Source organism: candidate division TA06 bacterium (assembly GCA_016235665.1).
Taxonomy (GTDB): Bacteria; Edwardsbacteria; AC1; order AC1; family EtOH8; genus UBA5202.
In genome coordinates, this window is the sequence record JACRJI010000006.1 from 1 (window position 1) to 57,671 (window position 57,671).

61 protein-coding genes and 1 tRNA gene are annotated in these 57,671 nt (G+C 52.9%); 57 read left to right on the top strand and 5 right to left on the bottom strand.

Features of this window, described 5'->3' with window-relative positions; translation table 11 throughout:
• The 52 genes from tuf to HZA73_02555 all read left to right on the top strand — a co-directional run.
• Positions 1-141 (top strand): elongation factor Tu (gene tuf, locus HZA73_02300; GenBank protein ID MBI5804858.1); only part of this gene is annotated, 141 nt, incomplete at its 5' end.
• A gap of 88 nt (positions 142-229) precedes the next feature.
• Positions 230-544, top strand: a complete 315-nt coding sequence (rpsJ, locus tag HZA73_02305) for a 30S ribosomal protein S10 (GenBank protein MBI5804859.1) — start codon at positions 230-232, stop codon at positions 542-544.
• A 62-nt stretch (positions 545-606) separates the two neighbouring features.
• Positions 607-1,245 (top strand): 50S ribosomal protein L3, encoded by a 639-nt coding sequence (gene rplC, locus HZA73_02310; protein MBI5804860.1) that lies wholly within the window; start codon positions 607-609, stop codon positions 1,243-1,245.
• Positions 1,246-1,248: 3 nt separating this feature from the next.
• A complete protein-coding gene (rplD, locus tag HZA73_02315; protein MBI5804861.1) occupies positions 1,249-1,875 on the top strand; it encodes a 50S ribosomal protein L4 in 627 nt (208 codons plus the stop codon).
• Positions 1,872-2,162: a 50S ribosomal protein L23 gene (gene rplW / locus HZA73_02320; GenBank protein MBI5804862.1), complete on the top strand. Its 291-nt coding sequence runs from the start codon at positions 1,872-1,874 to the stop codon at positions 2,160-2,162. The genes rplD and rplW overlap by 4 nt, the downstream gene beginning before the upstream one ends.
• A 65-nt stretch (positions 2,163-2,227) precedes the next feature.
• Positions 2,228-3,052, top strand: a complete 825-nt coding sequence (rplB, locus tag HZA73_02325) for a 50S ribosomal protein L2 (protein MBI5804863.1) — start codon at positions 2,228-2,230, stop codon at positions 3,050-3,052.
• Positions 3,052-3,420 (top strand): 30S ribosomal protein S19, encoded by a 369-nt coding sequence (gene rpsS / locus HZA73_02330; protein ID MBI5804864.1) that lies wholly within the window; start codon positions 3,052-3,054, stop codon positions 3,418-3,420. The genes rplB and rpsS overlap by 1 nt, the downstream gene beginning before the upstream one ends.
• Positions 3,421-3,439: 19 nt before the next feature.
• Complete coding sequence (gene rplV, locus HZA73_02335) at positions 3,440-3,805, top strand: 50S ribosomal protein L22 (GenBank protein MBI5804865.1); 366 nt, start codon at positions 3,440-3,442, stop codon at positions 3,803-3,805.
• Between the two features lie 3 nt (positions 3,806-3,808).
• Positions 3,809-4,459 (top strand): 30S ribosomal protein S3, encoded by a 651-nt coding sequence (gene rpsC, locus HZA73_02340; protein ID MBI5804866.1) that lies wholly within the window; start codon positions 3,809-3,811, stop codon positions 4,457-4,459.
• A 66-nt stretch (positions 4,460-4,525) separates the two neighbouring features.
• Positions 4,526-4,951: a 50S ribosomal protein L16 gene (rplP, locus tag HZA73_02345; protein MBI5804867.1), complete on the top strand. Its 426-nt coding sequence runs from the start codon at positions 4,526-4,528 to the stop codon at positions 4,949-4,951.
• Between the two features lies 1 nt (position 4,952).
• On the top strand, positions 4,953-5,180 hold the full coding sequence (gene rpmC / locus HZA73_02350) for a 50S ribosomal protein L29 (GenBank protein ID MBI5804868.1): 228 nt from the start codon (positions 4,953-4,955) through the stop codon (positions 5,178-5,180).
• 23 nt (positions 5,181-5,203) lie between these two features.
• Positions 5,204-5,461, top strand: coding sequence for a 30S ribosomal protein S17 (gene rpsQ / locus HZA73_02355; protein MBI5804869.1), 258 nt, complete (start codon positions 5,204-5,206; stop codon positions 5,459-5,461).
• 58 nt (positions 5,462-5,519) lie between these two features.
• A complete protein-coding gene (gene rplN / locus HZA73_02360) occupies positions 5,520-5,888 on the top strand; it encodes a 50S ribosomal protein L14 (GenBank protein ID MBI5804870.1) in 369 nt (122 codons plus the stop codon).
• A 9-nt stretch (positions 5,889-5,897) separates the two neighbouring features.
• Positions 5,898-6,215 (top strand): 50S ribosomal protein L24, encoded by a 318-nt coding sequence (locus HZA73_02365; protein MBI5804871.1) that lies wholly within the window; start codon positions 5,898-5,900, stop codon positions 6,213-6,215.
• Positions 6,216-6,257: 42 nt separating this feature from the next.
• Positions 6,258-6,797: a 50S ribosomal protein L5 gene (gene rplE / locus HZA73_02370; protein MBI5804872.1), complete on the top strand. Its 540-nt coding sequence runs from the start codon at positions 6,258-6,260 to the stop codon at positions 6,795-6,797.
• A gap of 44 nt (positions 6,798-6,841) precedes the next feature.
• A complete protein-coding gene (locus tag HZA73_02375; protein ID MBI5804873.1) occupies positions 6,842-7,024 on the top strand; it encodes a type Z 30S ribosomal protein S14 in 183 nt (60 codons plus the stop codon).
• A 65-nt stretch (positions 7,025-7,089) separates the two neighbouring features.
• Positions 7,090-7,488, top strand: a complete 399-nt coding sequence (rpsH, locus tag HZA73_02380) for a 30S ribosomal protein S8 (protein MBI5804874.1) — start codon at positions 7,090-7,092, stop codon at positions 7,486-7,488.
• A gap of 58 nt (positions 7,489-7,546) precedes the next feature.
• Positions 7,547-8,131: a 50S ribosomal protein L6 gene (gene rplF, locus HZA73_02385; protein ID MBI5804875.1), complete on the top strand. Its 585-nt coding sequence runs from the start codon at positions 7,547-7,549 to the stop codon at positions 8,129-8,131.
• 59 nt (positions 8,132-8,190) lie between these two features.
• Positions 8,191-8,544, top strand: coding sequence for a 50S ribosomal protein L18 (locus tag HZA73_02390; GenBank protein ID MBI5804876.1), 354 nt, complete (start codon positions 8,191-8,193; stop codon positions 8,542-8,544).
• A 24-nt stretch (positions 8,545-8,568) separates the two neighbouring features.
• Entirely contained in the window at positions 8,569-9,153 is a 585-nt protein-coding gene (gene rpsE / locus HZA73_02395; protein MBI5804877.1) for a 30S ribosomal protein S5, read from the top strand.
• A gap of 65 nt (positions 9,154-9,218) precedes the next feature.
• Positions 9,219-9,425 carry a 50S ribosomal protein L30 gene (rpmD, locus tag HZA73_02400; GenBank protein MBI5804878.1) on the top strand — a complete coding sequence of 69 codons (207 nt, stop codon included), beginning with the start codon at positions 9,219-9,221 and terminating at the stop codon, positions 9,423-9,425.
• On the top strand, positions 9,422-9,889 hold the full coding sequence (gene rplO, locus HZA73_02405) for a 50S ribosomal protein L15 (GenBank protein ID MBI5804879.1): 468 nt from the start codon (positions 9,422-9,424) through the stop codon (positions 9,887-9,889). The genes rpmD and rplO overlap by 4 nt, the downstream gene beginning before the upstream one ends.
• Before the next feature lie 159 nt (positions 9,890-10,048).
• Complete coding sequence (secY, locus tag HZA73_02410) at positions 10,049-11,362, top strand: preprotein translocase subunit SecY (GenBank protein MBI5804880.1); 1,314 nt, start codon at positions 10,049-10,051, stop codon at positions 11,360-11,362.
• A gap of 36 nt (positions 11,363-11,398) precedes the next feature.
• Positions 11,399-12,049 carry an adenylate kinase gene (locus tag HZA73_02415; protein ID MBI5804881.1) on the top strand — a complete coding sequence of 217 codons (651 nt, stop codon included), beginning with the start codon at positions 11,399-11,401 and terminating at the stop codon, positions 12,047-12,049.
• The gene (gene map / locus HZA73_02420) at positions 12,046-12,795 is read left to right on the top strand and encodes a type I methionyl aminopeptidase (GenBank protein ID MBI5804882.1); all 750 of its coding nucleotides are present in this window, start codon (positions 12,046-12,048) and stop codon (positions 12,793-12,795) included. Before HZA73_02415 ends, map begins: the two co-directional genes overlap by 4 nt.
• A 32-nt stretch (positions 12,796-12,827) precedes the next feature.
• Positions 12,828-13,046 carry a translation initiation factor IF-1 gene (infA, locus tag HZA73_02425; protein ID MBI5804883.1) on the top strand — a complete coding sequence of 73 codons (219 nt, stop codon included), beginning with the start codon at positions 12,828-12,830 and terminating at the stop codon, positions 13,044-13,046.
• A gap of 37 nt (positions 13,047-13,083) precedes the next feature.
• Positions 13,084-13,197 carry a 50S ribosomal protein L36 gene (gene rpmJ / locus HZA73_02430; protein MBI5804884.1) on the top strand — a complete coding sequence of 38 codons (114 nt, stop codon included), beginning with the start codon at positions 13,084-13,086 and terminating at the stop codon, positions 13,195-13,197.
• A 52-nt stretch (positions 13,198-13,249) separates the two neighbouring features.
• Positions 13,250-13,633 (top strand): 30S ribosomal protein S13, encoded by a 384-nt coding sequence (gene rpsM / locus HZA73_02435; GenBank protein ID MBI5804885.1) that lies wholly within the window; start codon positions 13,250-13,252, stop codon positions 13,631-13,633.
• A gap of 105 nt (positions 13,634-13,738) precedes the next feature.
• Positions 13,739-14,128 carry a 30S ribosomal protein S11 gene (rpsK, locus tag HZA73_02440; protein ID MBI5804886.1) on the top strand — a complete coding sequence of 130 codons (390 nt, stop codon included), beginning with the start codon at positions 13,739-13,741 and terminating at the stop codon, positions 14,126-14,128.
• A 67-nt stretch (positions 14,129-14,195) separates the two neighbouring features.
• On the top strand, positions 14,196-14,825 hold the full coding sequence (gene rpsD, locus HZA73_02445; protein MBI5804887.1) for a 30S ribosomal protein S4: 630 nt from the start codon (positions 14,196-14,198) through the stop codon (positions 14,823-14,825).
• A gap of 144 nt (positions 14,826-14,969) precedes the next feature.
• Positions 14,970-15,959: a DNA-directed RNA polymerase subunit alpha gene (locus HZA73_02450; GenBank protein ID MBI5804888.1), complete on the top strand. Its 990-nt coding sequence runs from the start codon at positions 14,970-14,972 to the stop codon at positions 15,957-15,959.
• 213 nt (positions 15,960-16,172) lie between these two features.
• Positions 16,173-16,742 carry a 50S ribosomal protein L17 gene (gene rplQ / locus HZA73_02455; GenBank protein MBI5804889.1) on the top strand — a complete coding sequence of 190 codons (570 nt, stop codon included), beginning with the start codon at positions 16,173-16,175 and terminating at the stop codon, positions 16,740-16,742.
• A 474-nt stretch (positions 16,743-17,216) separates the two neighbouring features.
• Positions 17,217-22,148, top strand: coding sequence for an RHS repeat-associated core domain-containing protein (locus HZA73_02460; protein MBI5804890.1), 4,932 nt, complete (start codon positions 17,217-17,219; stop codon positions 22,146-22,148).
• Positions 22,149-22,167: 19 nt separating this feature from the next.
• Complete coding sequence (locus HZA73_02465) at positions 22,168-23,511, top strand: CPBP family intramembrane metalloprotease (GenBank protein ID MBI5804891.1); 1,344 nt, start codon at positions 22,168-22,170, stop codon at positions 23,509-23,511.
• Between the two features lie 186 nt (positions 23,512-23,697).
• Positions 23,698-24,729, top strand: a complete 1,032-nt coding sequence (locus tag HZA73_02470) for a family 10 glycosylhydrolase (GenBank protein ID MBI5804892.1) — start codon at positions 23,698-23,700, stop codon at positions 24,727-24,729.
• A gap of 48 nt (positions 24,730-24,777) precedes the next feature.
• Entirely contained in the window at positions 24,778-25,002 is a 225-nt protein-coding gene (locus tag HZA73_02475) for a DUF4405 domain-containing protein (protein ID MBI5804893.1), read from the top strand.
• 97 nt (positions 25,003-25,099) lie between these two features.
• Positions 25,100-26,350, top strand: coding sequence for a GNAT family N-acetyltransferase (locus HZA73_02480; GenBank protein ID MBI5804894.1), 1,251 nt, complete (start codon positions 25,100-25,102; stop codon positions 26,348-26,350).
• Positions 26,351-26,547: 197 nt separating this feature from the next.
• Complete coding sequence (ychF, locus tag HZA73_02485) at positions 26,548-27,606, top strand: redox-regulated ATPase YchF (GenBank protein MBI5804895.1); 1,059 nt, start codon at positions 26,548-26,550, stop codon at positions 27,604-27,606.
• 50 nt (positions 27,607-27,656) lie between these two features.
• The gene (locus HZA73_02490; protein MBI5804896.1) at positions 27,657-28,439 is read left to right on the top strand and encodes an acyltransferase; all 783 of its coding nucleotides are present in this window, start codon (positions 27,657-27,659) and stop codon (positions 28,437-28,439) included.
• A 107-nt stretch (positions 28,440-28,546) separates the two neighbouring features.
• Positions 28,547-29,569 (top strand): thiamine-phosphate kinase, encoded by a 1,023-nt coding sequence (gene thiL / locus HZA73_02495; protein MBI5804897.1) that lies wholly within the window; start codon positions 28,547-28,549, stop codon positions 29,567-29,569.
• A 22-nt stretch (positions 29,570-29,591) separates the two neighbouring features.
• Positions 29,592-31,010: a type I glutamate--ammonia ligase gene (gene glnA / locus HZA73_02500; GenBank protein ID MBI5804898.1), complete on the top strand. Its 1,419-nt coding sequence runs from the start codon at positions 29,592-29,594 to the stop codon at positions 31,008-31,010.
• Between the two features lie 40 nt (positions 31,011-31,050).
• Positions 31,051-32,955, top strand: coding sequence for a T9SS type A sorting domain-containing protein (locus tag HZA73_02505; protein ID MBI5804899.1), 1,905 nt, complete (start codon positions 31,051-31,053; stop codon positions 32,953-32,955).
• A 41-nt stretch (positions 32,956-32,996) separates the two neighbouring features.
• On the top strand, positions 32,997-34,067 hold the full coding sequence (locus HZA73_02510) for a mannose-1-phosphate guanylyltransferase (GenBank protein MBI5804900.1): 1,071 nt from the start codon (positions 32,997-32,999) through the stop codon (positions 34,065-34,067).
• Positions 34,068-34,211: 144 nt separating this feature from the next.
• Positions 34,212-34,685 carry an SPOR domain-containing protein gene (locus HZA73_02515; protein ID MBI5804901.1) on the top strand — a complete coding sequence of 158 codons (474 nt, stop codon included), beginning with the start codon at positions 34,212-34,214 and terminating at the stop codon, positions 34,683-34,685.
• 189 nt (positions 34,686-34,874) lie between these two features.
• Positions 34,875-36,818 (top strand): Na/Pi symporter, encoded by a 1,944-nt coding sequence (locus HZA73_02520; GenBank protein MBI5804902.1) that lies wholly within the window; start codon positions 34,875-34,877, stop codon positions 36,816-36,818.
• 62 nt (positions 36,819-36,880) lie between these two features.
• On the top strand, positions 36,881-37,183 hold the full coding sequence (locus HZA73_02525) for a late competence development ComFB family protein (GenBank protein MBI5804903.1): 303 nt from the start codon (positions 36,881-36,883) through the stop codon (positions 37,181-37,183).
• Positions 37,184-37,389: 206 nt separating this feature from the next.
• On the top strand, positions 37,390-37,728 hold the full coding sequence (locus HZA73_02530) for a hypothetical protein (GenBank protein ID MBI5804904.1): 339 nt from the start codon (positions 37,390-37,392) through the stop codon (positions 37,726-37,728).
• A 5-nt stretch (positions 37,729-37,733) separates the two neighbouring features.
• The gene (locus HZA73_02535) at positions 37,734-38,708 is read left to right on the top strand and encodes a PorV/PorQ family protein (GenBank protein MBI5804905.1); all 975 of its coding nucleotides are present in this window, start codon (positions 37,734-37,736) and stop codon (positions 38,706-38,708) included.
• Positions 38,709-38,774: 66 nt separating this feature from the next.
• Complete coding sequence (locus HZA73_02540) at positions 38,775-39,863, top strand: glycosyltransferase family 4 protein (GenBank protein ID MBI5804906.1); 1,089 nt, start codon at positions 38,775-38,777, stop codon at positions 39,861-39,863.
• Positions 39,864-40,006: 143 nt separating this feature from the next.
• Positions 40,007-40,666, top strand: a complete 660-nt coding sequence (locus HZA73_02545; protein ID MBI5804907.1) for a class I SAM-dependent methyltransferase — start codon at positions 40,007-40,009, stop codon at positions 40,664-40,666.
• The gene (locus tag HZA73_02550; GenBank protein ID MBI5804908.1) at positions 40,663-41,577 is read left to right on the top strand and encodes a flippase-like domain-containing protein; all 915 of its coding nucleotides are present in this window, start codon (positions 40,663-40,665) and stop codon (positions 41,575-41,577) included. Before HZA73_02545 ends, HZA73_02550 begins: the two co-directional genes overlap by 4 nt.
• Before the next feature lie 12 nt (positions 41,578-41,589).
• Positions 41,590-44,028 carry a YfhO family protein gene (locus HZA73_02555; protein ID MBI5804909.1) on the top strand — a complete coding sequence of 813 codons (2,439 nt, stop codon included), beginning with the start codon at positions 41,590-41,592 and terminating at the stop codon, positions 44,026-44,028.
• Positions 44,029-44,067: 39 nt separating this feature from the next.
• Here HZA73_02555 and HZA73_02560 read toward each other — a convergent pair whose 3' ends face one another.
• The 5 genes from HZA73_02560 to tadA form a co-directional block, all read right to left on the bottom strand.
• The gene (locus HZA73_02560; protein ID MBI5804910.1) at positions 44,068-44,352 is read right to left on the bottom strand and encodes a GIY-YIG nuclease family protein; all 285 of its coding nucleotides are present in this window, start codon (positions 44,350-44,352) and stop codon (positions 44,068-44,070) included.
• A gap of 22 nt (positions 44,353-44,374) precedes the next feature.
• Positions 44,375-45,271 (bottom strand): DMT family transporter, encoded by an 897-nt coding sequence (locus HZA73_02565; protein MBI5804911.1) that lies wholly within the window; start codon positions 45,269-45,271, stop codon positions 44,375-44,377.
• A gap of 173 nt (positions 45,272-45,444) precedes the next feature.
• Positions 45,445-45,538 (bottom strand) — tRNA-Ser (locus tag HZA73_02570).
• A 121-nt stretch (positions 45,539-45,659) separates the two neighbouring features.
• Positions 45,660-45,902 carry a GIY-YIG nuclease family protein gene (locus HZA73_02575; protein ID MBI5804912.1) on the bottom strand — a complete coding sequence of 81 codons (243 nt, stop codon included), beginning with the start codon at positions 45,900-45,902 and terminating at the stop codon, positions 45,660-45,662.
• Between the two features lie 162 nt (positions 45,903-46,064).
• Positions 46,065-46,529, bottom strand: a complete 465-nt coding sequence (gene tadA, locus HZA73_02580) for a tRNA adenosine(34) deaminase TadA (protein ID MBI5804913.1) — start codon at positions 46,527-46,529, stop codon at positions 46,065-46,067.
• Positions 46,530-46,830: 301 nt separating this feature from the next.
• Between tadA and HZA73_02585 the strand changes: the two genes are divergently transcribed.
• From HZA73_02585 to HZA73_02605, 5 genes are all read left to right on the top strand, one after another.
• The gene (locus tag HZA73_02585; GenBank protein MBI5804914.1) at positions 46,831-52,464 is read left to right on the top strand and encodes a PAS domain S-box protein; all 5,634 of its coding nucleotides are present in this window, start codon (positions 46,831-46,833) and stop codon (positions 52,462-52,464) included.
• On the top strand, positions 52,461-53,786 hold the full coding sequence (locus HZA73_02590) for a sigma-54-dependent Fis family transcriptional regulator (GenBank protein MBI5804915.1): 1,326 nt from the start codon (positions 52,461-52,463) through the stop codon (positions 53,784-53,786). The genes HZA73_02585 and HZA73_02590 overlap by 4 nt, the downstream gene beginning before the upstream one ends.
• 523 nt (positions 53,787-54,309) lie before the next feature.
• A complete protein-coding gene (locus HZA73_02595; GenBank protein MBI5804916.1) occupies positions 54,310-54,681 on the top strand; it encodes a response regulator in 372 nt (123 codons plus the stop codon).
• 122 nt (positions 54,682-54,803) lie between these two features.
• Positions 54,804-56,834, top strand: coding sequence for a chemotaxis protein CheA (locus HZA73_02600; GenBank protein MBI5804917.1), 2,031 nt, complete (start codon positions 54,804-54,806; stop codon positions 56,832-56,834).
• A 73-nt stretch (positions 56,835-56,907) separates the two neighbouring features.
• A complete protein-coding gene (locus tag HZA73_02605) occupies positions 56,908-57,606 on the top strand; it encodes a hypothetical protein (GenBank protein ID MBI5804918.1) in 699 nt (232 codons plus the stop codon).
• Positions 57,607-57,671 lie beyond the last annotated feature (65 nt).

A 57,671-nucleotide genomic window follows, 5' to 3' on the forward strand; every position in this document is an offset into this window, starting at 1 on the left:
ATGATCATGCCGGGCGACAACGTGACCATCGAGGGCGAGCTGCTGACGCCGATCGCCATGGAGAAGGGCCTGAAGTTCGCCATCCGCGAGGGCGGCCGGACCGTGGGCGCCGGAACAGTCACCGAGATCCTGCCCGACTAAAAGACCTCTCCCGGGGAAATGGAAAATGGATAAATAGGAAATAAAACAGTCAAACCGGTTATTTAAAACTCTGGAGGAGATATAAAAAGTGGCGGCTCAGAACATCAGGATAAAACTAAAGGCATACGACCATGCGGTGCTGGACAAATCGGTGGCCGAGATAGTCAACACGGCCAAGCAGACCGGGGCCAGGATCTCCGGGCCCATCCCGCTGCCCACCAACCGCACCGTCTATACCGTCAACCGCTCCACCCACGTGGACAAGAAGTCGCGGGAGCAGTTCGAGCGGCGGATACACAAGCGCTTGATAGATATCTGGCACTCCTCTCCTCAGACCATCGACGCCCTGACCAAGCTGGACCTTCCGGCCGGGGTGGACATCGAGATCAAGACCGGATTATAACAGCTGTAAGCAGATGGCTTAAAGCTCTCAAAGAGTAAACAAGTAGCAGAGTAAAAGACACAATGAACGGAATATTAGGCAGAAAAATAGGGATGACCCAGATCTTCGGGCCGGGCAATGCGGTGATTCCGGTGACGGTGATCGAAGCCGGGCCCTGCGTAGTGACCCAGGTCAAGGAGGCCAAGCTTGACGGCTACTCCGCCGTGCAGCTGGGCTTTGTGGAAAAGAAAAAACAAAAGACCACCAAGGCCATGCAGGGACATTTTACCAAGGCCGGAGCCCCGGCCCCCCTGCGCTTCATCAAGGAAATCAGAACGGCCCAGGCCAAGGATTTCAAACCCGGTCAGGTGATCAAGGCCGACCTGTTTGCCGAGGGCGACATGGTCCGGGTCACCGGCACTATGAAGGGCCGGGGAACCCAGGGCGTGGTCAAGCGTCACGGGTTCAAGGGCGGCCCCAAGACCCACGGCCAAACCGACCGCCTGCGCCGTCCCGGATCGGCCGGAGCCGGATCCACCCCGGGCCGGGTCTATCCCGGCCGGCGTTATCCCGGACAGATGGGCAATGTCCAGATCACAGTCCGCAACCTGAAGATTGTCAAAGTGGATGCCGAAAAGAACCTGCTCCTGATCAAAGGCCCGGTGCCCGGCGCCCCCGACGGGATATTGGTCGTTCAAAAGATCATAAAAAAGAAGGCATAAAACATGTTGTCCGCAAATCTATATGATGCCCAGGGAAAAATGACAGGGAATATAGACCTGCCCGAGAACATCTTCGGGGTCAGGGTGAATCAGCACCTGCTTTACCTGGCAGTAAAAAATTACCTGGATAACCGGCGGCAGGGAACCGCCAATACCCAGAATGCCGAGGACGTGCGGGGCGGCGGCAAGAAGCCGTTCAAGCAGAAAGGCACCGGCCGGGCCCGCCAGGGGAGCAACCGCTCCTCGCTGATGGTGGGAGGCTATGTGGCCCACGGCCCACATCCCCGGGACTACTCCTGGGAGATGCCCAAGACCAGCCGTCGCCAGGCCCTGAAATCGGCTTTGACCGATTCGTTCAAGACCGGCCGTCTGGCGGTGATCGACGCCGTGACCTCAGGCGGCAAGACCAAGGACGTCTACGGGGTGCTGAAGACCATGGAGCTGTCCGACAAGAAAGTACTGCTGCTGGACGTGGCCCCGACCTCGGAATTGCTGCTCTCCGGCCGCAACATCAAAGGGCTGGCCATCCGTCCGGTGCGGGAACTGAACACCTACGAGATCATGCGGGCCGACAGAGTGCTGTTCACCAAGGCCGGCGTGGAGGCCTTAAAGGAGGTCTTTAACAAATGAAAGATTTGAACAAGGTCATCAAAAAACCCCTGATCACAGAGAAGTTCACCGCCCTGAAAGATGCCTATAACCGTTACGCTTTTGAGGTCGACAAGAACGCCAACAAGCACGACGTCAAAAGGGCCATCGAGTCGGTCTTCAAGGTCAAGGTCACCGACGTGGCCACCATGAACGTCCGGGGCAAGATCAAACGGCAGGGCCGCAACGAGGGCAAGCGCCCCGACTGGAAGAAGGCCGTGGTGACCCTGGCCAAGGACCAAAAGCTGGAGATAGGCGACGGGGTTTAGCTTTCCCGGATCTTGGTTAAAAATGATTTTTTTAAGCACCAGCAATACTAGGAGACGATACATAAATGGGGATCAAGTCTTATAAACCGGTAACTCCCGGATTAAGGCACCGCACCGGCTACACCTTTGAAGAGCTGACCAAACCTCTGGCTCCCAAAAGCCTGAGGAAGGCCATGCGCAAAAGCGGGGGACGCAACAATCACGGACGGGTGACCGCCGACCACCGCGGAGGAGGGCACAAAAGGGCCTACCGGATGATAGATTTCCGGCGCGATAAATTCGGGATCGCCGCCACGGTGGCCGCCATAGAGTACGATCCCAACCGCTCGGCCCGGCTGGCCCTGCTGAAGTACGCCGACGGGGAATGGCGATACATCATGGCCCCGCTGGGACTGAAGCTGGGCGACAAGGTGATGTCCGGCCCCGGCTCCGAGATCAAGAACGGCAACGCCCTGCCCCTGTCCGAGATCCCCATGGGCACCTCGGTCCACAATATCGAGGTCACCAAGGGCCGGGGCGGCCAGATGGTGCGCACCGCCGGAGGATCGGCCCAGCTGCTGGCCAAGGAAGCCGGTTACGCCCAGCTGCGGATGCCTTCGGGCGAAGTGCGGATGATCAGCCTGGAATGCTTGGCCACCGTAGGACAGGTGGGCAACCTGGAGCATGAGAATATCTCCATCGGCAAGGCCGGCCGCAACCGCTGGCTGGGGGTCAAGCCCCACAGCCGGGGCGTGGTCAAGAACCCCCACGACCACCCGATGGGCGGCGGCGAAGGCAAATCCTCGGGCGGACGTCATCCCTGCGGACCCACCGGACTCTTATCCAAAGGCAAGAAGACCCGCAACCGTAAAAAACTTTCCAGCAAGTTTATAGTCAAGAGGAGAAAGTAATGTCCCGCTCCCTAAAAAAAGGACCCTTCATCGATGCCAAGCTGTTTGCCAAGATCGAAGCCATGCACGCCGCCCGCGACAAGAAGGTGATCAAGACCTGGGCCCGGCGTTCCATGATCCCCCCGGAATTCGTGGGGTTCACCATTTCGGTCCACAACGGCAACAAGTTCATACCGGTCTATGTCAGCGAGAACATGGTAGGCCATAAGCTGGGAGAGTTTTCCCCCACCCGCACCTTCCGCAAGCACGGCGCGGCCGGCAAGGAAGTGGACAAAAAGGGCGGCAAGAAGACCGAAACTACCACCGCTCCCGGCGCCCCCGGAGCGGCTCCGGCGGCAGCTCCGGCGGCAGCCCCGGCCAAAAAATAAATAAACATTATTGAGTATTATGGAAGCTTTAGCCAGACAAAAATTCGTCAGGGTCACCCCGCGCAAGATGCGGATAGTGGCCGACCTGGTGCGGGGAAAGAACTGCAACCAGGCCCTGTCCATCCTGCGCTTCGTGCCCCGGGCCGCCAGCCCCCTGATCCTGAAGGCCATCCAGTCGGCGGTAGCCTCGGCGGTGGAGCAGGCAGGCAAGGCCAAGTTCGATCCCGACACCCTCAGGGTCTCCGAGATCAGGGTGGATGAAGGCGCTACCTGGAAAAGAATGCGACCCCGGGCCCGGGGAAGGGCTGACCGCCGCTTGAAGCGGACCAGCCATTTGACGGTGCGGGTCTCGGACGGTCAACCAAAACAAGATACGGAGGAATAAGCCTTGGGTCAAAAGACAAATCCGATCGGGTTAAGGCTGGGGATCATCAAGACCTGGGATTCCCGCTGGTTCGCCAAAAAAGACTTTCCCGATCTTTTGGAAGAAGATCAGAAGATCCGCCAGTACATCCGGCAGAAGCTGGCCAACGCCGGCCTGGCCAAGATCGAAATAGAGCGCACTCCCAAAAGAGCCACCATCACCGTCCACACTTCGCGCCCCGGGATCGTGATCGGCCGCAAGGGAGCCGACATCGAAAAGCTCAAGGCCGAGGTCCAGCTGCTGACCGGACAGAAGGAAGTGCACCTGAACATCGCCGAGGTCAAGGTTCCCGAGATCAATTCGATGCTGGTGGCCGATTCCATCGCCCGCCAGCTGGAGCAGCGGATCTCCTTCCGCCGGGCCATGAAGAAGGCGGTACAGGGATCGTTAAGGATGGGAGCCCAGGGGATCAAGATCTCCTGCGGCGGCCGCCTGGGCGGGGCCGAGATCGCCCGGACCGAGACCTACCGCGAAGGCCGGGTCCCCCTGCACACCTTAAGGGCCGACATCGACTACGGCACCGCCACCTCCCACACCACTTTCGGATGCATCGGGATCAAGGTCTGGATCTTCAAGGGCGAGCAGCTGCCGCCCCGCCAGGCCGTCAGACAATAGTTCATAAACAGAGCAAACAGTTTCCACACCATCAAGTCTTTTTGATACTTTGGAGATAGCACACAAATGTTGATGCCAAAAAGGGTAAAACACCGCAAACAGCACCGGGGACGCATGACCGGGACGGCCAGCCGGGGACAGTACGTGGAATTCGGGGATCAGGGGCTGATGGCCACCGAATCCGCCTGGATCACCGACCGCCAGATAGAATCCGCCCGGGTGGCCCTGACCCGCTTCACCAAAAAGGGCGGCCGGGTCTGGATCAGGATCTTCCCCGACCATCCGTCCACCAAAAAACCGGCCGAGACCAGGATGGGAAAGGGCAAGGGTGCCCCGGACCACTGGGTGGCGGTGATCAAGCCGGGCCGGGTGATGTTCGAGATCGGCGGTATTCCCCCGGAATCAGCCAAGAAGGCCCTGGGCCTGGCTTCCCACAAACTTCCCATTAAAACCAAGATCGTTGAACGCGATCGCACCATAAAGGTAATATAAAATGGCCAAGGTAAAAGAACTTCGCCAAATGACCCGGGCCGAGGTGGAGCAGAAGCTCAAGGATGAGGGGCAGAACCTCTTCCATCTGACCATCCGCCATTCCACCCAGGGGCTGCCCAAGCCCACCGAGCTCAAGAAATCCCGCCGCCAGGTGGCCCGCCTCAAGACCGTGCTTCAGGAAGACAAGCTGGGCAAAACCAAGCTGGCTTCGGGCGCCAAGACCGCATAATATCCAGCAATTTTAGGAGTTTTATGACCGAGAGAAATTTACGCAAGGAACGGACCGGCAAGGTCACCAGCAACAAGATGACCAAGACCATTGTGGTGGCGGTGGAACGCAAGTTCAAGGACCCGTTTTACGGCAAAGTGGTGAAGCGGACCAGCAAACTGATGGCCCACGACGAGAAGAGCGAGGCCAAAGAGGGCGACACCGTCCGGATAGTGGAGACCAGGCCGCTCTCCAAGTGCAAGCGCTGGCGTTTGGACGGGGTCATCAGCAAAGCCAAGTAAGGTTCCCGGGGTCTTTAAAAGCAATCAATAAAATCAACAGGCAACAAGGTGGGTTGAAATGATACAGCAATACAGCAGACTGACCGTGGCCGACAATACCGGAGCCCGCAAATGCATGTGCATCCAGGTGATGGGCGGACACACCCGGCGCTACGGCAGCATCGGAGACATAATCAAGATCGCCATCAAGGACGTGCTCCCCGGCGGCAGCATCAAGAAGGGCGAAGTGGCCCGGGCGGTGGTGGTCCGCACCAGGAAGGAAGTGCGGCGCCGGGACGGCTCCTACATCCGGTTCGACGAGAATGCCGCGGTGATCATCGACGACAAGAACGAACCCAAGGGCACCCGCATCTTCGGGCCGGTGGGCCGCGAGCTCCGGGAGAAGCTGTTCCTTAAAATCGTATCTTTGGCCCCCGAGGTGATATAAGGAAATAATATGAAGATAAAGAAGAACGACACGGTAGTGGTGATAGCCGGAAAGGCCAAGGGCAAACGGGGCAAGGTGCTCAAACTCTTCCCCGAGAAGAGCCGGGCCATAGTGGAGGGCGTCCAGTTCATCAAGCGGCACACCAAACCCCGCAAACAGGGGCAGAAGGCAGGGATCCTGGAAAAGGAAGCTCCGGTGGCTATTTCCAACCTGATGGTGATCTGCGCCAAGTGCAACAAGGGCGTCCGGGTGGGAGCCCGGGTGCTTACCGACGGCAAACGTTCACGGGTCTGCAAGTCCTGCGGTGAGATGCTGGATAAAGCCTAATATCAAATCGTAAATCGTAAATCGTAAATCGAAAATCGAAAAATGGCGCGTTTAAAAGAAAAATACCAAAAGGAAGTCAAGCCGGCCCTGATCAAGAAATTCGGCTATAAGAGTCCGATGCAGGCTCCGGCCCTTTCCAAGATCGTGGTCAACATGGGCTTGGGCGAGGGCATTCTGGATCCCAAGATAGTGGAGGCTGCGGCCAAGGATCTGGGGACCATCACTGGGCAGAAGCCCTCCATCCGCAAATCCAAAAAATCCATCGCCAACTTCAAACTGCGGGCCGGCCTGCCCATCGGCGCCATGGTCACTTTGCGGGGAGAAACCATGTACGAGTTCTTTGACCGGATGGTCAATGTGGCCATGCCCCGGATCCGCGATTTCAAGGGGATGCCGGCCAAATCCTTTGACGGCCGGGGGAATTACACCATGGGCATCAAGGAGCAGATCATCTTTCCCGAGATCAACTACGACAAGATATCCAAGATTGTGGGCATGGACATCACCTTTGTGACCACCGCCAAAAGCGACGAAGAGGGCAAGGAACTGCTGAGCCTGATGGGAATGCCTTTCCAAAAATAAGCATCAAGTCCAATATTTTTTAACAAAAAGGATATTCAAGTTCTATGGCCAGAAAGGCGATGATTCAAAAGGCTGAACGGCCGAAGTTCAAAGTCCGGCACCACAGCCGGTGCCGCCGCTGCGGAAGGTCACGGGCGTTCTACCGGGACTTCGGCATCTGCCGGATTTGCCTGCGGGAAATGACACTTAGGGGCGAGATCCCCGGAATGGTCAAGGCCAGCTGGTAGGGATCAAAATTGGTCCTTAAGCCGTTACCAAGATTTACAAGAGCATTTTTAGGAGATAATACAAGATGTCGATGACCGATCCCATTGCCGATATGCTGACCAGGATCCGCAATGCCGGGAAAGCCAAGATGAAGAGGACGGATATACCGGCCTCCAAAATGAAGCTGGCGATCACCAAGATCCTTTTGCGGGAGCGCCTGATCGCCAATTTCAAGTACATCGCCGACGGCAAGCAGAACGTGATCCGCGCTTACCTGCGCTACGATGATGAGGGAAAGCATTTGATCAAGGGCCTGGTGCGCCGCAGTACTCCGGGCTTAAGAGTGTACGCCCCCAAGGACAAGCTGCCCCGGGTCCGCAGCGGAATGGGGCTGGCCATCATATCCACCTCCAAGGGCCTGATGACCGACCGGGAGGCCCGCAAGAACAAGCTGGGCGGCGAAGTGGTCTGCTACCTGTGGTAAGTAACCTACCTGGTTTCTAAATAAGTTTTATCTACATTGAGTTAAGGAGATATATAAAGTGTCGCGGATAGGCAGAAAGCCAATAGAGATCCCCCAGGGGGTAAAGACCGAGGTGTCCGGCCAGAAGGTAAAGGTGACCGGGCCCAAGGGAACCCTGGAGCTGGAGATCCATCCCAACATGAAGCTGGAGCTCAAGGACGGCGTCCTGACGGTGATCCGGCCCTCGGACGAGAAGTTCGACCGGTCCCTGCACGGACTGACCCGGGCCCTGGTGTTCAATGCGGTCACCGGGGTCAGCCAGGGTTTCACCAAGGTGCTCCAGATCTACGGCATCGGGTACAAGGCCATCAAGGAGCCCAAGGGCCTGACCCTGAACCTGGGATTTTCCCACCCCATCAACCTGGAGGCCCCCAAGGGCATCGAGTTCGACATCACCGATGAGCCGGGCCTGAAGGTACTGGACAAGACCTACCAGAGCAGCCTGGTGGTCAAAGGCATTGACAAGCAGCTGGTGGGCGAAGTGGCCGCCACCATCAGACGGTTCCGCCGGCCGGAGCCGTACCAGGGCAAGGGCATCCGCTACCAGGGCGAGCACATCCGGCGCAAGGCCGGCAAGACCGCGGCCGGAGCAGCCGGGTCCTGATAAAGGTCAAACCAATCCCGGGAAATATTTTCATAAAAGCAAAAATAGGTATTATTCAAATGGCAGACAAGGCAAAAGAAATAAGAGACGCCCGCCTCAGGCGGCATGTACGGATCCGGCGCAAGGTTCAGGGCACGCCCGAACGGCCCCGGCTCTGCGTCTTCCGCAGCAACAAGTTCATTTATGCCCAGGTGATAGACGACACCAAGCATGCGGTGCTGGCGGCCTCCGGCAAGATGGAGGGGCTGGAAAAAGGCAAGCTGGCCCAGAGCAAGCAGGTGGGCAAAAAGATCGCCCAGCTGGCTTTGGCCAAGGGCATCAAGCAGGTGGTGTTCGACCGGGGCGGATATATTTATCACGGCAGGATCAAGGCGCTGGCCGAGTCGGCCAGAGAAGCCGGGTTGCAATTCTAAAAAATATTTGGGAGATTAAGACCAGTGGCAAGGATCAACTTGAATGGTTTGGGCGAGCTCAAGGAGCAGGTGGTCCATATCAACCGGGTGGCCAAGGTGGTAAAGGGCGGCAAGCGCTTCGGTTTTACCGCGTTGGTGACGGTGGGTGACGGGAACGGTCATGTGGGGATCGGCAAGGGAAAGGCCCGCGAAGTTTCCGAGGCCATCCGCAAGGCCAATGAGGACGCCAAGAAAAGTCTTAAGAAATATTCGGTGGTCGACGGCAAGATCCCCTACATGGTGATGGGCAAATACGGCGCCAGCGAAGTGGTCTTAAGGCCGGCCGCCACCGGAACCGGCGTGATCGCCGGCAATGTGGTGCGCTCGGTGCTGGAGGTCTGCGGCGTCACCGACATCCTGACCAAGAGCCTGGGCTCCAACAATCCCCACAATCTTTTAAAGGCTACCATCGACGGGCTGTCCCAACTGCGCCAGCCGGCCGAGATCATGGAAGAGCGCAACCGGGGCAAGGCCGGAGCCGCCCCCGCTGCGGCCCCCGAGGCCAAACCGCAGGCGGCCGAAGAATCGAAGCCGGAAGCCCCGGCCGCAGAAACTACGGCCGCAGTCTGACCGCGCGGCAGTCTTAAGCCAACAGTCTTTCATCATACCGCATACCGCCATAAAGGAAAATTAACGTGCCCAAAAAAATATTACGAATAACTCAGGTGCACTCCACCATCGACCGGACCGAAGTCCAGTACCGGACCATCAAGGCTTTGGGTATCCGCAAGCTTTATCACACGGTGGAGAAGACCGACACTCCGCAGATCCGGGGGATGGTCAAAAAGGTGGAGCATTTGCTAAAAGTTGAGGAGATTCAAGAAGGAGGCAGCCGCAAATGAAACTGGATCAGATCAAGCCCAACAAGGGATCGGTCAAAAAAGCCAAGCGGAGAGGCTGCGGCACCGGGTCGGGCCACGGCGGCACTTCCACCAAGGGCCACAAGGGCCAGAAATCAAGGGCCGGTTCCGGGGCCAGGGTCCCCTCCTGGTTCGAGGGCGGCCAGATGCCGTTGCAACGCCGCCTGCCCAAGCGCGGCTTCACGGCTTTCGACAAGAAGACATTCCAGGTGGTCAACCTGACGGCGCTGGAGACCCAGGAAAAAGAGGTCACCCCCGAATCCATGTTCGCCCTGGGGTTAGTCCGGAAGAAGAACCAGCCGGTCAAGGTCCTGGGCAAGGGAGAACTCAAGAAAGCGCTGACGGTAAAGGCCCACGCCTTTTCGGCCTCGGCCCAGAAGTCCATCGAAGCCGCCGGGGGAAAGATCGAAGTGCTGAAAGCCCTCAGCAGCCACCGGACCGAATAAAAGACGGAACCATTCAGCCACTCTTCTATACATCAGGGTAAACTCCGGCACTAAGACACAAAAAATAACTATTCACAATTTGCAATTCACGGTTTAGTTTGGTGTCTTGGTGGCGCTGAATAGTTACAAAAAGACTTAATTTAAATTTGGATGCTGACGATGTGGGAGAAAATCCAGAATATATTCCGGATCCCTGAACTGAGGCGTAGGATACTCTTTACCCTGGGGATACTGGTCGTCTACCGGATCGGGGGGCATCTGCCTACCGCCGGCATAGACACCCAGGCCCTGGCTGAGTTCTTCCGGGCCCAGCGGGGCACCCTGTTCTCGATGTACGATCTGTTCGTGGGAGGCAACCTTTCCCGGGCCACCATCTTTGCCCTGGGGATCATGCCCTACATTTCGGCCTCCATTATCATGCAGCTTTTGGGTGCGGTGATCCCGTTCCTGGAAAAACTGCAGAAGGAAGGCGAGCAGGGCCGCAAGAAGATCACCCAGTACACCCGTTATGCCACAGTGATACTGGCCCTGTTCCAGTCCTACGGTATCGCCATTTTCCTTGAATCATTGGCCCCCAACGGTCTGGCGGTGGTGCCCAATCCCGGCTTCGGGTTCAGGATCCTGACCATGATCACCATGACCGCCGGCACCATCTTCGTGATGTGGCTGGGGGAAAAGATTACCGAGTTCGGCATAGGGAACGGCATCTCCATGATCATCTTCGTGGGTTGTCTGGACAGCATTCCCGGCGATCTGATCAGCACCTACACTTCGTTCCGGGGCGGCGAGCTTAACATTTTGGTGCTGGCTTTCATCGCCCTCCTTATGGTGGGGGTCACTGCCATCGTGGTTCTGATGACCCAGGGTTCCCGCAAGATCCCGGTGCAGTACGCCAAGAGGATAGTGGGCCGCAAGGTCTACGGCGGACAGAGCACCTACATCCCGCTGGGCTTCAACACCGCCGGGGTGATCCCGATCATCTTCGCCCAGAGCGTGCTGGCCTTTCCCATGACCATCGTCACCTACATCAAGGCCGACTGGGCTCAGGGGCTGGCCGGATTGTTCGCCACCGGTTCCTGGCTCTATAACCTGCTTTACGCCTTTCTGATCATAGCCTTCGCTTATTTTTACACCGCCATTGTCATCAATCCGGCCGATATGGCCGACAACATGAAAAAGTACGGCGGCTTCATCCCCGGGATCAGACCCGGCTCCAAGACCGCGGAATATATTGAGCGGATCCTGACCCACATCACCCTGCCCGGTGCGGTGTTCTATGCCGCCATCGCCATCCTGCCCACCTTCCTGATGAGCGCCTTTCACGTCCCATTCTATTTCGGCGGCACCACTCTGCTGATTATCGTGGGCGTGGCCCTGGACACCCTGCAGCAGATAGAGTCCCATTTGCTGATGCGCCATTACGAGGGCTTCATTAAAAAGGGCAAGATTTCGGGCCGGGCCGGGCGGATGTAATCACTTGAATAATCCGGCGAAAGTTGTGATGCTAATATGAGACTGGTCCTTTTAGGCGCCCCCGGTTCCGGCAAGGGAACCCAGGCCAAGCAGATCTGCCAGAAATTCGGACTGCCGCACATTTCCACCGGCGACATCTTACGGCGGGCGGTCAAGGACGGAACCCCGCTGGGGCGGGAAGCCAAGGGGTTCATGGACCGGGGAGAACTGGTGCCAGACCATCTGATCCTGGACCTGATCAAAGAGCGTTTCAAGTCACAGGACGCTCAAAAAGGATTTTTAGTGGACGGTTTTCCCCGGACCGTGGCTCAGGCCCAGGGTTTGGAGGATTCTCTTTTACAGCAGAAATTGAAGATAGACCTGGCTTGTTCTTTAAATGTGGAACGGGAGGAGCTGATAAAACGGCTGACCTCCAGAAGGATCTGCTCCGGCTGCGGGGCCATCTATAACCTGCTCTTTCAGTCCCCGGTAAAAGAAGGGATCTGCGACAAGTGCGGAGGCAAACTGGAGCAAAGGGTGGACGATCAGCGACAGACCGCGGAGAACCGGCTGGAAGTGTATCTGAAACAGACCCAGCCGTTATTGGAGTACTACAACTCCCGCAAACTGCTCAAGGAAATCGACGGCAATGCCGAGCCCGGCAAAGTATTTCAGGATATCATCGCCGTGCTGCAGGAATATAAATGATCGCCATCCGCCAGGCTTGGGAGATCGAGCGGATCAGGTCAGCCGGCCAGGTGATCGCCGGTCTTTGGAAGGTTCTTGGCCCCAAAGTCAGACCTGGTACGGCCACTTCCGAACTGGACAAACTGGCCTACGAATACATAATCGACAATAAGGCGGAGCCGGCCTTCAAAGGCTACCGGGGCTACCCCGCCACCCTCTGCATTTCCATCAACCACGAAGTGGTGCACGGCATACCGAGGCCGGAACGGATCCTGCGGGAGGGAGACCTGGTGGGAATAGACGTAGGAACCTCCAAGAACGGGTACATCGCCGATGCCGCCCGCAGCTATTATGTCGGCGGGGCCCCTTCTCCGGAGATCCTAAAACTCTTGGCTACAACCAAACAGGCCCTGGAATTGGGCATTCAAAGCGCTAAGGCAGGCTCCAAGGTCAGCGACATCTCCCGGGCCGTTCAGCAGGCGGCTGAGTCCGCCGGTTTTTCCGTGGTGCGCGACCTGTGCGGCCACGGGGTGGGCCAGAAACTGCATGAAGAGCCGGAGATACCGAACTACGTCAAATCCGGGTCCAGCCCGGCCCTGGCAGAGGGAATGGTGCTGGCCATAGAGCCGATGATCAACGCCGGGGGCCACCAGGTGAAGTTTCTGTCCGACGGCTGGACAGTGGTCACCGCCGATTCCAGCCTTTCCGCCCATTTCGAGGATACGGTGGTGGTCACCGCCGGCCAACCGCTGATAGTAACCCGGTAATATAAACTCCAACAATTAAGATCCGACAAAAAATGGCCAAACAAGAGGGGATACAGGTCGAAGGGACCGTGCTGGAAAACCTTCCCAATGCCACCTTCCGGGTGGAGCTTCCCAATGGTCATAAGATACTGGCCCACATTTCCGGCAAGATGCGGATGCACTTCATAAAGATACTGCCAGGAGACAAGGTGACCCTGGAGCTTTCCCCCTACGACCTGACCCGGGGCCGGATCATATACCGCTTCAAATAAAAATCCCAGATAATAAAAAACTTAAGGATATATTCCCATGAAAGTCAAGGCATCGGTCAAGGTGATCTGCGAGCACTGCAAGCTGATCAAGCGCAAGGGCGTGCTGCGGGTGGTCTGCAAGAACCCCCGCCACAAACAGCGCCAGGGTTAAACCCGTTCCCAAGCCAATCAATTACACAGTTATTTTTAAGAGAGGATAAAAAGTGGCCAGAATCGCTGGTGTGGATTTACCCCGGGAGAAAAGGGTGGAGATAGGCCTGACCTATATCTTCGGCCTGGGCCGGAGTTCGGCCAAAAAGATACTGATGTTGGCCAAGGTGGACCCCAACAAACGGGTCAAGGACCTGAGCGACGATGAGGTGGGCCGCCTGCGCAGCATCATTGAACAGGAGTTTAAGGTGGAGGGCAACAAACGGACCGAAATCAGCCTTTCTATCAAACGCCTGGTGGAGATCGGCAGTTACCGGGGGGTCAGACACCGCAAAGGTCTGCCGGTAAGGGGCCAGCGCACCAAGACCAACGCCCGCACCCGCAAGGGGCCGCGCAAGGGCGCTATCGTCAAGAAAAAAGCCCCCGGCAAGAAGTAGCCCAACCCCGGTTGCCGCATTAAAGCGGGCCGGTCAAAAGTAATGCTCCCGGCCTTAAAAAATAAGGCCGGCCAGAGATAAAAGATTTTACCGAAAAGAGGGAAAATGGCGGAAGAGAAAAAGCAGGTCAAGAAAAAAGAAAAGAAGATCGAATCTTCAGGCATCGCCCACATTCAGGCCACCTTCAACAACACCATCGTCACCATCACCGACAAGAGCGGCAACGTCATCTCCTGGGCCTCGTCGGGGAAGGCCGGATTCAAGGGCTCGCGCAAATCCACCCCCTTCGCCGCCCAGATGGCGGCCGAGAACTGCGCCAAGACCGCGGTCTCGCTGGGGATGCAGCGGGTGGAGGCCTGGGTCAAGGGCCCGGGCGGCGGACGGGAATCCGCCATCAGGTCGCTCCAGTCCTCGGGCCTGGCGGTGACCGTGATCCGCGACGTGACCCCGGTGCCCCACAACGGCTGCCGGGCCCCCAAGAAGCGCCGGGTCTAATTTCGAATCACAGCATACCGGGAACAGACATTCGGAAAGTAATTTTTTAGGAGGTTTTTAAATATAAATGGCAAGATATACCGCTGCCAGGTGTAAGCTGTGCCGCCGCGAGGGAGCCAAGTTGTTCCTGAAGGGCGAAAGATGCAACACCAAGAACTGTGCCTTTGACAAGAGACCCTATGCCCCGGGCGAACACGGTAAGGACCGGATGCGCAAGCCCACCGGTTACGCCATCCACCTGCGGGAAAAACAGAAGGTCCGCCGGATCTACGGCATCCTGGAACGCCAGTTCCGCAACTACTTCCAGAAGGCCTCCAGCATGAAGGGGGTCACCGGCGAGAACCTGCTGTCCCTGCTGGAACGCCGGCTGGACAACATCGTCTTCCGGATGGGGCTGGCCCCATCCCGTTCGGCCGCCCGCCAGCTGGTCAATCACGGGCATTTCCTGATCAACGACAAGGTCGTCAATATTCCATCCATCCTGCTGCGCCCAGGCGACACCATCCAGGTCAAAACCAAGAGCAAGGACAATGTGATCATTGCCGGCGCCCTGGAAGCGACCAAAGGGCGGACCCCCGTGCCCTGGCTGGAGCTCAACAAGGAGAAACTCTCGGGCAAGCTGGTCAACATCCCCACCAGGGACAGCATCGGGATGCAGATCAACGAACAGCTGATCGTGGAGTTGTACTCCAAGTAATGCCGAAAGGATCCTATTTAAAAAGCCGTTATTAACATAATACAGCTTTCTTTGACAAGGCTTTAAAAGGGTCCTCATTCGGGAAGCCTCGCTCGGTTCAAGCGGTTTGGGCCGGGTTCAATTTCAAAACTTTTGGAGGCAATTATGAGATGGAATACCCTGCAGATGCCCAAGAGCATCGTGATAGACGAAGCAACTTATGGACCCAATTACGGTAAATTCATCGCCGAGCCCCTGGAACGGGGTTACGGCCTGACCTTAGGCAACGCCCTGCGCCGGGTGCTGCTGTCATCCATCCCCGGGGCGGCCATCATGGCGGTAAAGATAGAAGGCGTGCTCCACGAGTTCTCAACCATCCCGGGCGTGGTGGAAGACGTCACCGAGATAATCCTGAACATCAAGAAGATAAAGCTCCGCCTCCATTCCGAACATCCCAAGGTCCTGTATCTCAAGGCTTCGGGCAAGGGCGAGGTCAAGGCCTCCCAGATCGAATCCGACGCCGAGGTGGAGATCCTGAACCCCGAACAGCACATCGCCACCCTTTCCGAGGACGGGGTGTTCAAGCTGGAACTGACCGTGGATCACGGCCGGGGCTACGTGCCGGCCGAGGTCTTCCGCAAATCGTTCAACACCATCGGGCTGATCCCGGTGGACGCCATCTTCTCGCCGGTCTCCCGGGTCAACTTTCTGGTGGAGAACTGCCGGGTGGGCGAGCGCACCGACTATGACCGCCTGATCCTGGAGGTCCACACCAACGGTTCGGTCAAGCCCGACGTGGCGGTGTCCCAGGCCGCCAAGCTGCTGCGCGACCACCTGACCCTGTTCCGCTCCTTCGGGGAAGACGGCGAAGAGGGCAAGGTCGAGGGCCTGGACGACGACATGGTGAAGATGCGCGACATGCTGATGAAGCCGGTGGAAGAGCTGGAGCTCTCGGTGCGGTCGGCCAACTGCCTTAGGGCCAACAACATCTTCACTCTGGGCGATCTGGTGCAGAAGACCGAAAGCGAAATGCTTAAATACCGGAATTTCGGCCGCAAGTCGCTGGCCGAGCTCTCGGTGATCTTAAAGAACATGAACCTGACCTTCGGGATGAAGGTGGACCAGTACACCGACGCCAAGAAGAAAAAAGCTTAAGCTTTTTCCGGGGATAGACAGGATTAACATGATTTCACCGGGCTTATTTAAAAAGAATCCTGTAAATCCTGTCAAAAGAGAAGAATATGGCCTGAGCAATTTCCTGGGCAGACAGGATTAACATGATTTCACCGGGTTTATTTAAAAAGAATCCTGTAAATCCTGTCAAAAATCGTCAGATAAAATTAAATTTTTGAGATAGGGTAAACATACATGCGACACCGCAAAGACACCTTAAAACTGAGCCGCAGCCATTCCCACCGCCGGGCCCTGATGTCCAACATGGTGACCTCGCTTTTCAAGCACGAGAAGATACAGACCACCTTTCCCAAGGCCCAGGCGGCCAAGCGGGTGGCCGAGCACCTGATTTCCGTCTCCAAGCAGAACGACCTGGCCGCCATCCGCCAGGTGGGCCGGGTGGTCAAGGACAAGGATGTGCTAAAGAAGCTGTTCCAGGTGATCATGCCCCGGATGAAGGACAAGAAGTCCGGCTTCATCACCGTCACCAAGTTGTGGCTGCGCAAGGGCGATGCCGCCCTGCTGTGCCTGATGGAGCTCTACGGCGCCCCGGCCAAGGCCAAGCTGGTTGAAGGCGAGAAGAAGGAAAAGGAAAAGAAGGTACACAAGCCGGCCAAGAAACAGCCGGGCAAGAAGCCCGCCTCCGCCAAGGCTCCGGCGGACAAGGTCAAGACAGAAGGCAAGCCCAAAGAGGAGAAGAAATCCGCCTCCGCTAAAGTTACTGCGGACAAGGCCGAGAAAAAGCCCGCCAACACCAAGGCTTAGGCGGACAAGGCTGAAGTAAAGAAGTAAGCTTTTAGGATGAGTTTTTACAGCGCAAGGTTTAGAAATAAACCTTGCGCTATTTTGTTACATGTTGAAACAATTAAGTAAAAATAAATTTATACTGTCATAAAATAGTGCTTGACAAATATGTATCGGAAATGATATTATAACATCCTATTTTATTTTTATAATAAAATGCAAAAAATAATTACAATAAATTAGGAGAAGATCATGGACCACAATATGCGTCCAGTAAAATTATTAAGAAAAAATGACAGGCTTAGCAGGTTTATTGTTAATCTTACGACCATGATATTTTTGATATTGTTTTTAACGGGATCATCAACGGTATTTGCTAATGGTGAACTCGTTTATTCTGGGGTTGGAACCGTTCATTCTCTGGGTTGGGAGGACTTTGAAAACAGTCAATTCAAAAAGAAAGAGGAACCTGCAAAAGCAGCTACTTCGTTATTTGTGCCCGGCGCGCATACCGAAAAGAACCCCGGCATACGCGACTTAAACTACAGCGAAGGTTCGGAAGGTATAAACCCTCTTAACGGCGGTGTGTTTTTACACCAAAGCGATCTGGGATTGACCGGCAGGAACGGCGGCCTGCCGATGACTCGTTTTTACAGCAGCAAAAGAGTGTGGCGGCAGACAATTGCCAATGAGGTTTCATCGCGCCAGGCTGTTAATTATAACGAATATAATACGTATTATACCCATGTCCCGCCCAGCGGCATCATGGGTCAGGGCTGGGATTTTAACATGGGGCGGATGTATTTACCGATCAATGATTCTTTAGGCGCAGGCTGGCCACCAGCCAGGTACAAATATGAAGAGCCATCAGGCATATCGCATAGTCTTGATACGATTGGTAATACCTCCAACTATAGGTCTGCAGACGGCCAGTATTTGCGTTTAAACAATTACTCAACAAGCTGTACTTTAAGGATTTCCTCCGGCAGCGAAGTAACATTTGCCGACGGGCTTGATTATATGTATCTGCCCAATTGGATACAGGATGCGTTAGGTTATGGCAGTGTATTGCTGCCGGTAAAGGTAACCGACCGTAACGGCAACTACATTAATATAAGCTATAAAGGCGATCCCGTAGGGAATGAAGTAAGATATATACAGATAGACTCCATAGTCAGCAGCAACGGCTCAAAAATGTTTTGTTATGCCTCTTACAAAAAATATACTCCGGTAAACGATTCGGTGCTGTTGATGGACAGCATGAAAACTAGGGGTTATAACGGCGTCAATCAAACGGTAAAATATCATTATAAATTATACAAGACCACGTCCCAGCCTTTTGAATATTATGGCCAGGATTATGTGTTTGACGAGGAGCGCTGGTGCGCAGTGGCTTTAACGGACACCATACGGCGGTATTGTCTTAGCGCGGTGCTGTTTCCCAACGGCGATTCCGTAGCCTACGATTATAACCAGTATTTTGAACTTTCCAAGCAGACACTGCCGACCGGTGGAAGCAGTGAATACAGCTATGGCAATTATGGGTTCCCCTTATTGGACAACAATAACAATTACACCCGTTTTACCAGGGCGGCAGACACATTGAAGGCCAAGGAAAACGATGGTTCTCTGGTTTCCAAGATCACATTTACCAGAAATGTGGTGGCCGGATACTATTCCAACCCGACCGATGTCAGAATTACCGATTCGCAGGGCGGGGAGACCAGGACTTATTTCATGTACAGCCAAACTCCGTTCAAAAGCGGCGGTTATGGGAAAGTTGAAAAAGAAGTGCATTATGATTTTGCCGGGAATGTGATAGACAGCGTTAAATACACTACAATATCGGATGATCTTTATTTAGGGACGCCGCTGACCTACGGCCGCAATATGCGTCCGGACTCCATAGTAAGCTATATCGGCAGTAAAAAATACTGCACCCGGTACCGGCAGTACGATGGTTATGGCAATTTCCAGAGGATAGACAACCTGGGCGACATGGGCACCACCGCCGACAACAATTCAGTTTTCACCACTTATCTGCATAACAGCAAAACACAGTATAATTTTGACAATAAACACATACTCAATCTGCCTTGCAGTACCTATGTAAAACCGGACAGCGCTTCCACCGTGGTGCTGTCGAAGACCAAGTTCTTCTACGACGATACCACCAGGACCGACACTACCAGCTACAGTTCCTATCCGCCGGTCAACTGGCAAAGCCCGGGAATGATACGGGGCAACATTACCAGGGCCTGCCGCTGGAAGGCCGGGGCGCTGTACGACACCACCCAGATATTTTATGACAAGCTGGGCAATGTAATAAAGACCATAAACGCCAAGGGCGATTCATCCAAGGTATCCTATTCTGCTTTGGGAAGCTACTATCCCGATAAGTTCCAGTATGCCTGGCCCTGCAGCACCGTTAGTTATGTTGCCAACGGGGCAAACGTGCTGGCTTTAAGCAGCATAACAGATTACGACAGTTGTACCGGCCTTGTTTTATGGTCAGCAGGCGCCAACCGGGACACCACCCGTTTTGAGTACGATACATACGGACGTCCCATAAAGGCAGTCAAACCCGGGGAATGGGCCGGGAGCTGGGGCTCCACCTATCCTTCGGCCGTCACTCATTATTACGACAGCGGCTATCCCCGGTCAACCGTAGACTCGGTAAAGATAACCGGCACCAAGTATGCGGTCAGCAAGACCTTTTATAACGGGTTTGGCCGGGCCATACAAGCCCAAAAGACGGAGTTGAATGGTTATGCAACCATAGCAAATACGGCTTACGATTCATTGGGGCGGGTGCAAAAGGCATCCAATCCAATTGCCACAGTCACTACTTTCGGAACCTATGTAAGTACGGACTACTGGTCCAGCCAGCCCAAGGTACGGTATTATTACGACGCCATAGGCCGTCCGCTTAAGACCGTTTACCAGGACTCCACCCGCGATTCCGTGGCTTTTGGCGATAACTGGGTGAAGACCTGGGACGCCAAGGGCGACACCGCCATCGCCAAGGTGAACGGCCCCGGCATGGCCGATACCACCATCAATGGCCTGGGTTTGTTGACCATAGTCAAACACGACAAACTGGGCCGCGACAGCGTGATCATCGACGCCGCCGGCAAAAGCACCTATTGCTATTATGACACCTTAGGGCGCACCAAGGGCGCCAACGGAACTGACGCCTCGTCCAGCTATACCTATAAAGGCGCCGCCCTGGACTTTTTACTGGAATATGACGCGGTGGACAATATTACCTGCCGCAAGAACGCCAAGGGCGTGGTTAACTACACTTACGACGCACTTAAGCGGGTCACCAAGGTTGACTCGGCGGGGTCGGATAGAGTATTATATAAGTACGACAGCTATACCGACTGCAATTATTCCCCGTCCGATACTTTGTACGCCAAGGGCCGGATAACCAGGCTGATCACAGCGGGCATAGATACCACCTGGTTTGCCTACGACAAGGCCGGCCGGTTGGTCAAAAGAGTATATGCCTATGCCGGGATGAACGGCGGCCGCGATTCCATCCGTTATGCCTATAACTCGGCCGATGCCTGCACCGCCCTGACTTATCCGGATGGAACAGTCGCAAAGTACAGTTACAATACCCTGGGCCAGTTGATGTCGGTTAAGAGCGCTTCTTATTATTATGTGGACTCCACCTATTACAACGTTACCAACCTAGCCAAAAAGATACAATATTCCAATTACACCAGCGACAGCATGTTCTATGATAACCGCTTAAGGATCAACCGGTTGAAGACTACGAATTACGTTTGGGAAATCCCGGCGACCTATTCAAGAATGGACCTGAGCTACAGTTACTGGGAAGACGGCTACATCAAAAAGATACAGGACAATCTTAATTCGTCCTACACCCAGTATTACGACTCCAGCATCAGTTACGACGCCGCCGGACGGCTTACGGTTTGCAAGACGGGGTCAACAGTCATATCCTACACCTACGACAACGTGGGCAACCGGACCGCGGAGGTGATTGGCGGCACCAGCAGAGCGCTAACCTACACCTCGGGGACCAACAAGCTGGCCACCGCCAATATAAAGGGTACAACTTATTGGTATATACACGACAATGCCGGCAACGTAACAGGTAAGGAAGCCTCGGGCGGTTATTATTACTCTTATGATTATAATAACATGTTGTGCAAGATGAACCAGCTAGACGCCATGGACAGGACGGTCCGCACGGTCACCAATTACTACGGCATGGGCGGCAGCACCCGGGTGAAGAAGAAGGACAGCCAATTAGGCAGCCGCTATTACACCTACGAGGGGCTTAACCCGCTTTGCGAATACGATTCCACCGGCACGGTCAAAAAGAAATATGTTTACGCCTTTGGCGAGTGCATAGCCTATGAGGACAGCGTTAGCAATGTTTACTGGATGCACCACGACGCCATAGGCAGCGTTAAGGTAATTACCGATTGCAACGGCGACTCCGTTTCCACCTACAAGTATTACCCGTTTGGGGACTCGCTTTTAACCCGGGGCAGCGCCAAGAACGATATGCAGTTTACCGGCAAGCCGAATATTGCAGGCATAGAGGCCTACGATTTTAATGCCAGGTACTACGACCCGGAGATTGGCCGGTTTTACAGCATTGACCCGCTGTGGAACCCGGCGGTAAGCCCGTATGCGTATTGTAATAATAACCCGGTGAATTTTACGGACCCGACGGGGAAGAAGGCAGACCCTGTACAGCAAGAAAAAGCATTACAACAAGCTTTGCATGATTTATACTCTGGACATGTTAGTTCTTTTACACTCGTTGATGGCGATATACGAATTACTTATGCTCTGATGTGGGTAGAGGATCACACCCGACCAATTTGTGGTGCTGATGGTGAAGGATTTAGCGGGTACTATGTCCAGAATCGTTTATTTACGGAACTGATGAATGCTGTAAAAGGAGGGAATGGCGGCGGAAATACCAATTCCGGGCCTACCCCGCCTAAAACGACGCCAGGGTCAGAGCTGGGTGCAACTACTGGTGGGAGCGGAAGAAGTGGGGCTACTGATCCTACCGGGAATGGCGGGGTCCCGACATCGCAGGGGAGAGATTTACCTTCACAAATAGCAAATGCGTGGAAAAATCTTAATACAAGTGTAATTGATGGAATAAACAGAATGTTAAACTCTTATCCTGGTCAGGTTGGTACTACAGCATTACCAACTGCTTATTGCGGTAGTTTCCCAGTAGCAGAGGGGTTAGGTGCCGGTATAGTTGCACCACAAACCGTAAAAGCTGCAATGTATGAGGAATTTCATAGATCAATGTTAGACTCTCTTGATGCGGCTATTCAAAGGGGTGGTGGATTCGGTGATAATTGTCCTACCGATAACAGTGATTCAACTGTATTTGATGATTATGGGAAGCGCCATCCATAATAATTAAGACAACTGTTATATGAAAAAATATTTATTACGCATATTCATATTATTATTATTATTTGTACAAATTGCATCTGCAACGACAAGAGACACCTTATCTGCGCAAATAAATGGAACAATAAAATGGATTACACACAAAAAAAGCAATTATGCTGTTGCAAGATCAATACTTTTGGACGTCAAAAAGCAACTGCCAGATACTGCTTTTGGAGGTAAATGCTTTTATGCATTGTGTTTGGCTTACAGAGGTATGTGTAATCATGAAGCAACTTATTATTATGCCACCAAGGCTTTAAACAATGCAAAAACATGGGGCGATTCTGCTTTAGCTTTCGCAATCCAGGGGGAGGCGCTTTATAATATTGGTATTTATGAAAGGGCCGGGTTATCTTTGGGAAATGCAAGAGTATTAGCCTTGACAAATGATGAAAAATATTTTAAACTCTTTCAATATCTTGACAGTGTGAGAATCGGTGGTGAGGAAGCCCGTGACGATGAAAAAACCAAGCCATATTTGCAAAAATTATTTTTTATAATTAAAAGAGCTATATTTTACATCGGAGATCGTTACACCTGGGCGTACACAATATTTAATGGTAATAATTGGTATTTCCTAATTAATTCAATGTTTCTTACGGCATGTTATTTACTGTTTATTAAAGTAAAATATAAAGCCAATATATTATTAAATTATGCGTACAACTATTATTTACTGTATTTTAGTATTTTACTCCTGTGGAATGTCATTATAACCAATTATTTAATTTATAATGGGCGCATTGACTATTTTACAAATTGGAATGATGAAATGCCAATGCTAAGCCTATGCTTTTCCCAGTTAATCTTTGCCTTGGCGTATGTTGTTTTTGATTATACTAAAAAATGGAAAATTGCTAAAGAAATAATCCAGTGCATAAAAGACATACCTTTGGTTAAACAGATAAAATGGGCAGTAATTGGCATAGTAATCATGGTGACAATCCGTATTGTATTGGCTGTAGTAAAATTGTATCCAATTGTATTGAGCAGTTTGTTTATAAAACCCGGTTTGTTCAATACCCGTTATTTTATTATTTATGTAATTGCGATAACAATTGCAGCTCCTATATTTGAAGAAGTGTTCATGAGGTGGCTCGTCTATCGCTCGGTGAGGAAAGTTACTAATTTATGGGTTGGTTTATTGGCAACAACAATAATAGGTTTACTTTTGCACGGGCAAACTTATAGTAACATCAGTGTGTTTTATTTAATAAACCTTATATTGATATCTACAGTATCGTCGATATTGGTAGAAAAAACAGGTTCAATATTGCCGTCAATTATTGTTCATATGTTTAACAATGTAATTTCATTCATATAACAATAATTGTTATGGGTTATGGTAAAGAGGCTTCACTTAACCAGAAAGAGGGCGGAAGGAAATTAATCCTTGCGCCTTTTTTGTTTTTATTGTATTATTCAATCAATGAGAATAAAGACATTCCTTCTTATACTATCAGCAGTAGCCTGCTTTCCCCCCCTCAAATTACACGCCCAGGTCAAAGGCATGTGGGTGGTGCGCTATTCCCTGACCAGCCCGACCAGCGTCAGGAAGATCGTCCGCTCGGCCCGGCAGGCCGGCATCACCGATCTGTTTGTCCAGTTCTTCGCCAAGGGCGAGGCCTATTACTATTCCCAAAACCTGCCCACCGCCGCTTGCGTCTCCAAGGACTTCGACCCCCTGGCCCTGATGCTGAAAGAATGCAAGGCCGGCGGCATCAAGATGCACGCCTGGATCAACGTCTACTTCATCTGGTCATCCGAGGCGGATCCCAGGGACCGGAGGCATGTCTATTACAAGGGCAAGGGGTGGTTCGCCGCCGATTCCGAGGGCCGTTCGTTAAAGGACTACAGCCAGAAAGAGCTGGACCGGAAAGGACTGGAAGGGGTCTATCTTTCAGCGGCCAGCCCCGAGGTCAAGCAATATCTTCGGGAACTGGTGCGGGAGATCCTCTTCAAATACGACGTGGACGGCATCCACCTGGACTACGTGCGCTACGGCAACCTCAACTATTCCTACGACCTTTCCAGCCGCAATGCCTTTTACAGCCAGTACAAGGTGGACCCCATGGCCTTTTTCACCGGGGACCCCGGCCTAAAGCCTTATTGGGATACCTGGTATCTGTGGAGGATGTACAACATCTCGGACCTGGTCTCCCAGCTGAAGATGGACATCGTAAAATTCAATCCCTGGGTCAAGCTCTCGGCTGCGGTCAAGCCCGATCCCGACGAGGCCCGGGCCGGTTTCGGCCAGGACTGGCCCAACTGGCTGCTGAACCGCTGGGTGGATTTCGTGGTGCTGATGGATTACTCCAAGGACACTCCCACCGTCCTGCGGCTGGCCCAGAAATCGGTGCGCTACAAGGGGGCGGGACAGGTCTACGTGGGGCTGGGAGCCTGGCGCGACAGCATGGAGGGTATCATGGAGAAGACCCGGGAACTGCGGCGGGCGGGCATCAACGACATCGTGCTGTTCTCCTACGACGGCCTGGCCCAGCGGGGGATAAGTTTTGAGGAACTTAAAGCCAGGGGGTTTTAACAGTAAACTGTGAATAGGGAAACGTGAATTGTAGAGAGGAATAGTTTGATGAATAAACAGAAAGCACTTAAATGGCTGAACCTGGCGCTGTTTGCGCTGTTCGCAGTCCAGGCGGTGACCGGGGTGCTGGCCTTTACCGGGCTGCTGGAGAACGCCGAGGTGGCCGGGGAGATACATGAATATGCCGGACTGGCCATGGTCCTGGTTGTCCTGGCGCACCTGTGGCTGAACTGGGGCTGGGTGAAACTTAACTTCCTTGCCAGAAAAAAATAGGAAATGGGAAATTGGAAACTGGAACTTTGTCCGTTGGACTTTGTTTGGGGCACCCTTTTGCAGCTAATTCCGGTAAAACCAAAAATCAGGGAGCAGTATGAGCCAGATACGACGCCTGTTTGAAGAGGATCTTGACCGCTATGTCAACATCGTGGCCGAGGCCTATCCCGGGTTCAAGATCGTCACGCCCGAGGACAAGCAAAAACTCAAGGAACGTTTGGTAAAACACCAGGAGGATGATCCCGGAGTCAGTTTCTGGGGCCTTTTCCGCGAAGAGAAAATGCTGGGCGGGATGCGGCTGCACGACCTGAACCTGCAAATGTACGAGACCCAGATCAAAGCCGGCGGGGTGGGGATGGTGGCGGTGGACCTGCTTCACAAAAAGGAAAAGATCTGCCGGGAGATGATCGCCTATTTTCTGGAACACTACCGCCAGAAAGGTTACAACCTGGCCACCCTGTATCCCTTCCGTCCGGACTTTTACAAGAAGATGGGTTTTGGCTTCGGTACCCGGGCCTTTCAGTTCAGGACCAGGCCCGATCAGCTGCCCAAGGGAAGCGCCAAGAGCCATGTCAAACGGCTGGAGACCGGAGATCTCAAGGAATATCTGGCCTGCGCCCGGCAGTTCGGCCGGGAGCATCACGGAATGATGGAGAAGACCCAGGCCGAGGCCGAGGGCCTGCTGAAAAGCCCGGATTCCAAGGTTTATGGATATAAGAAGGCCGACCAGGTATTGGGGTATGTGACCTTCTCCTTTAAGCCGGCCGACGCCAATTTCCTGCAGACCGAGATGGTGGTGCGGGAATTAGTTTATCAGGATCCGGAGGTCCTCATGGAACTGATGACCTTCCTGCACAGCCAGGCCGACCAGATTAAGCAGGTGGTCTTCATCACCCAGGATGAGCACTTGAACTGGCTGTTCGGTGACATCCGGGACGGCTCTGAGAACCTGATCCCGCCGCTGTTCCAGCAGACCGCCGCCGAGGGTTACGGGATGATGTACCGGTCGCTCAATACCAGAAGGCTGTTTGAGGAGATGAAAGGGCATAATTTCGGCGAACAGAACTGCAAATTGAAACTTAACATCGCCGACAGTTTCCTGCCGGCCAATGCCGGGGCGCTGGTGGCCCAGGTGGAGTTTGGCGCCCTGACCATATCAGACGAACAGGAATACGACGCGGAGATCTGGCTTGATGTTTCCGAGTTCTCCTCCCTGCTGATGGGAGCGGTGGATTACAAAACGCTTCACCGCCTGGGCCTGTCCCGGATCTCCGATCCGGCCTATTTGAACACGGTAGACCGGATTTTCCGGGCCCAAAACAAGCCCATCTGCTACACCTATTTTTAGCAGGTAATCCTCCTTCGCAGAATACTTCACCGCCGGATACTGGGCCCTAGGGCAAGCCCGGGATAAACATAGTCGAAGTATGGCGGGACTTTGTTTTATGCTTGAATGCAGGGTTGGATTGTGATAAAATAAAATTCTGCAATCAGCAAAACCAGGCATAATTTACGGGCCTTTTCAATACAACCAAAGGATCTATTTTGCAATTAGGAATCATCGGCCTGCCCCAGTCGGGCAAGACAACGATCTTCAACGCCCTGACCAAGTCCTGCATTAAAGTAGGTGAATACTCCACCGGCTGCGACGTCCACATGGGCGTGGTCAAGGTACCGGACCCCCGGCTGGACAAGCTGACCGCCATGTTCAACCCCAAGAAGAAGGTCCCGGCCACCATCACCTATGTGGACATCGGCGGCATGGCCAAGGGGGTCTCGGATTCCGGGGGACTGGGCACCGAGTTCCTGACCCAGATGCACAAGGTGGATGCCATGATCCTGGTTTTACGCGGCTTCGCCGACGCCTCCGGCGCCCCATCCCCGGTGGACGATTACCAGACCATTGCCACCGAGCTGCTGCTGTCCGACCTGTCCATGGTGGAGCGGCGGATCGAGCGGGTCAAAATAGACATTAAAAAAGTAAAACGGCCGGAGCTGGACAAGGAACTGGCGATCCTGGATAAATGCCGGGTCCACCTGGAGGCCGAAAAGCCGCTGCACATGCTGGACCTTTTCCCGGAAGAATCCAAGGCCCTCCGCAGTTTTCAGCTGTTGACCGAGAAGCCGCTGCTGCCGGTGCTGAATTACGGGGAAGGCGTGGATTACTCTGCCCTGCAAAGCGCCTTGTCCTCGGCCAGCGGCCAGGAGGCCACCGCCCTATGCGGAGCCATCGAGATGGACATCGCCCAGATGTCGGACGAGGAGGCCAAAGAATTCCTGGCCGAGATGAAGATCGCCGAGCCGGCCCTGAACAAGATGATCCGAACCTCGTACCGGCTGCTGGGCCAGATATCCTTTTTCACCGTGGGCGAGGACGAGTGCCGGGCCTGGACCATTCCTTTAAACACCAAGGCCCCCCAGGCGGCCGGGGCCATCCACTCCGACCTGGAGCGGGGATTCATCCGGGCCGAGACGGTCTCCTACGACCACCTGACCGAAGTAGGCACCTACGCCGCCGCCAGGGAAAAGGGCTATGTCAGGCAGGAGGGCAAGGAGTACATAGTCAAGGACGGGGACGTGATCAACATCAAGTTCAATGTCTGATCCTTCGATAGGCCAGGCACGGCGCCAACCTTAGGATGACATGTAAAACCATGAAGACAGGCTTCGTACAATTCAACCCGGCTTTCGGCCAGGTCAGCAAGAACCTCCAGACCATTCACCGGCTGGTCTCTTCCGTCAAGGCCGACCTGCTGGTGCTGCCGGAGCTGTGCCTGTCCGGTTATAACTTTGCCTCCAAGGACGAGGTCCGGCAGTTATCGGAAACCTCCGAAGGGCCTTCCATCAAAGCCCTTAAACTGCTGTCAAAGAAAACGGGGACCATCCTGGTGGCGGGATTCGCCGAGCAGGCCGGGAACAAAGTATACAATTCGTCCATTCTGATTCGTCCTTCGGGCAAGACCGATATCTATCGCAAGACACATCTCTTCTGGAATGAGAAAAAGTGGTTCATCCCTGGCGATACCGGTTTCAAGGTCTTCCGGGCCGGACAGGTGAAGATCGGGATGATGATCTGCTACGACTGGTTCTTTCCCGAGGCCGCCCGCAGTATGGCTCTTAATGGCGCCCAGATCATCTGCCACCCGGCCAACCTGGTCCTGCCTTATTGCCCAAGATCCATGCCGGTGCGGGCGCTGGAGAACAAGGTGTTCACCATCACCGCCAACCGGACGGGCCGGGAAAAGCGGGGACGGCACGACCTGCGCTTCATCGGGCAGAGCATAATGGCCAGCCCGGATCAGAGCATCCTGGCCAAGGCTCCCGGGAAAAACGAGGCCGTGAGGGTGGTTGACATCGACCCCAAAGTAGCGGATAATAAGAGGGTGACGCCGCTAAACCACCTGTTCCGCGATAGATGCCCGAAATATTATGTTTGAAAGGTTTGCCACCGCCTTTGGCGGGGTGCCGCCACAGGCGGCAAAATGTTGGAAATGCTATAACGGCTAAGATTTTCTTACTCAAAACTCTGTATTTTTGTGCATCTGTGGCAAAAAAGATATCTGACATAGGCGAGTTCGGCCTGATAGAACGGATCAAAAAAACGACTGGAAAAATTTCCAAGAACAGCAGGGTCCTGTTGGGAATAGGCGATGATGCCGCTCTTTTCAAGCTGACCCCGGGCAAAATATGCGCCGCCACAACGGATACCATGGTGGAGGGTATACATTTCGATCTTCGCTACGCATCGTTCTTTGACCTGGGATACAAGGCCATGGCCTCCAACCTTTCCGACATCTCGGCCATGGGGGGGAACCCTTCGTTGGCTTTGGTAACATTGACGCTTCCTTCAAAAACCAGCGTCAAGCAAATAGACCAACTTTATGCCGGAATGCAAGCGCTGGCAAAAAAACACGGGGTTGTTGTCGCCGGGGGCGACATCGTCAAAAGCCGGGAGCTCTCCGTAACCCTGACACTGCTTGGTGAGTGCGATCCCAAAAATACCGGACTGCGCTCCGGAGCCAGGTCCGGGGATGCAGTGCTGGTGACGGGCGATCTGGGGGGGAGCCAGGCGGGCTTTGAACTGCTGAATGCAAAATGCAGAATACAACCCTTCGATGTCGCTCAGGGCAAGAATCTAAAATTGGTTAGAAAGCACCTGCGGCCGGAACCCAGGGTAGCAGAAGCCAAGTTACTGGTTTCCCGGTTCAAACTGCACGGGATGATTGATATTTCGGACGGACTTGCCTCGGAACTGCATCACCTGTCCAAAGCCAGCAAGACCGGCATCATCATGGACCAGGGGGCCCTGCCGGTGGCAGAGCAGGCGATAATCATCGGGAAGATGCTGGGCCGCGATCCCCTAAGATACTGCCTTTACGGCGGGGAGGAGTATGAGCTGCTTTTCACCCTGCCGCCCCGGGAAGCCATAAAAGCCAAAGCCCAGATCCAAAAGCTGGGAACGGCCTGCACCATCATCGGGCGGGTGGTCAAAGGCGGTCAGGTCAGCATCATCGCCCAAAACGGCAAAAGAGAAAAATTAACAAACCAGGGTTATACCCATTTTTAACTCCAAAAAGCGGGAGACAAAAATGACCTTAAAGCAGATCTTCGCCATGGCTAAAAAGAACAAGGTGGAATTTGTCGCGGTAAAATTCGTGGACCTGCTGGGGAAATGGCACCAGATAACGGTTCCCTCTCACGAGCTTAAGCCGGAGCTTTTTGAGCGCGGCCGGGGCATAGGATTTGACGGCTCCAGCGTGGCCGGGTTTACCCAGGTCAAGGCCGGGGACATGATAGTGATCCCGGCCCCGGATACCGTCTTCATGGATCCTTTTGCCAAGCTGCCCACCCTGTCTTTCCTGGGCGAGGTGATAGACGTGGCCACCGGCGAGAAGTTCGACCGCAATCCCCGCTTTATCGCCGAGAAGGCCGAGCAGTACCTGGCCAAGACCGGCTACGCCCCCCAGAGCTTCTGGGGCCCGGAGTTCGAGTTCTACCTGTTTGATTCTGCTCGTTATCAGAACGATGCCCAGCACAGTTTTTTTGAGGTCGACGCCCGCGAGGCCCACTGGAACAGCGGCAAGGACGAAAACCCCAATTTGGGGAACAAGATCGCCCACAAGGGCGGCTATCATGCCGCACCGCCCCACGACCGGTTCTTCGATTTCCGTTCCTCTCTCTGCAAAACCATGGAACAGTGCGGGATACCGGTGAAATACCACCACCACGAGGTGGGCGGGGCCGGGCAGATGGAGATCGAGGTAATGTTCGACACCCTGACCAAGATGGCCGACCGGGCCATGCTGGTCAAATACATAGTCCGCAACGCCTGCTTCCAGGCCGGGCTGACCTGCACCTTCATGCCCAAGCCGCTGTTCGGAGAGCCCGGCAGCGGGATGCACGTCCACCAGTACCTGGCCAAGGACGGCAGTTCACTGTTCTATAAAAAGGGCGGGCTGGTGAACATGTCCGACCTGGCCCTGCATTATCTGGGCGGCCTGCTGAAGCACGCCCCGGCCCTGCTGGCCTTCACCAATCCCTCCACCAACTCCTACCGCCGGCTGGTGCCGGGCTACGAGGCCCCGGTCAGGTCGTCCTACTCGGTGGGCAACCGCACCGCGGCGGTCCGGATCCCCGGCTACCTGACCGATCCCAAGACCATGCGCTACGAGTTCCGCCCGCCCGACGCCACCTGTAACCCCTACCTGGCCTTTGCCGCCATGCTGATGGCCGGGATCGACGGTATCAAGAACAAAATAGACCCGGGCCAGCCGCTGAACAAGGACCTGTTCAGCCTTTCCAAGGCCGACCTGGAGAAGATCCCCACCCTGCCTGCCTCGCTGCCCGAGGCGCTGGAAGCCTTGCGCCGCGACCACCAGTTCCTGCTGCAAGGTGGAGTGTTCAATAAGGACCTGATAGAAGTCTGGACCCAGCTGAAGAGCAAAGAATCCGAGGTCCTGGCCCTAAGGCCCCATCCCTATGAATACGAGCTATACTACGACTGCTGATCTCATAAAACAAAAAGATCAAAACGGAAAAGGAGCCAAGATGAAAAAACTTATTGCGTTTGCGGCCGTTTTTGCCCTGTTGCTGGTCACGGCGGCAAACATAGCCGCCAGCCAGCGGGTGGTAGTGGCTGAGGATTTCACCGGCACCTGGTGTCCCTGGTGCCCCAGCGCCGCCCGGGGGCTTGACCAATTGCATGAAGAAACCGGAGATTCGCTGATTGTATTGGCATATCATGCCGGAGATCCTTATTCTACTGTCGAGTTGGACAGCAGGATTGCATATTACAGCGATCTGGTTCCCGGTTATCCGACAGTGATATTCGATGGTATTGACACCATTGTCGGGGGCAATACTACGACCATGTATGAATATTACCGGCCTTTATTTGACGGTCATAAGGCTGTCACCAGCCCGTTAGAGATAAACCTGGGCCTGTTAAGCCACGACCTTTTGGCGCGGACCGGAACCATGGAGGTGAAAGTAAAAAACACCGGGGCCTTCCCTGATTCGGGCACCCTGCATTTCATCGTGCATGAGAGGAACATCCCCGAGGTCTGGCAGGGCGGCTTGACGGAGGTGGATTTCGTGGCCCGGGATATGATCCCGGACCAGAATGGCGAAGCCTTTTCCTTGGCGGCTGGGGATAGCCTGGTGACCACCCGTGATTTCACCATTGCCCCGGATTGGGCCTTCGGCAACTGCCAGTTCGTGGCTTTTGTCCAGCGGGCTAACAGGCAGATAGTGCAGGGCTCCCAGCTTTATGGTCCGAGCCTTTCGCAGATAAGCGACAGTCTGGTGGAAGTGGGGAACGGCAACGGCTTCAATGAACCGGGCGAATCCTTAAATCTTTTTGTGCGAGTGAGCAACCGTTATTCCCCGACCACTGCCGCTGTAGTGGCTGCTTCGACCCCGGACACATTTGTTACCATCACCAATGGGTTGTGGGACATCGGGACAATGGCGGCCGGCGATACTTCCGACAATTATTCCACCCCGTTTTCCATCAATGTTAAATCTTCGGCCACCATGCCCGATGGACATCCCGTCACAGTGTATATATACAAGAAGATATACAGCTCGCTATATCAGGATACCATCATCAGTGATTTCGATTCGGTTAGTTTTGTGGTGGGTTCTCCGGCCGCGATATATTCCGAAAATTTTGAAGACGGACTGGCTGATTGGAAGGTAGGCTATACTGCTTACACTACCGGGACAAACTGGGATACCACCCAGAGTGATTACCACAGTGCCAACAGCTGCATAGTCAACTCCGAGTTCGGTGATTATGCCAACAAGCAGAACCGGTGGATCCGAATGCTGAACTACATAGATCTGACAAGTTATTCGGCGGCAAAATTATCATGGTACGAAAAATATGATATAGTTGCAGGGGACAAATGCCAGCCGGAAGTATCCACCGACAGTGCCGGAAGCACTTGGAGCACTCTGTCGGCATTTTATAGCGGGAGTGTCGGTTCCTGGCAGAAAAGAACAGTGGACATAACAGGTTACTGCAATAACAAAAAATATTTCCGGGTCGGTTATCGCCTTTTGACCGATACCATAAATGTGGCCAAGGGTTGGTATGTCGACGACATGACCATAGAAGGGTACTTGAAGACCGGGGTTGAGGGAAATCCCTTGGAAACAAACCTATCTGGTCCGGATTTGGTACTTTATAACTGCGTTCCCAACCCCAGCCGGGGAAACCTGAGCCTTAGCTACCAGATACCGGCCAGGGGAAGGATTGAACTCGGCATTTACGACATAACCGGTAGGCTGGTCAAAACGCTGATTAGTCAGACCCAGCCGGCAGGAAAATATCAGGTGAGCTGGGACGGCCGTAACGAGAAAGGGCAAAAAGCTGCCAACGGTGTTTATTTTTACAGCCTTAAAGCCGGGGACAGGACAGCCACCAAAAAGCTGGTGCTGATCAAATAAGAACTTATTTAGTGAAACCTCAAACCCACAACAGGAGCGTGATGGATAATTTATATGCCGTAGTTCTGGCCGGCGGGCGGGGGGAACGGTTTTGGCCCAAAAGCCGCAGCAACATGCCAAAGCAGCTTTTGACCCTGACAGGCCAAAGTTCAATGCTGGGCGAGACCCTGAAACGGGTGGGATCGCTGGCCCCGGTGGGGAGGCAGTGGGTGGTCACCGGCGAGGATCTAGTGAAATCCATAGAAAAGATAGGAATCGTTGGACCCCGGCTGATCGGGGAGCCGGCCGGAAAGAACACCGCTCCGGCCATCGCGGTGGCCGCGGCCGAGATCTCCCGGGAAAACGCCGAGGCTGTGATGATGGTTCTTCCGTCAGATCATTTCATCAACGACATTCCCAGGTTCCAGCAGGCTTTGGAGCAGGGCGTGGCGCTGGCCCGGCGGGGATATCTGGTGACCATCGGCATTAATCCGGACCGTCCCGAGACCGGCTATGGTTACATCGAACGGGGCGAGATGTTGCCCGATTGCAGTATTCCTTGCTTTGTAGTCAAGAGTTTCAGGGAAAAGCCGGACCAGGTCACCGCTCAAAAGTTCGTCAAAAGCGGTTACTTTTACTGGAACGGAGGGATCTTCGTCTGGAAGGCCAAGACCATTCTGGAGCAGATCGAAAAGCATCTGCCGGAACTATCCAAAAAACTGAACGCCTGGCAGAAGCTTGGTGGTTTAAGCGCCGGTCAGGAAAAATTCGCAGAGTTCTACCGCGAAGTGGAAAAGATATCAATCGACTATGGAGTGATGGAGAAGGCGGAGAGAGTGGCGGTGATAAAGGGAGATTTCGGCTGGGACGATCTGGGGTCCTGGGAGGCAGTGGAGCGTTTCCATCCCCGGGATCAGCACCAGAATGTGCTGGTGGGCAACTGCCTGGCCATAGATTCCCAGAACAACCTGGTCTACAGCGACGACGGGGTAGTGGCAGCGCTGGGGCTCAAGGACATCATCATCGTGCAATCCCAGGGCGCAGTGCTGGTCTGCCACCGGTCAAAAGTGCAGGAGGTTCGCAAGGTACTCGAAGAATTGAAGAAAATGCCCGACGGGAAGAAGTTCATGTAGGCAGATATTATTACAATAGACGAGACAGGATTGGCATGATTTTTTCATCGGGACAAACCAAGGATATTATTCATGCGAGCAAGGGATAAATCAACCGTATTTCCATTCACTTTTTTGTCTATTACACAGGAGATCTACCCAAAAATGAAGCACAAGATCCTTTTGGCTGCGGTCCTGCCACTGATTTTCGCGGGATGTTTCGGCAAAAAGCAGGAAGTTCAAAAGCCCCTGGCCGAGCCGGTGGCCGAGGCTCCGGCCAAAACACCATTTCCGGAACAGCCGGCCGCCCAGGCTCCGGCGCCCCAGTCTGAAGCCCCGGCCCCGCAGGATAACTCCGGGATGACGATACCTTCCGGCAGCAAGGGGCCGGTGAACCAGGTGTACGGATGGCGAGTTCAGCTGTTCGTCTCCGGCTCCATCGAGAACGCCCGCCGGGTGGCCGAGGAGGCCCGCTGGAAGTTCAAGGACCAGCAGATCTACATCGCCGAAGCCCTGCCCTATTATAAGGTGCAGGCCGGCAACTGCCTGACCCGCCAGGACGCCGACAATCTTAAGGCCCGGGCCAAGGCCCTGGGCTATCAGGGATCATTCGTAGTGGAGATGGACCTGACCCGTTGATGCCAGGCGACCCAAAGAATAATTTATAAGGAACCCATGAAACCAGTAGATTTTTCATGCCCTTCTCTGCCTGCTTTTACACTACGGCGGACAGGCTGGTTTCCTTATGGTATCCGGTTAATCCGGATCAGGAATCTAAAGTTTTTACTGCCGGCCGTTTTGATGATGGCCGGTCAGGCATTCTGCCAGATGACTTTGCACAAGGCTGCCGATCCAATGGGGCAGGATGTCTCCGGCGACCGGCAGGTGGTGGTGGCCGGAAGGGAGGCTTCCCAGCCTTTGGTGGTCCAGGTCACCAATGCCAAAGGCAAACCTCTGTCCGGGGTCAAAGTACTGTTCGATGTGGCCGGGGGCCAGGCTGCACGGCTGGATAGCACCCAGGCCAAAACCGATATCCAGGGCTATGCCCGGTGCCGGGTCACGTCCCTGACCGGTCCCCAGCCGGTCTACATCAACGCCTGGCTGGCTGGCAATCCGGAGCGGAGGGTGACCTTTACTCTGCACTCTTTTCTGCCTCACTGGTGGCTGTTCGCTCTGCTTGGTTCTTTGGGCGGGGTGGCCCTGTTCCTTTTCGGCCTGCGCTTCAGTTCCCGGGGCCTGCAAAAGGCGGCCGGGGTCAAGTTAAAGCAGATGCTGTGGAGCCTTACCGACAACAGCCTGATGGGGATGGGGGTGGGGGCCCTGGTGACGGTGATCATCCAGTCGTCCACCGCCACCACCGTGATGCTGGTCTCGCTAACCAATGCCGGGCTGATCGGCCTGCGCCAGGTGCTGGGGGTGATCCTGGGGGCCGACATCGGCACCACCGTTACCGTTCAGCTGATTGCCTTCAAGCTTTCCGACTATTCCCTGATCCTGGTGGCTTTGGGGTTTTTATTGATGACCATTGCCGGCAAAAAGGCCTGGCGCTATTATCCCCAGATAATGTTCGGGGCCGGGTTGATATTCTTTGGGCTTAAACTCACCTCCGAAGCCATCGCTCCGCTAAAAGTTTTGCCCTGGTTCACCCAGATGTTCCTGCACCTGGATGGACGGCCCCTGCTGGGCATTTTGATCGGCACGGCCTTTACCCTGCTGGTCCATTCCAGCGCCGCTACCATCGGGATCCTTCTGACCCTGGCCTTTCAGGGACTGATCCCGCTGCCGGCCGCCATCCCGGTGATCATCGGGGCCAACATCGGCACCTGCGGCAGCGCCCTGATCGCTGCCTGGGGCCAGACCAAGGAGGCGGTGCTGGTGGCCTGGGGCCACACCATCTTCAAGGTCGGGGCCGGACTGCTGGCCTTCATTCTGATCAATCCCTTTACCTCATTGGTGCTCCGGATGGGCGGGGAACCGGCCCGGCAGATAGCCAACGCCCACACCTTGTTCAACCTGGCGGCGGCTTTGATCTTTCTGCCCTTCCTGATACCTTACGAAAAACTGCTGCGGCGGATAGTCCCCGATCAGCTGGACCGCCCAAAAGCCTTCGGGCCAAAGTATTTGGATGAAAGGGTGCTGGAAACCCCGTCCCTGGCCATCGGGCAGGTCTCCCAGGAGATATTAAGAATGGCCGACATAGTCAAGGGAATGCTGGGCCGTTCCATGGAAGCCCTGGAGAAGAATGACACCCAGCTGCTGCAGCAATTGGTGGATGAAGACGACAAGGTGGACCTATTGGAGGAGGCCATCACGCCCTATGTGGCCAAGATCGCCCAGCAGGAACTTTCGGGCGACCAGTCGGACCGGGGGATCAAACTCTTATATGTGGTCAACGATCTGGAGCATATCGGTGACGTGATCAGCAAAAACATCATGGGCCATGTCCGGAAAAAGATCGACGGACAGTTGGCCTTTTCCCAGGAGGGCTTGTGTGACCTGCGGGATATCCACCGCCAGACCATGACCACCCTAGACCTGGCCATCGGGGCCTTTGCCGCCAATGATGCCGGGCTGGCCCGCCGGGCACTGGAGCGCAAGGATATTGTCTACGTCATGGAACGGGAGTTTTATAAAAAACATTTGGATCGGCTGCAAAAGGGTTTGAAGGAATCCCGGGAGACCAGCACCATTCACCTGGACCTGCTGAGCGACTTTGAACGGATAAACTTCAATGCCAGCCAGATGGGGGCTTCCATCCTACCCAAGGAATAATGCCAGTTTAAAACCTTCAGGTTTCCCATGTCAAATTAACCCACCGGATATATGGAGGGATTATGCCTAAATTGACCAATTACATGGAACGGATAGTCAAGGAGGAACTGGCCCGGGTGATGCTGTCCCGGCCCGGGATCTGCAGCTGCCGGGTTTGCCAGCTGGACGTGATGGCCCTGGCCCTTAACCAGCTGCCATCGCAATACGTGGTCAGCGAGGGGGGGCACATCCATACCATGGTCAACATGGCCCACGACCAGTTCAAAACCCAGGTGCTGGTGGCCATCGTCAACGCAATCAATTCGGTCAGCACTCATCCCCGCCACAAGCTGAAAAAGGGCCTGAACACAGTCACCCGGCAATAAACGCCTTGGCCTTGACCCAGGACGTGTCCAACTTCGCAACTGTATTTTTATTTCAAAACGGTTGACAAACAGGTAAATTTAAAGTATCATATTTTTACAGGGTGTTTTCAAGGTTTCCATATATTGTAAAAAGCCCGGGCCGGGGCAAATTTTCAAGGAGAGAACTGTGTACCTTTACGGTGATTAATATTTAGCGAAAGAAATCAATGACTTATTTTAAAAGCTACATCAAGAACAAGATCGTACCCCAAAAATGCTGGGATGACATCTTTGAACTGCTGGCCAGCGTCAGCAGTCCCGATGTTGAGGACTGGCTGGAGGAGCGTGGGCAGAGCGGTTTTACCATCGAGGAATTCATATATTTCCTGAATTCGCTGGACGAGGAAGAGATCCAGGACTGGCTTTGGGAACACCGGGAGGATTTTTCGGCGGTGCTCTCCCGCCCATCATTCAATTTTGACGACAGCCGAATGGTGGATTCCAACAATCGCTGGTGTAACGTGCTGTTCCTGTCGGCCAATAAAAGATCTGATATTAAGGAGTAAAAACCATGAAGAAGACCCTCCTGTTCCTGGCGGTAATGACGTCGTCGGCAGTGTTTGCTTTGGCTCAGGATTGCGGGTTCTCATTTCTGCGGCTGCCCCTCAAGGCCCGGGCCGTATCCATGGGCGAAGCCCTGGTTGGGGCTTCCGACGACCTGGCCGGACTGCCATACAATCCAGCCGGTTTGTCGCTGATCAATACCAGGCAGGGTTCGGCCGGCTACACCAATTATGCCGCCGACATCCAGGCCGGCAGCATCAACTATGTCCAGCCCCGGGACCAATGGAGCACATACAGCGTCGGGATCTCCTACCTCAACAGCGGCTCCATCAAAGAGACTACCCTGGACCTGCCCACAGGCACCGGAAACACCTTCAGTTATAATACACTGGCACTGTCGCTGGGATACGGCCGGATAATAAACTCACAGCTTTTTGCCGGGGCCGCGCTGAAAGGGGTCTACGACAAGGTGCAGGAATACTCGGCCTCCGCGGTGGCCGTGGACCTGGGGGTGTTGTACGAGATCGACATGGATCAGGCTGCCAGAGCGCTGTTCAAAGCCAAGAGTTCCCGCAATTACGGCAGCAGCCTGACCGCCGGGTTTTCGGTGCTGAATCTGGGCGTGGCCGCCAAGGCCTTCGTCACCGAAAAGGAGAAACTTCCCCTGACCTTTCGGGGTGGGCTGGCTTACCGGCCGGTAATGAACCGGTTGACAATTGCCCTGGCGGCATCCAAGGTTGTGGATACAGGGGTCCAGGCTCAGCTGGGCTTGGAGTATTTTGTCAGGGAGGCTTTGGCCCTCCGGCTGGGATATAACGGCGTCATGGGGGAGATAGAGACAGGCTCCAATCTTGACGACATTACTGGGTGGGCCTGCGGCCTGGGTGTCTGCATAAAAAAATATCGTTTTGACGTGGCCTACACCCCCATGGCCGGCCTGGGTAAACTGCCCTTGCGGGCTGACATCTCGGTGGAGTTTTAAACAGGCATTTTAACGGGCGGCTTTAAAACCGCCCTTTTTAAATCAACCGCATCCGGATCCCGTGGCATGAGCAATTCCGAGTTCATAGAAATTATAAACGACCAGCCGGAACACAGCGGGACAGGGGTCTATGCCTGGAACCTTTACCGGAACCTCAAAGACCTGACGCCGGTGAAAATGGCCTATTATAACAGCCAAAAAGGCAATTGCGAGTTCTACGGGGCCAGGGGGCTGGAGTCCACTATAAATGTCGGGATCAAGAGCCCCAAACCGCTTTTTTGGCGGCAGTGCAGCCGGTCTTACCGGCATCAAAAGAATGTCCATACTCTCAGCCAGAACCTGTCGTTCTTAAAGGCCGGCGAAAAAAGAATAGTCACCTGCCTGGACCTGATCCCCCTTTTCATGCCCTCGTCTCTGCTTGAGAAATGCTGGAGGACCTTTCTCTACTCGGGGATAAAGAAAGCCGACCATGTGATATCAATCTCCCAAGCCACCAAGAACGACCTGGTAAGGGTTTTCAAAATGGATCCCCAAAAAATCACCCCGGTCTTGCTGGGAGTTACACCTGAATACAAACCGTACAGCAAAACTGCCAGCCGGCAGCTATTGGGGCTTTCCCTGGATGAAAAGGTAATTTTGCAGGTGGGCACCTCCGCGCCCCGGAAGAATTTTATCACGGTACTTAAGGCCTTTAGCCAGATTTCCCGGGAAAATTCCCATGCCAGACTGGTCAAAGTAGGCCCGGCCGGGAAAGGGGATCTGGAGTTCATCGCCCGGGAAAATATTTCCTCCAGGGTCCTGGTCAGGGAATCGGTGGCCAAGGAACATTTGCCGCATTATTATGCCGCCGCCGATGTCTTTGTTTTTCCCTCTCTGTACGAAGGATTCGGCCTGCCGGCGTTGGAGGCCATGGCCTGCGGTTGCCCGGTCATAGCCGCCGATAATTCATCCATTCCCGAAGTGGTGAGCGGGGCCGGGATAATGATCGATCCCCTGAATGACATATTATGGAGGGAAAAGATCCTTTGGGTCCTGTCGGACCAGAGTTTGTCACAAAAAATGACGGCCGAGGGGTTGAAACAAGCCAGGCTTTTTACCTGGCAGAAGACCGCAGAGGAAACGTTTAAGGTTTATCGAAAAATGTTTAATCAATAGGACAAAACGGATCATTTCCAACAAGGGTATGGCAGGCTTTATGAAGAAGGCCTGCCCATTTTTTATTGACCTGATTTGAATAATTGTGGTATAGTTACATTAAGCTATATAACAAAACCATAAATTGTTTTAAACCGGAGTAAGTGAAAGAAGACAGTTATTATAAACAGCGGGTGGAGGCAGAGGTCACCAAAAGAACCTACCTCTCGTCCAAATATTCCGACTGGCATCAGGAGATATTAAGCTATGCCAAGGGAACCGTGCTTGATCTGGGAGCCGGCGACGGGGCGTTCACCAGCCCGATGGCGCTGCAGGGATTGAGGGTTGTAGCCTGCGATCTTTCCAGGACCCGCCTGCAAAATCTAAAGACCAGCACCTCCGAATTGGTCGAACTGGATGCAACGGCAATTCCGTTCAAACAGTCAGCCTTTGATACTGTGTTATTCGTAGAAGTGCTGGAACACTTGCCGGATAGGGCAGCCCAGCAAAAACTGCTGGCGGAACTGGGCCAAGTCCTTAAGCGAGATGGTGTCATAGTGATTACCACTCCAAACCGTCCGGTTTATAGGTTCATGAGCTTCCTCTGGAAATGGTTCGGAGGCCAGGAGCCTGACCCCACCCATTATGCCGAACTGAGCTGGCCGGAACTGGAGGAACTTTGCCGGGAGACGTTTGACATAAGCTATGTTCGGGGGAAAGCCGGTCTGATCCCGGTCAAAGCAGTGCAAAAATACTTTTCCAAATATTTGTTTTTGTGTTACGATATCATGGTAGTGCTGAAACATAAGTCAAAGACAGTATGAAGCGCTTTTTATCAGGGACGGCCCTAAAAAAAGCCGCCGCCTTTTTGGTGATCCTTGTCATTGCCTATTTCCTGGGAAGGCAGTTATACAGTGGCTGGCAGGATATTCCTTTTTCCAGCCTAAAGTTCAATTATTTCTGGCTGGTCTTCTCATACCTGGGTTTGTTTGCTTCTTTCGCCTGCTCAATAAAAGCCTGGGAGATCATTCTGGAAGGGCTGGGATCCAAGATGAGCTTTACCCGGTCATGGTGGGTGATCACTGCTTCCTTCCTAGCAAAATATATTCCCGGGCATGTCTGGGCTGTGGGCGGCAGGATGATACTGTGCAAGGCCGAGGGCATCTCCGAAAAGATCAGCGGTACGGCCATGATCATAGAAATGATGGGCCTTTTGCTGGGTTCTCTTTTGGCAGGCATAGCCGGCATTCCCTTTCTCTTAACCCAGGGAGTTCCTTCATGGGTCTGGCTGATGACCGTTCCGGCTGGGGTTTTGTTGATTCTTTTGTTCTCCCCTTTGCTTTTCTCCCTCTTGCGCTGGTCGGCCAAAATAATCCTGAAGCGGGAGGTAGCACTGGCCGCCAGCCCCGCCAGGTTTGGTGCGGCAGTGTTGTTGTATTTTATCTCCGCCCTGATTCAGGGGGCGGCATTCTTCTGCCTGATCCGTGCCATATATCCCATCGGCCTAAAATTCCTGCCGGGAGCCATAGGCCTTTATAACGGAGCCTGGGCGGTGGGTTTTTTAAGCCTGATAACTCCCGGCGGGTTGGGGGTAAGGGAAGGGGCCATGGCCTTTTTATTGGAATATTTCATCCCGGTTCCGCTGGCGATCATCATCTCGATCCTGGCCAGATTGTGGATCACGCTGTTTGAGGTTCTGGTGGCCTTGATCGGTTTGAAATTCAGAAAACAGTAATTAGAAAAGATCATGAAGAAAAAACAAAATCCCAAAGCAATACCGGCCACTACAACTCCGGTTCTGGCAAGCGGTGATCTGTTGAACAATTTTTGGCTGGCGGCCGGTCTTCTACTGGCCATGAGCCTGCTTTTTTTCAACCGGGCGCTGTTATCCGGACAGATGCTTTTCGGCAGCGATTTCGTGGCAGGCGGGTATATGACCCGTAATTTCATCGTGGAAAGCATAAAACAATTTGGGACAGTACCATTGTGGGATCCCCAGATATACGGCGGAGTGCCTTTGGCCAGCGTAGGAACCATGTCCGGCGATTACTGGTACTTTCCGATGACCGTTTTATACTGGCTTAAGCTGGCGCCGGAAAAGATCGTCGCCGCCAGTTATTTTCTGCATGTACTGCTGGCCGGCATTGGAACCTACCTATTCCTGAGGGCCAAGCGCTTTTCCGGCACAGCCTCATTTATTTCAGCCGTGGGTTACATGTTCACCGGTTCCATGGTCAGCCTGATCTATGCCGGTCACGACGCCAAGATCGCGGTCTCGGCCCTGCTGCCGTGGCTGCTGCTGTTCATAGATAAAACAGTGGATACCCGGAAGCTTTTATGGGCATTGCTGGCCGGGTTGGTGATCGGCCTGTCTCTGATGTCGCCCCACGTTCAGATGTCCTATTACCTGCTTTTAGCAGGATTCTTTTTTGCCCTGGCCAGAATATATCAGAGATTCAAGGCCGACAAGAATAGGAACAACGTCCTTAAAACCGTCGGGCTGGGCCTGGCCATGCTTGTGACCGGTTTCTCGCTTTACGCGGTCCAGGCGTTGACCCTGCAGGACTACATCAAATTCTCGGCCCGGGGCCAGGACAAAGGGTATGCTTATGCCACCTCATATTCCATGCCGCCGGAAGAGACAATCAACATCGTCTGGCCGGAGTTCTCCGGGATGTTAGACAAGGATTCCGGCGAACGCCCCACCCATTGGTACTGGGGCCGACGCGACCTTAAACTTCACACCGAATACGTCGGGGTGATCCCATTTCTGCTGGCCCTGATCGGATTGATATACAGCAAAAGGAAAAAGCTGAAACTGTTCTTCATATTACTCGGGATATTTGCCCTGATCGTGGCCTTCGGCGGATTTACTCCGTTGTATTACCTGGTCTATTATCTTATCCCCGGAATGTCAAAGTTTCGCAGTCCGGCCATGATCTTCAACCTGTTCTCCTTCGCCGTGGCGGTGCTGGCGGCCGCAGGGGTCCAATCGCTGATGGAGGGCCAGTTTGGCAAAAAACTATTCCGCCACCTGCTGATCGGACTGGGTTCAGTATTGCTGCTGGGTTTTGTTTTTACCGGAGCCAAGGACGGAATGACCTCAATGCTTTCCGGGTTTGCCGCCCGGGGCTGGGGCGCCCAAGCCTTGTGGCAGGGTTACGGGGAAATGGTCAAGGGATACTGGATAGCTTTTGTGATCCTGCTGATGGGGGTTCTGCTGATCTGGCTGTTGGCAAAACGGAAAGTTTCCCTGACCTGGTGGACAGCCATGGCCGGTCTGCTGATATTTGCCGAAATGTGGAGGGTGGATGCCAAGTTCATGAAAGCGGTTTCCCCCGCAGACTATTTTTCCAAAGACGAAGTGGTCCGGGTGCTGAAAAGTGACAAATCCCTTTACCGGGTGATGCCCTTGCAGGTACATCAGTCCGGGAATTATCTTAAACTATTCAATATCCAGACCGTCGGCGGAGAGAGCCCCAACCCCCTGCGTCGGTATAACGAATTTGTGGGGATCAACGCCCAAAGGCTGCTGCCGGATTTTCACAACATCCTGGACATGAACGGGCTTAATTTCATGTCCATTCTGGGAGTAAAATACCTTTTACTGCAGCAGCCTTTGAACCATCCAGATTTCACGATTTACGATTCCTGCTATGGAGGGCAGGTCAAGATATACCAGTACCAAAAAGCCCTGCCCCGGGCCTGGTTAGCTGGAAATTACGAAGTGATCGCCAGGGAAACGGAGATCCTGGAACGCATCAAACAGCCAGGCTTTGATCCCTCCCGAAGCGTTATTTTGGAAGAACAGCCGGAGGGGTTCGTTTCCGCCAAACAGGTCCCGGGAAACGTAGTGATCGATGAATACCAGCCCAACCAGATAAAACTATCAGTTGAAGTCTTGGCCCCGGCCATAATGGTGATCAGCGAAAACCATTACCCGGCCTGGCAGGCTTATCTGGATGGCCAGCCGGTCAAAACCTACCGGGCCGACTACACTTTCCGGGCGGTTGTGGTGCCGGCCGGAAAGCACAAAGTTGAGTTTAAGTACCAGTCTACGCCGTACAATACAGGACGGGCCATAAGTCTTATCTCTGCGCTGGTTGTGCTGTTGGGAATAATCGGGCTGGGCGCCTGGGAACTGGCCGGAAACAAAAGGAAAAAAGCAGAAGAGATTGCTTCATAAAACAGATGTAAAAAAGCCCCCCGCCAAAGGCGGGGGGCTTTACTTTTGTATCAATGCCTTTATTAAAAGAGTTTTTTGTATTCGGGTCAGTGTTTTTATTTCCAGTTCCCGGCGCAAGGCCCGGCCTTTGGTTGGCAGTATTTCCTGATAGACTGCCTTCACCGGCAGTCTTGATCTGGTATATTTGGAAGCAGTACCTGTGGCATGGTTTTTTAAACGCTTGGCCAGATCGTTGGTAATGCCGGTGTAGTAGCTTCCATCGCTGCATTTAAGGATGTAAACCAGCCATTCTTTGGCAGTTGTGGTTTTTGTTTTATTTGAGATCACTTATTTTCCTTTAATCCGGTCATTTAAAAAACAACAGCCAGACACCGGCCACCGCCACCACAGCTCCGATGATCTCCATTAAACTGACCCGCTGTTTGAACAGGATCACCGAGGGCGGGATGATCAGCACCGGCACCAAGGCCATGATGGTGGAGGCTATCCCGGTAGAAGTATGCTGGACCGCCAGCAGGGAAAACGACACGCCCAAAAATGGTCCAAAAGCAGTGCCAAGGGACAGCTGGCCCATCAGGCTGCGATCCTTGAATATCCCCGGCAAGCGGCGCCAACCGCCCAGTGCGGTGTACAGGATGGCGAACCCGGCCAACCCGGTAATCACCCTGATCTGGGCCGAGGCAAAGGGATGGTATCCCTGCATCCCGTATTTGGAAAGAACCAACCCTCCGGCCTGCCCCAGCGCCCCGCCCAGGGCCAGCAGCACTCCGGCCACCGGATGCTTGAAGGATAACTGGTTCGATCCGGCATCTTTCTTCAAAACCACCAGGGAGATACCCAGCAGGGTCAGGGCCATTCCCCAGATGTCTACAGAAACTAGTTTTTCCCCCAGCCACAGCCAGCCCATCAGCGCCGCCATGGGCGGGGCCAGGGCCATCACCAGCATGGCCACCCGGGCGCTGATGATGGTGTAGGATTTGAACAAACAATAGTCTCCGATGACGAACCCGGCCACCCCCGACAGCGAAAGCCACAGCCAGGTATGGGCGGAGGCGTCAAACGGCAGGAACATGCCCCGGGTGACCAGGGTAAAACAGCCCAAAAGCAGCGCTCCCAGTGCCAGCTTGATCAGATTGACCGCTACTGAGCCGATCTTTTTGGAGGCCGGCTCAAAGGCCAGGGCGGTGACCGTCCAGCAGATGGCTGTTATCAGGGCGGCAATTTCACCAAGATGTGATGACATAAAGATAGCAGAACCTTTTTATGACAGAGATATTTGAATGACAAAGGCCGATGGCATAAGCCGTCGGCCGGGATTTAAAATAATGTTGAGAGACTGCTGGTTTTTAGGTTGACAATAGACTCTGGCTCGCCAGACGAAGTCTCTTACTTGGCTTACTTTTATATGACGTAGTATGGCGGAGAGTCAGGGATTTGAACCCCGGATCCCGTTCATCACGGGATACACGATTTCGAGTCGTGCGCCTTCAGCCAGCTCGGCCAACTCTCCGCTTATTTAATCAACAATTAATGGGAAACAAGTAAATGATTGGTCATGCGCCTTTTCCGCCTTGGGCGGGACCTCGTCTGCCCCGCTAAAAGCGGCTACTACAGCGGTGACAGCATTCCATTTAGGGATTTACCAATTTCTTAAAAGCATTGCCGCCTTTGTATCTCTTGATCTGCCGCTCTCGACGGTAAGCATCGTCTCTGGTCTTAAATTCTTCAGAATGCACCAAAACAAAAGGTCCTTGATTCTTAATTGATTTGGTTTGATTGGCGTTATGTCGTTGTAACCGCTGTGCCAAGTCTGAAGTGTAGCCGGTATAATATTTATTTGTCGTAGTACTTTGTATGATATAGACACAATACATAATCGTGCGCCTTTCCCGCCTTGGGCGGAACCCCGCTGAGGCGGTGGCAGCCAGCTCGGCTCACCTCCGCTTGGGGCGGAGGGACCCCGCCGCTATTATATTTCTTTCTTTGAGGCGGTGGCAACTCTCCGCAAAAAGGTAATGGATCATGGGTTATAGATATTAGGGTTTTACTGAACGTCTTTTTTTAAAGAAATCTCTCAGCATTTGCGAAGCCTCATTTTCTAGCAAGCCTCTCTCAATCAGTATCCGGTGGTTAAGGCGGGAGTCCTCGACGATATTGAACACCGAGCCGCAGGCCCCGGCCTTGGGGTCGGATGCAGCAAACACCAGCCGGTCTATCCGGGCCAGTACCATAGCTCCGGCGCACATGGCGCAGGGCTCCAGGGTCACGTACAAGGTGCAGCCGGTAAGCCGCCAGCGGCCCAGTTTTTTGGCGGCCTGCCTTAGGGCAATGATCTCGGCGTGGCGGGAGGCGTCCTTTTTTGTCTCCACCTGGTTCCAGCCCCGGCCCACGATCTTTTCCCCACAAACAACCACGGCCCCCACCGGGACTTCGTGGTTCAGGGCCGCTTTTCGGGCCAGGTCTATTGCCCGGCCCATCAAATTTTGGTCGTTACGGTTCATAAAGTCACAACATATATTATTGTAACATTGAGGGGGTTATCTTGTCAATGGTGATTGCAGCTGTCGTAAAAAAATATAGTCCTGCTACTTGAATATCAGCGAATTTTATGTAATATTCAATAGATAGGATTGATTGGTACTTAAATCCAGGAAGGTGTAAACCGAGGCTCATATTAACGCCGTGAGCCATAGTTTCAAATGATTTCCCCAGTATTTAATTAAAAAATCTACATTATACAGGGTTAGAATGTTATTTCCTGAACCAAAGAAATGAATATAATTATATTTAAGGTATAGTGTCATGAAAAAGGCAATTATAAAGTGGATTTCAAATAGCCGGATTCTCTTCATTGTGTTGTCAGTGGCGATAGTAGCATTTGCATCAGCCTTGTACGTCTACGAAGCTAAAAGAAACCTGCGCGATTTTTATTTGGATTTAAAAGAAGTATCCGACTCAAAAGTCCATATTTTGCTCAACTGGATAGATGAAAGGGAAAACGATGCCCGGAATATCCAGGAAAGCAATGTCTTCAGCATGTGGACGAATAGCTGGATGAAAAGCAGGGATCCCTATAGCATGCACATGATGCAAGATCACATTAATGCTATAAACAGCACCTTTGTTTATTCGGATGTACTATTATACGATCTGAACGGCGACTTGAATGCCATAATAGTAGGCGACACTGAACCTAAGAACCCCGACACCGGGAGATTGGTGATTGAATCGTTCCAAACCGGCAAAGTCGTATGGGGCGAGTTTTATCTCTGCAGTGAATGCAAGAAAGACGAAGTCGACATATTCGTCCCCATCCATTATCCCCCATCGGGCAGGGGCAGGGTCATTGCGGTTCTGCAGATGAGCGTAGCTGCAGCTAAATACCTGGACAGTTTTATATCGGAATGGCCCCCGCTTACCGCCACCGGAGACGTGCTGGTGTTGCGACAGTCCGAATTGAGCCGTTTTAACAATGCCAGATACGATCAGAACAGGTACCCCAAAGGCATTCCCTTAGAAAAGGCAATGACCGCCGATACCAACGCTATAACTGCCGGAACATTTAACCATCGGGGCGCCGAGATTCTATGTGCCGTAAAAAAAGTGCCGGGCAAGCCGTGGTACATTGCGGCCGTAATGAGCGGCAGCGAGGTTCGCAGGGCAATGAAATCTTGGGTGCTGAGCCTGTTGCTGTCCGTGCTTTTTCTGAACGCGATGTTGTGGATCGTAAACGCGCTGGTGATTGCCACCAATAAGAGGAACCAGTACAAAAAGCAGTATGAGATGGAGTTGGAACAGAAGATACTTCTTCAGCATATTGATTATATAACAAAATACGCCAACGACATAATATTTCTCATTGATGAAACCGGCAGAATTGTGCAAGCCAACGATAGGGCTTTTGCCACTTACGGATACAATATTGATGAAATTACAAAACTGCGGGTGCTCGACCTAAGAACCGAAAGATTCCGGGCGAGCTATGAATCGGATTTTAAAAGGGCGGCCGAAAAAGGCGGAATCATATATGAAACAGAGCATCAGCGAAAAGACGGTTCTGTTTTGCCGGTAGAGGTAAGCCTTAGAAGATTTGAGATTGGAAAGAAGCGGTATTTTCAAGCCATAATCCGGGATATAACCGATAGAAAGAATAGCGAGACGGCTTTAAAAGCCAGCGAACAGCAGAAAGACCTGATTTTAAACTCGGTTCCGGTGGCCATATATATATCCAACCTCGACCCCCAGACCGATACTGCCTGGATAAGCGGGAACGTGAAGATGGTTACCGGGTTCAGCGCCGAGGAATACCTGTCCCAGCCTGATTTTTGGCGGAAACGTCTGCATCCCGAAGATAGGGAGATAGTGCTTAAGGCTTTTGAGAATGCGACGGAAGAAGGGGAGGGCGATATTGAGTACAGGTGGCTGCATAAAAACGGCCGCTATCGGTGGTACCAGGACCGGTTCTTGGTAAGGGATATCGGCGGAACCCGCGAAATCTTGGGGCTGATAAACGATATCCACGACCACAAGATGAGCCACAAGCGGGAGACCATATTGTATGCCATTTCCCAGGCTTCTCACACTTCATCCGATCTTAGGGAACTGTACAAACATCTGCACGAAATAGTATCCGAGCTTATCCCGGCCAGGAACTTCTACATATCACTGCTCAGCGAAGACGGCAAGATGCTGCACTTTCCGTACTATGTGGACGAAGTCGAATCCCATCAACCACCTCGTACCCTGGGCTTGGGCCTGACCGAATACGTGCTTAAGACAAAGTCCCCGCTTTTGATTACACCCCAGCTTTACAGAGAGTTGCAGGAGCACAAAAAGCTTGAGGCGGTGGGAGCTTTATTTCACAACTGGCTGGGCGTACCGCTTACGACTGAAGGTAAAATCATCGGCGTACTGGCGGTGCAAAGCTACAATGAGGGGGAGCAATACGATGAAATCGACAGGGATATGCTGGTATTTGTGTCGGATCACATTGCTGAGGCTATATCCCGAAAGAGAGGCCAGGAGGCTCTGCAAGAAAGCGAGGCCAAGCACAGCCACCTGCTTTCCAGTATAGCCTTGCCGGTGCTTTCGCTTCAAGAGGACCTGACTGTTTATTACTGCAATCAAGCTTATGCTGATTTTGTTGGTTTAAGCATCGAGCAAATAGAAGGCAGGAAACTATTGGAATTGTTTCCCGATTTTGAAAAGACCAATAGTTATGATGCATATCTGGCTTGTCTCCAAACCGGCCAGCCGCAGGTAGTGGAAGGGGTCATGAAGGATGGTGTCTATCTTTGTGCCAGTATTTATAAGACATCCAACGGATTGCTTGCTGTCTGTGAGGACATCACTGAACGCAGAATGGCGGAAAACGCTTTGGAGCAATCGGAATATCGCTACCGGACAACATTAGATGCTGTCAACGAGATGATCCATGTAATCGACAAAGATTATAATATTCAATTAATGAACAAAACATTTATTGATTACTGCAGGAATAACGGGATATGTGAAGATTGCAACGGTAAAAATATATTTGACATATTTCCCTTCTTGCCGCAAAGCGTTAATGAGGAATATGCAAAAGTATTCTCAGGCAAGGAAAGTGTGATTTCCGAAGATGTGATTATCATTAACAAGCGGGAGATAATAACAAAAACCAGAAAGATACCCATCCTGGAAAACGGCCAGGTAGTGAGGGTCGTCACCGTAATAACTGATATTACCGACCTTAAAAAACAGGAAGACGCAATAAGAGAAAGCCGGGAAAAATACCAAAGTGTATTCGATAATTCTAATGACGGTATATTCATTATGAAAGATGACACCTTCGTTGACTGCAATAAGGCCTTATTGACCATGTTTGCCATGGATCGCAGAGAAGATATCGTGGGAAAAACGCCCGAAACGACATCTCCCGAATACCAGGACAATGGTTTAACATCTAAAGAATACGGAAGGCAATTGATAGACAAAGCCCTTTCCGGGAAGATTCAGTTTTTCGACTGGAAACACAGAAAAAAGGCAGGCGAGATATTTGAGTGCGAGATATCTCTCAGCAGGTTGGAATTAAAAGGGGAATATTATCTGATGGCTATACTGCGGGATGTGACCGAGAAAAAAGAATCCGAAAGAAAGCTGCGCGAAAACGAACAAAGATACACCATAGTTGTTGAAAAAACCGGACATTTAGTTTACGATTACAACGTGGCTACGGGAAAGATAAAATGGTCTGGAGCAGTTAAGGAAGTAACGGGTTATGGCAGCAAAGAAATCGAAAAGATCGGCATAGAAGAGTGGGAGGCTCTTATACATCCAGATGATAAGGAGTTTGTACTGAATCACCTTGAAGCGTGTCTGTCTACTGTAAGCTCATTTGACGTAGAATACCGGTTAAAAAAGGCTGATGGGCAGTATATCTTTGTGTCGGATCACGGGATCTTCCTCCCGGGAAAGGAAGGGAAAGCGGAAAGAATGCTGGGCACGATGGCTGATGTTACTGAAAGAAAGAGAATGGATATTTCTTTAAAGCAAAGCGAGGAAAGGTATAAAACTCTGTTCACTGATACCCTTGAATCGTTAAGTATTACTAAAAAGGGAATACTATGTGATGTCAACAGCGCTTGGCTTAAACTTCATAAATATGACAATAAGGATGAAGTGATTGGGAAGGATATCACTGAAATACTGGCGCCCCAGGATCGGGGTGTTATCATAGAAAGAAGAGCGAGAGTCTTTTCAAACGATACTGAAAGAATATTTGAAGCGCGCGATATGACCAAAGCAGGTGAGATCATAGAAGTGGAAGTGAGTTCAAGCACGATCATTTTGGACGGGGAGGAAGCCATAATATCAGCTATACAGAACATTTCTAAGAAGAAACAGGACGAAAAAAGGCTCCGGGAACTAAATAAGAGGTTTGAGTACGTATTAGGAGCCACTAAAACTGGCTTTGACATAATAGATCCTGAACACAATATAATTTACATAAACCCTGAATGGGAAAAAGAGTATGGGACGTGTGAAAAAGACAAATGTTATAAATATTTCATGAACAGGGATAGTGTTTGCGAAAACTGCGGAATAGATACTGCCCTGAAAACAAAAACCACCACCATTACCGAAGAGTTCTTGATTAAGGAAAAGCGCTGGGTTGAAGTTCACACCATACCATACAGGAACGAAGACGGAGGATGGGTGGTGGCCGAGTTCAATATTGACATAACCCAAAGAAAACGCGACCAGAAAATAATGGAGAACAGGCAGAAGGCTCTGCAGGAAGTCTATAAGATCGCCACATCTTTGGATGAGACGTTTCAGGGTATCTGCGACCGGGTAGCGATAAATCTGTCGCAGATCCTTGAAGTTCCCCACATGGCGGTACAGTTGTTGAAAAACGGAAAGATCAATGTGATTTCATATTATGGTGAGGGAAAAATTGAGAATAATATGATACTTCCTTTGGAGGGCTCACCTTGCGAGAAAGCCTACCAGAAAGGCCAGCCACTGGAAATCAACGGCTCATTGCGCCAGATATTCCCGAAGTTCTTTTTAAATGAGAAGTACGACCTGAATTCATATTTGGGAATGCCAATAAAGAACCGGAAAGGAAAGGTAACGGGATTGATATGCATATATGATTACCGCCAGCACATCTTCAATCAGGAGGAAATGGTATTATTGGAGATATTCGCTCATTACATAGGATATGAGATCGAGCGGTCAGAAATGGAGAACAGCCTGAGAGAAGCCGATAAAGGAAAACTGTTAAGCGATATTGCTTCGGGAGTGGCGCATGAGGTTCGTAATCCATTGCATGCCATCCAGGCTATAACAGAAGCCATGGCCAAGGGTATTGACGGCAACCCTGATTATGCCGAATACCTGATGCATATTAAAATGCAGGTAAGCCGGCTGTCGCAACTGATGAAAGACCTGTTGGAACTGGGCAAGCCAGTACCGTCATCGGAATTTATAAGGGAGCCGGTCTTGGGAATTGTTGTTACAGCAAAAAAATATTGGCAGGATGCACAAACGGACACCAAAAATAACATCGAGTTGCAGAATAACCTGGATTCTGAAATATATATTTACGCTGATGCGGCCAAGATCCAGGAAGTGGTCATAAACCTCCTGGATAATGCGGTGCAACACAGTCCTGCCGGGAAGAGTGTCACAATTGAACTTTCCCAACAGGGACACGAAAATGTGACGATTAAAATAATTGACCAGGGAACCGGGGTTAAACCCCAAACCGAAGAGAAAGTGTTTGAACCTTTCTATACTACCAGAAGAAAAGGCACTGGCCTGGGCCTGGCGATATGCAAACGCATCATCGAAAGCCACGAAGGCAATATCCAGTTAACGAATAATATAAACATGCCCGGGTGCACGGTGCAGTTTACTTTACCTGTTTGCAAGGAGGAAAAAGCGTGAAGCCGGTAATACTGTTGATCGACGACGAGGAAGCGATCCAATTCGCCTTTACCAAATATCTGGGCAAGTCCGGCTACGAGGTCATCACGGCTTCCACCCTGGCCCAGGCCCGGATCGCCCTGACCCAGAGGAATTACGACATCATCCTACTGGACCTCTCCCTGCCGGACGGCAACGGGCTGGAGATGATCGGCGAGATCCGCCAGAGCCAGGCCGACGTAGCCCTGGTTGTGATAACCGGAAAAGGCGATGTGCCGCTGGCGGTAAAAGCCATGCAGCTGGGAGCCGATAATTTCATGACCAAGCCCACCGACATGGACGAACTTGAGGTGTATCTGAGGAAAAGCATGGAGCTGAAGGGCCTGCGCCGCCAGGATACCGCCCGGAAGCTGATGGATAAAAAACAGGAGCCCTTTTTCGGCAAGGGGGCGGCCATGAAAAAAGTGCTGGAGTTCTCTAGCGTGGCGGCCGGCAAGGACTGCGCCCTGATCCTGCACGGGGAAACCGGCACCGGCAAGGGGGTGCTGGCCCGCTGGATCCACGACCACAGCGTTCGCAGCGCCCAGGCCTTTGTGGAGGTGAACTGCTCGGCCTTAAAAGGCGATCTTTTGAACAGCGAGCTGTTCGGCCACGCCAAGGGAGCCTTTACCTCGGCACACCAGGACCGGCCCGGTCTTTTTGAGGTGGCCGACGGCGGCACGTTGTTCCTGGACGAGATTGGGGATATGGAGCTGGCGGCCCAGGCCCAGTTCCTGAAGGTTATAGAAGAAAAGCAATACCGGCGGCTGGGGGAGGTCAAACTGCGCCACAGCGATTTCCGGCTTATCTGCGCCACCAACCGGGACCTTTTGGAGGAGACCAAGCAGGGCCGTTTCCGGCTGGATCTGTATTACCGGATCAATGTTTTCCCCATCTATATTCCGGCTTTAAGGGAAAGGACCGAGGATCTGGAGATGCTGGTAAAATACCTGCTTTTCACATTAAATTATCATCAGCAGGAGATACCGCCCGGGGTGATAAAACTGCTGAGAGCCTATAACTGGCCGGGCAATATCCGGGAACTGAAAAATATCCTGGAACGGGGGCTTTTGCTGGCTCAGGGAAATAAGCTGGAGCCCGGGCATTTTACCGGGCTGGAACAGGCCATGGAAAACACAGACGATGCGAAGTCCGGCAGTAAAACCATCGGAGGGGCCGAGGGCTTGCATATAAAAAATATCCTGGCTCAATTCAACAATGACACCGTGGGGGCGGCCAAAGCGTTGGGCATTTCCCGGCCAACCTTGTACCGTAAAATAAAAAAATATAAATTGACTATCTAACTAACTCAGGAACCGAATGTGGGTACGGGGGCTATTCTGAACTCAACCCCTTCGCTTCCCCTTCTCTTACTCCAAGATAGCCCTAATTTATCCAAGAGAAGGGGACAGAGGGGATGAGTTAGAGAAAAGCTGTTTTTATACTACTACTCAATACGATAGGTTCACACCCAATGTAACTTCACTGAGCAGAATAGATAGTCATTAAACACAAAATAAACATATAATATCAGCCCAGCCCCAAAGGGCTGGGCTATGGACAAAAACACATATAGCCGTCCCGCAACTTGTCCGCCATAGTCTGCCATAAAGCAGACGAAGGAGGATTGCGGGGCGGTTTTTTATTTATGATAAGCAATTATCATTACTAAGATTTATTAGCAACAACCACAACTGTGCCGATGTTTGTAATGTTAAGCGGGACAACATATTGCAAGCCACATACGTATTTGGCACGAATTTTGTATCTTATTATGATCGTCACAACTAAAAAAACAATAATCGTTAATATATAGGAGCAACCGAGATGAGTCAAAGAATATTGATCGTCGATGACGAAACAGCAATCTTACTGGCGTTTAAAAAATTATTGCAAACCAAGGACATTGCCGTGGATGCGGCCGAGACCATGGGTGAGGCCGAAAATTTCCTATGTAAGAATTTTTATGATGCAGCCATTGTGGATCTTCGTCTGACCGGTGTTACCGGGGAAGAGGGTCTGGAGATAATAAAATACATCAAGGAATTCAGCGCCCAGACCCATGTCATTCTGGTAACCGGATACGGCAGCCCCAAGGTGATGGAAAAAGCCCAGGCCTTGGGCGCGGCCTTTTACTTTGAAAAGCCGGTATCCGGTGAGACCCTGAGGAATGCCCTTAAAAGCCTGGGAGTGGAATAAGAATATATAGGATTTTCGGGAAAATTAATATATCTTCTAAGAGAACCTCAATACACGCTGGCGTAAAAAGCATTACTAAGACGGTCAACAAGGCAACAGCTAAACTTGAAATCAAAAGAAACATGGACCTTAATAAACTGGCCATATTGTTAATTGGACTTGGCCCTGAAAACCTGGAAGGGCTGGATGATCTCAAAAAGGAGATCAGGGCTGCCATAGCTGGAACGCAGGGCAGGCAAAAAAAACTGTTGAGCGATGCTCTGGATACCGCCGAGGCCATGTCCGGCCATGATCCCGAGACCTGCCAGATAGGTCTAGACAGGATCGATGAGCTGCTGGAACAGGCCATGGAAAATCCCCGGCCGGCATCCAAACGGGCCCGGAGCAAAATATCCGAAACGATGCCTGAAACCACCGACAGATCAGGGTCTTTCATCATGCCGCAGGAACTGGACGCGGAACTGCTGTCAGAGTTCGTGGCCGAAAACCTGGAATATGTGTCCCAAGCCGAATCGGCCCTGCTGGAATGGGAGAAAAACCCTGGCAATCAAGAACTTTTGAACACCATCTTCAGGGCTTTTCATACCATCAAGGGTACCGCTTCGTTTGTAAATCTCGACCAGATCAAAGACATGGCCCACCAGGTGGAATCGATGCTGGCCAAGGTGCGGGACAGACAGGCGGAATATTCGGCTAAAGATGCCGATCTGGCCCTGAAAGCGCTGGATGTCCTGAAACATATTTTAATCCGGCTGAAAACTGCCTTCCCCGGACAGCCGGTGATGCTGCCGGACCAGTATGAGCCGGTGATGGCCGCCCTGAAGTCCTTGGAAAATGCCGGCCAAACTGCGCCTGCCGCGGCCTCTCCTGCCGTCCTGGCCTTCCAACCCGGTTTTAAGGAATGGCTGGCGCAAAATAATGAGACTGCCACTGAAGGTCAGAGCTGGGGCAGCGCCAAGATCTCCGATGAGCAAGCAGACTCTACCATTCGTCTCCGTACCGATCGGCTTGACAAGTTGATAGATATGGTGGGCGAACTGGTGATTGCCCATTCCATGGAATCCCAGGATCCGGTGGTAAGCCAGTTGGAGAATCATGATCTGGCAAAGAAGGTGGCTCACACCGGCAAGATCGTACGCGAACTGCAGGAGTTGTCGATGACGATGCGGATGGTGCCGCTAAAGGCTACTTTCCAGAGGATGGCCCGGGTGGTCCGGGATCTGGCAGTCAAGGGCGGCAAGGCGGTACGCTTTGTCACCGAGGGGGACGACACCGAGATCGACCGCAACATGGTTGATACCATCAGCGAACCGCTGCTGCACATGCTGCGAAATGCCATCGACCACGGCATCGAGCCGGCGGTCCTGCGGCGGACGGCCGGCAAGAAGGAATCCGGTATGGTGCGGCTGAGGGCCTACCATTCCGGCAGCAACGTGGTGATCGAGGTGGATGACGACGGCCGGGGGCTTGATCGCCAGGCCATACTGGCCAAAGCTCTGGAGAAGGGCCTGGCATCTGGCGGTGAAAACCTGCAGGAAAGTGAGGTCTTTGCCCTGATCTTCCGTCCGGGATTTTCGACGGCGGAGCAGGTGACCGAGGTCTCGGGACGGGGAGTGGGCATGGACGTGGTCAAGCGCGGAGTGGAGTCGCTGAAGGGCCGGATCGAGGTCCGGTCCGAGCCGGGCCGGGGCAGTACCTTCAGCCTGCAGCTGCCGCTGACCATGGCCATAACCGACGGGATGCTGGTACGGGTGGGCAGCGAGCGGTTCATCATTCCTACCAATGCCATCAACATTACTCTGCGGGCCAGCCATGACAACTACTTTACAACGGCCGGCCGGGGCGAGATGGTGAACCATCATGGAGAAATGGTTCCATTGTACCGGATCCACCGCATTTTCAGGATCGAGGGGGCCGGGGAGGACCCGCTCAAGGCATCGCTGGTCCTGATCGGCGCCGATCGCCGCAAGACGGCGTTCATGGTGGACGAGATATTGGGACAACTTCAGGTGGTGGAGAAGAGTCTGGGAAGAGACCTGAGCAGTATCCCGGGTATTGCCGCCGGAGCTATCCTGGGAGATGGGCGGGTGGGGTTGATATTAGACATGCCAGCCATGATCAAGCTCGCACAGGAGGGTTCATCCTTGGAGTAAAGAAAAGGTTTCCTAAGAACACGAAAAAATCAGCAACTAACAATTAAACAATAAAAAGGAGGAAATGTCAAACATGAAACCGATCGTGAAACTGACCATGATACTGGCTCTGCTGGCCCTGCCGGCCTTCGCGGCCCGGCCTCTGGACACCGATGATGCCGGAACGGTGGAAAAAGGTAAGTTTGAAACCGAAATATCATTTGACTACTGCCAGTACCGTCCGGATGGGGTTTGCCATTCACCGGGGTTCGGATTAAAGCATGGTCTGACGGATCTTTTTGACCTAGGGCTGGGTTTTTCCCATAGCACGGACAAGGATGCAGACGGCAACACTATCGGCTGGGGGATGTCCCCCCTGGAGATGGGTTTTAAAATGGCGCTGCTTAAAGAGCATCAGACATTGCCGGACATATCCCTCAGCGCCGGATACGAAGCGGGGGAGACGGAGTACGGGCTGAATCTCATTCTCAGCCGGGGATTTGGGAAATTAGGACTGCATTACAACCTGGGTTACAATTCCCCAGGGGAAGCCATGGTCAAGGGCAGCATTGCCACTTCAATTGCGGCCGAATATACTTTTATGGAGAAATACCGGTTATGCGCCGAGCTGAACGGTGAACTTCTTGACGACCTGACTGAAGTCGTCGGGAACAGCGGGTTGATAGGCGGTTCGGTAACCATCGGTTGGGTTGCCTGGGACCTGGGCGTCCGGATCTACGACCAGCGCGGTGCCAAGTACGCAGTCACCAGTGGTTTGACAGCAGGTTTCTGATCCAATACCTGGCGCGACAGCGGGGTCCCGCCAAAGACGGTAAAGTAATGCAAAAACCATGGCCC

Coding starts and splice junctions, on each gene's coding strand:
- HZA73_02375 (MBI5804873.1), top strand. CDS start 6,842: ATGGCCAGAAAGGCGATGATTCAAAAGGCTGAACGGCCGAAGTTCAAA.
- HZA73_02530 (MBI5804904.1), top strand. CDS start 37,390: ATGACTTATTTTAAAAGCTACATCAAGAACAAGATCGTACCCCAAAAA.
- HZA73_02525 (MBI5804903.1), top strand. CDS start 36,881: ATGCCTAAATTGACCAATTACATGGAACGGATAGTCAAGGAGGAACTG.
- HZA73_02505 (MBI5804899.1), top strand. CDS start 31,051: ATGAAAAAACTTATTGCGTTTGCGGCCGTTTTTGCCCTGTTGCTGGTC.
- HZA73_02595 (MBI5804916.1), top strand. CDS start 54,310: ATGAGTCAAAGAATATTGATCGTCGATGACGAAACAGCAATCTTACTG.
- rpmC (MBI5804868.1), top strand. CDS start 4,953: ATGGCCAAGGTAAAAGAACTTCGCCAAATGACCCGGGCCGAGGTGGAG.
- HZA73_02415 (MBI5804881.1), top strand. CDS start 11,399: ATGAGACTGGTCCTTTTAGGCGCCCCCGGTTCCGGCAAGGGAACCCAG.
- HZA73_02465 (MBI5804891.1), top strand. CDS start 22,168: ATGAAAAAATATTTATTACGCATATTCATATTATTATTATTATTTGTA.
- rplC (MBI5804860.1), top strand. CDS start 607: ATGAACGGAATATTAGGCAGAAAAATAGGGATGACCCAGATCTTCGGG.
- HZA73_02535 (MBI5804905.1), top strand. CDS start 37,734: ATGAAGAAGACCCTCCTGTTCCTGGCGGTAATGACGTCGTCGGCAGTG.
- HZA73_02470 (MBI5804892.1), top strand. CDS start 23,698: ATGTGGGTGGTGCGCTATTCCCTGACCAGCCCGACCAGCGTCAGGAAG.
- HZA73_02520 (MBI5804902.1), top strand. CDS start 34,875: ATGACTTTGCACAAGGCTGCCGATCCAATGGGGCAGGATGTCTCCGGC.
- rplV (MBI5804865.1), top strand. CDS start 3,440: ATGGAAGCTTTAGCCAGACAAAAATTCGTCAGGGTCACCCCGCGCAAG.
- rplB (MBI5804863.1), top strand. CDS start 2,228: ATGGGGATCAAGTCTTATAAACCGGTAACTCCCGGATTAAGGCACCGC.
- HZA73_02605 (MBI5804918.1), top strand. CDS start 56,908: ATGAAACCGATCGTGAAACTGACCATGATACTGGCTCTGCTGGCCCTG.
- rpsK (MBI5804886.1), top strand. CDS start 13,739: ATGGCGGAAGAGAAAAAGCAGGTCAAGAAAAAAGAAAAGAAGATCGAA.
- infA (MBI5804883.1), top strand. CDS start 12,828: ATGGCCAAACAAGAGGGGATACAGGTCGAAGGGACCGTGCTGGAAAAC.
- rplN (MBI5804870.1), top strand. CDS start 5,520: ATGATACAGCAATACAGCAGACTGACCGTGGCCGACAATACCGGAGCC.
- HZA73_02565 (MBI5804911.1), bottom strand. CDS start 45,271: ATGTCATCACATCTTGGTGAAATTGCCGCCCTGATAACAGCCATCTGC.
- HZA73_02600 (MBI5804917.1), top strand. CDS start 54,804: ATGGACCTTAATAAACTGGCCATATTGTTAATTGGACTTGGCCCTGAA.
- rpsH (MBI5804874.1), top strand. CDS start 7,090: ATGTCGATGACCGATCCCATTGCCGATATGCTGACCAGGATCCGCAAT.
- rplO (MBI5804879.1), top strand. CDS start 9,422: ATGAAACTGGATCAGATCAAGCCCAACAAGGGATCGGTCAAAAAAGCC.
- HZA73_02475 (MBI5804893.1), top strand. CDS start 24,778: ATGAATAAACAGAAAGCACTTAAATGGCTGAACCTGGCGCTGTTTGCG.
- HZA73_02515 (MBI5804901.1), top strand. CDS start 34,212: ATGAAGCACAAGATCCTTTTGGCTGCGGTCCTGCCACTGATTTTCGCG.
- HZA73_02510 (MBI5804900.1), top strand. CDS start 32,997: ATGGATAATTTATATGCCGTAGTTCTGGCCGGCGGGCGGGGGGAACGG.
- rpsS (MBI5804864.1), top strand. CDS start 3,052: ATGTCCCGCTCCCTAAAAAAAGGACCCTTCATCGATGCCAAGCTGTTT.
- rplW (MBI5804862.1), top strand. CDS start 1,872: ATGAAAGATTTGAACAAGGTCATCAAAAAACCCCTGATCACAGAGAAG.
- rplD (MBI5804861.1), top strand. CDS start 1,249: ATGTTGTCCGCAAATCTATATGATGCCCAGGGAAAAATGACAGGGAAT.
- HZA73_02450 (MBI5804888.1), top strand. CDS start 14,970: ATGAGATGGAATACCCTGCAGATGCCCAAGAGCATCGTGATAGACGAA.
- HZA73_02585 (MBI5804914.1), top strand. CDS start 46,831: ATGAAAAAGGCAATTATAAAGTGGATTTCAAATAGCCGGATTCTCTTC.
- secY (MBI5804880.1), top strand. CDS start 10,049: ATGTGGGAGAAAATCCAGAATATATTCCGGATCCCTGAACTGAGGCGT.
- map (MBI5804882.1), top strand. CDS start 12,046: ATGATCGCCATCCGCCAGGCTTGGGAGATCGAGCGGATCAGGTCAGCC.
- rplP (MBI5804867.1), top strand. CDS start 4,526: ATGTTGATGCCAAAAAGGGTAAAACACCGCAAACAGCACCGGGGACGC.
- HZA73_02480 (MBI5804894.1), top strand. CDS start 25,100: ATGAGCCAGATACGACGCCTGTTTGAAGAGGATCTTGACCGCTATGTC.
- rplE (MBI5804872.1), top strand. CDS start 6,258: ATGGCGCGTTTAAAAGAAAAATACCAAAAGGAAGTCAAGCCGGCCCTG.
- HZA73_02390 (MBI5804876.1), top strand. CDS start 8,191: ATGGCAGACAAGGCAAAAGAAATAAGAGACGCCCGCCTCAGGCGGCAT.
- HZA73_02490 (MBI5804896.1), top strand. CDS start 27,657: ATGAAGACAGGCTTCGTACAATTCAACCCGGCTTTCGGCCAGGTCAGC.
- glnA (MBI5804898.1), top strand. CDS start 29,592: ATGACCTTAAAGCAGATCTTCGCCATGGCTAAAAAGAACAAGGTGGAA.
- HZA73_02540 (MBI5804906.1), top strand. CDS start 38,775: ATGAGCAATTCCGAGTTCATAGAAATTATAAACGACCAGCCGGAACAC.
- HZA73_02575 (MBI5804912.1), bottom strand. CDS start 45,902: ATGTATTGTGTCTATATCATACAAAGTACTACGACAAATAAATATTAT.
- rpsQ (MBI5804869.1), top strand. CDS start 5,204: ATGACCGAGAGAAATTTACGCAAGGAACGGACCGGCAAGGTCACCAGC.
- rpmJ (MBI5804884.1), top strand. CDS start 13,084: ATGAAAGTCAAGGCATCGGTCAAGGTGATCTGCGAGCACTGCAAGCTG.
- HZA73_02555 (MBI5804909.1), top strand. CDS start 41,590: ATGAAGAAAAAACAAAATCCCAAAGCAATACCGGCCACTACAACTCCG.
- rpsD (MBI5804887.1), top strand. CDS start 14,196: ATGGCAAGATATACCGCTGCCAGGTGTAAGCTGTGCCGCCGCGAGGGA.
- HZA73_02550 (MBI5804908.1), top strand. CDS start 40,663: ATGAAGCGCTTTTTATCAGGGACGGCCCTAAAAAAAGCCGCCGCCTTT.
- HZA73_02365 (MBI5804871.1), top strand. CDS start 5,898: ATGAAGATAAAGAAGAACGACACGGTAGTGGTGATAGCCGGAAAGGCC.
- rplQ (MBI5804889.1), top strand. CDS start 16,173: ATGCGACACCGCAAAGACACCTTAAAACTGAGCCGCAGCCATTCCCAC.
- tadA (MBI5804913.1), bottom strand. CDS start 46,529: ATGAACCGTAACGACCAAAATTTGATGGGCCGGGCAATAGACCTGGCC.